A 57,671-nucleotide genomic window follows, 5' to 3' on the forward strand; every position below is an offset into this window, starting at 1 on the left:
AGCGCCAAATTTGTTTTTTACGTCGGCCACCACCTGTTTTACATTTTGTTCCTGGTCGCGTGGGCAAATGAGCAGGGTGTTGTTTGATTCCACCACGATAAAATCATGCATGCCCTGCAGGATCACCAGCTTTTCGCCGGGTACATTCACCATGCAGTTAGATGAATCATACATGATCACCTTTTCCGAAGGGATCACCGCATTGCCAACATAATCCTTTTCGGCCAGGTCATAAATAGAGGCCCAGGTGCCCAGGTCGCTCCAGCCAAACTCCGAAGGCAGGATATAAACATTATCGGCCTTTTCCATAATACCATAGTCAATGGAAATATTGATGCAATGCTGGTAGGCTTTATGGATATGGGTACGTTCATCAGCCGTGTTGTACACCGGGCGGGCATCCGCGAAGATCTCGTGCATTTCGGGCAGGTGCTGGCCAAAAGCCTTTAAAATAGCACCGGCCGACCAGATGAAGATACCCGCGTTCCATAAAAAGTCGCCGCTTTGAATAAAGGTTTTGGCAATCTCCAGGGTAGGCTTTTCGGTAAAGGTTTTCACCTTGTGAAAATCGTGGTTGATGGTATGGTCGGTATACTGGATATAGCCATAACCGGTATCGGGCCTGGATGGCTTAATGCCCAGGGTGATCAGGCAGTCATGGCTGGCAGCGGTTTGCAATGCCCTTTCAATGGCGCTTATAAAAGCATCCTCGTCCAGGATCTGCTGGTCAGAGGGGGCCACCACAATAACGGCATCAGGGTTAAGGCTTTCTATCTTAAAACAGCCATAGGCCACACAGGGCGCGGTATTACGCATGGCAGGTTCCGTAAGGATCTGCTGATCGGACATATCGGGCAGCTGGCTTTTAACCAGTTTGGTATAACTCTCGTTGGTTACCACATAAATATTTTCCTTCGGGCAAACTTTCAGGAAACGCTCATAGGTGTTTTGTATCAGTGTTTGGCCGGTGCCAAGTATATCTATAAACTGTTTGGGATGCGAGGAGCGGCTTATTGGCCAGAAACGGCTGCCTATGCCGCCCGCCATAATGATCGCATAATGGTTTTTATTCATTTGTGTTTCAAGGGAGTTAATACAAGGTAATGTGCAATAACGTTTTGCGGTGATCTCTTAAAGAACATTGTTGCCGTTTAGTTTGCAAAGGCATCTGACAATAATGCGGCTAAAATACGTTATACATCTCAATTTTGCTATAAAAAAGATTGGTTTCTATCTTATCGCAGCTTCAGGAGGTTATCTTAAAGAAGATTAGTATTAAATAATTATCCCGCCCCAATATATTCAGTTTTCTCCCCCTGGCATAATAAAAGCCATGACAGCGTAAAACAGATCAGCGTTTTGAGTAAACCTCCTTATGGCAGGAGGCTTTTAAAATATAGTTCCGGCAGCTACGGTTTCATTGGTGGCTTCGTCAACCAGTATCAATGATCCTGTAATGCGGTTTTTCCGGTATTCATCAAAAACAACGGGCTGGGTAGTACGCAGGCGTACACGCGCCATCTCGTTCATTTTAATATCGCCGGCGTTTTCAAGCTTTTCCATGGTGTTAATGTCAAGCTTATAATTTACTTCTTTAATAATGGCCATTACCTCGCGGGTGGTATTTTTTAAGTGGTACTTGGCGCCCGGGCGCGGGCCTCTTGACCCCATCCAACAAAGCATCACATCAAGGTCCTGGCTTACCTGCGGCTCACTGTCATCTTTAATGATCATATCACCACGGCTTACATCAATATCATCCTCTAAAGTGATGGATACAGACATGGGCGCAAAAGCTTCATCAACCGGTCCCGAAAAGGTATCGATAGATTTGATGGTTGATGTTAAGCCCGAAGGTAACACCGTTACCTGGTCGCCCGGTTTAAATATGCCACCAGCAATGCGACCGGCGTAGCCCCGGTAGTCATGATACTCTGCCGCGTGCGGGCGAATTACGGTTTGTACCGGAAAACGCGCGTCGGCATGGTTTTCATCACTGCCTATATGTATGGTTTCCAGCGTATGTAACAGGCTCTCACCTTTATACCATGGCATGTTTACTGAATCATTTACTACGTTGTCGCCCTCAAGCGCGCTTACGGGTACATAACGGATATCGTTAACTTCAATTTTACCTGCAAAGGCATGGTATTGTTCCACCACTTTATTAAACGCTTCTTCAGAGTAATCAACCAGGTCCATCTTGTTGATGCAAACAATAATATGCGGTATCCTTAACAGCGATGCTATAAAGGAGTGCCTGCAGGTTTGTTCCACAACGCCCTTGCGCACATCAATCAGTACGATAGCCAGGTTGGCTGTAGATGCGCCTGTAACCATATTACGGGTATACTGGATATGGCCCGGGGTATCGGCAATTATAAATTTACGTTTAGGTGTGGCAAAATAACGGTACGCCACGTCAATGGTAATACCCTGTTCTCTTTCAGACCGTAAGCCGTCAGTAAGTAAAGAAAGGTCAATATGCTGCAATCCCTTTCTTTCGCTCGATTGTTTTACGGCGGCCATCTGATCTTCAAAGATCGATTTGGAATCGTATAATAATCGGCCTATGAGCGTGCTTTTTCCGTCATCTACACTACCTGCTGTTGTAAAACGTAATAGTTCCATAATTTATGTACATAATACGTTGTAGGTTTTAAGTGATGCGTTTTCTTGATATGGTGAAACGCTCTGCCTAAAACATACAACCCATTTTAAAAATAACCTTGTTTTTTTCTGTCTTCCATTGAGGTATCTGAGCGTTTATCATCGCTCCTGTTGCCGCGTTCGGTGCTGCGGGTGGCTGATACTTCGGCTACAATTTTCTCCAGCGTATCAGCATCAGACTCAATGCCGCCTGTAATGGTAATATCGCCCAGGGTACGGAAACGCATCAACTTGTTCTCAATCTTCTCACCATCGCGCAGTACCAGGAACTCAGATGCGGGCAGCCAGGTACCATCACGGTAAACAGCCTCACGGTTATGCGCAAAATAAAGCGATGGGATGGCAATGTTTTCCTGCAGGATATAATTCCATATATCCATTTCGGTCCAGTTGCTGATAGGGAACACCCTGAAATGTTCGCCCATTCTTTTACGGCCGTTAAAAATGTTCCAGAGTTCGGGGCGCTGGTTTTTAGGGTCCCACTGGCCAAACTCATCGCGGTGCGAAAAGAAACGTTCTTTTGAGCGCGCCTTCTCTTCATCACGGCGGGCCCCGCCTATGGCTGCGTCAATTTTATTATTCTCAATAGCATCCAGTAAGGTAACAATCTGCAGTTCGTTACGGCTCGCGTTAATGCCGCTTTCTTCAACAGCGCGGCCTTTATCAATAGCCTCCTGTACCGATCCTACAATAAGCTGTACACCAAGCTCGGCTACCAGGTTGTCCCTGAACGCCATGGTTTCGGGAAAGTTATGCCCGGTATCAATGTGAATAAGAGGCAGTGGAATCTTGGCAGGCCAAAAAGCCTTGCGCGCCAGATGGGTCACAACAATGGAGTCTTTTCCGCCTGAGAACAATATGGCAGGACGGTCAAACTGGGCCACTACTTCCCTGATCACATAAATAGCCTCAGATTCTAATTCCTGGAGATGAGTAAGATAATATTTGTGCATGTTCAATTAAAAACCCGCTAAATCCACCTAAATAGTAGTAATTAGCAATCAAACTGCAATATTAGCAATTTATACGCATTAAATTGGTATCTAATCTAATTTTAAACCTGAAATTTAATCGGTTATATTATTTGCAGAAACAGAGGCCGCTTTGTTGATCATTTGGCTGATAACGTCCGTTTCATTAGCCTGGAACCATTGAAAAGAACTATCTTTCCTGAACCAGGTGAGCTGCCGTTTGGCAAACCGCCTGGTGTTTTGCTTTATCATTTCAATAGCTTTATCCAAACTGGTTTTGCCATCAAAATAATCAAACAGTTCGGTATAGCCCACCGTATTTAAAGCGTTAAGGTGGCGGTAGGGGAGCAGCGCCCTAACTTCGGCCAGCAGCCCCTGCTGTACCATTATATCAACGCGTTCATTAATGCGGTTGTACAATACCTCACGCGGCAGGTTCAGGGTAAGTTTAACTATGTGAAAGGGCCGTTTGTTTACGGTTGCCTGGCGGTATGATGAAAATGGCTTGCCCGAACTTTCAAAAACTTCCAGCGCCCTGATAATCCGCTGTGGGTTGGCGAGGTCAACCTGCTTATAATAATCAGGGTCCACCTGTTTTAGTTTTTGTTGAAGGCCGGTAATGCCTTTTTCTTCCAGTTCAAGGTTTAGCCTTTCCCTTATGGATGGGTCGGCGGTGGGCAGGTCGTCAAAACCTTCGCAAATAGCCTTAATATATAAGCCTGAGCCCCCTGCCAAAATAACATACTGGTGCGTTTTAAAAAGTTCGTTGAGCAGGGCCAGGCCCTGTTTTTCAAAGTCGCCGACAGAAAATGGTTCGGCTATGGAATGCGAATTGATAAAATGATGTTTTACGGCTGCTAATTCTTCGGCATTTGGTTTGGCGGTGCCTATAGACATTTCCCTGAAAAACTGCCTGGAATCGGCCGATACAACATCCGTATTGAAATGTTTCGCCAGCTCAATGGCCGCCGCTGTTTTACCCACGGCCGTAGGCCCGGCAACTACAATAAGCGTTGGGGTGGTGGGTTGGGTCATGGGTTAAAACCGGCTATGAAATTTGTCATTTTTGCGGTACTGTTTAGATTTTATTCAATAAACTTTGAACACCTATCCGCAATTACGCTTTTTAAACAGCTTCCACGCTTTGCTCAGAATGGCAAATTATGTTATTTGCTTTCCCGCAATAACGGGCACAATAAAATATACCGCTAACTGATATTAATAATCATCGCCGCCACCATTGCGATGGGGTCTGTCATCTTCATCAAAGCCTTCGTCATCTGCAAATTCATTTCCAAATTCATCCTCTTCTTCCTCCTCCTCATGTTTTTCTTCGGGCAGATCATCAACCTCGGTGTCAGTAACTTCCGAAAAGTCTTCGGTATCCTCAGGGTTAAAGGCCATTTCGTTCAGAAAATCAAAATCCTCGGTTGTTGGGGGGATTACTGTAGGGTTAAACACGTTGCCAAATTGCTTAGGCGCTTCGCCAACAGATTTAATAACAGCAGGATAAACCGTACCGGGTGTTTCGTCCAGAATGATCTTCATCAATTCTACATGGAAATCAAAGGGGCGGTCGAAATTAAAGGTATAGTAAAATTTTTGATGCGGATCATCAATAAAACTCAGCAGCTTTACATTGCTCATTAACGATACACCGCGGTCAATCCTTTTTTGATTTGGTAAGTAAGTAATTTCCTCGCCCTTTGTCCATTGATCATTGCTGATATAAAAAGAGGAAGGGAATTCTGGATTATAACCGGTTGACTGGTGTATTGCGCGGTGGAGATCCTCGAAGGTTTGATTTGATTTAACATCAATCTCCCGCATCACATCATCATAATCTTCGAAAGTAACCCTGAACCTGTATAGTGCCATTATTTTAGTATAATTTGAAGGACAAAAATAATCTTTTAATTCAAATTTGAGTTTGCTACAACTTTTAAGCCAATTTCTAAACCTTTTGCAATTGTGAAGTTAATGGCAGCCTCGCGCGTATTGGGAATTTCGCCTTCAAGTATGGCTTCGCGTATCTGATTCTTAATAATTCCTACTTCGCGGCCCTCTTTTAAGCCAAAAAGCTGCATAATATCAATACCGGTAACGGGTGGCTGCCAGTTTCTGATGCTATCGCGCTCTTCAACATCTTTTAATTTTTGTTGAACGAGCTCAAAATTGTTACGATATTTTTTAACCTTATATTCGTTTTTTGTCGTGATGTCTGCTTTACACAACAGCATTAGTGCCTCTATGTCATCTCCTGCCTCAAAAAGCAACCTTCGTACTGCCGAGTCGGTAACGATAGATTGCGACAGTACAATTGGCCTTAAATGAAGTTGCACCAATTTTTGTACCTGCTTCATTTTTTCGTTTAACGGCAATTTTAACTGGGCGAATATTTTAGGTACCATGCGCGCGCCCCGGTCTTCGTGGCCATGAAATGTCCAGCCATGGCCGGGTTCAAAACGCTTGGTGGCCGGTTTGGCAATATCATGCAAAATAGCCGCCCAGCGCAGCCAGAGGTCGCCAGTGGTTTCGCAAATATTATCAAGTACCTGCAGGGTATGGTAAAAGTTGTCTTTATGCCCCTTGCCGTCAATGTAATCAACCCCGTACAAATTGGCCATTTGCGGAAATATTCTGTGCAGCAGGCCGGTATCAAACAAATAATTAAAGCCAATAGAAGGTTTTAGCGACAGGATGATCTTGTTCAGTTCATCGGTTATCCGTTCCTGCGATATAATGCTGATGCGTTCCGTATTGTTTTTTATAGCTTCAACGGCCGGGTCATCAATCCTGAAATTAAGCTGCGCTGCAAACCTGATGGCCCGCATCATGCGCAGGGGGTCGTCAGAAAACGTTTCGGCAGGGCTAAGCGGTGTCCTGATCAGTTTTTGCTCCAGATCGGCTATGCCGCCAAACGGATCAAGCAAATTTCCAAAAGTATCCGGGTGCAGGGATACGGCCAGCGCGTTGATGGTTAAATCGCGGCGTTTTTGGTCGTCCTCCAGCGTTCCGTCCTCTACAATAGGTTTTCGGGAGTCAAGGCGGTACGATTCTTTGCGTGCGCCTACAAACTCTATCTCCAGGTCCTGGTATTTGAGCGATGCCGTGCCAAAGTTTTTATATACGGCAAGTTTTACCTTTAACCTGGCGGCAACAGCCTCGGCAAATGTTATCCCGTTACCAATAATTACAATGTCGATGTCTTTTGACGGGCGGTTTAAAAAGATATCGCGCACAAAGCCACCTATAGCATAAACCTGTAAATTATGCTGAGCTGCGAGTTTTGATATTATAGAAAATACGGGGTGCTGCAGATGGGCTTTCATAACTGTGATAAAACTTTAAATTTTAAGCGCTAAAACCTAAATTTTAAGTTCTAATTTTAACTACAAAGGTAAGATTAATTCAAAATTTAAGTTTTAAATGTTAAAATTCTCAAATTTTGCATCTTTTTTGCGTGTTTTAAAGCACTTTTTATCGTCTGATGAACTCAAACCGTCCATCGGGCGCCAGCTTCATAATTGTTGACGGATTTTTTATTTCTTTACTGTGCTGGTCAATGTCAACAACATAATCAACCCCGTCAATGATCTCCTGGTCAACCTGCGAAAAATATGAAGGGGAGGGTTTACCACTAATATTTGCCGATGTGGATACCAGCGGTTTACGCAGTTTTTGGATCAATTGCTGGCAAAATTCACTGGTGGTAACCCGGATTCCGATACTGCCATCTGGCGCTATTAAAGCCGGCGATATGTTTTTGGCGCCGGGCATTACCAGGGTCAAAGGGTTTTCGGCGTATGCTATCAGCTCATAAGCCAGCGGATTAACCTCGCGTACATAACTTTCCAGCTTGTTTTCGGTATCCAGTAAAATGATCATGCTTTTGGCTTCATCGCGCTGTTTAAGGCGGTATATCTTTTGCACGGCCTCGGTGTTGGTTGCATCACAGCCAATACCCCAAATAGTATCTGTGGGATACAGAATGATCCCGCCTTCCTGTAATACTTTTAAAGCTTTGGCAACCTCGTCTCTAAGCATGATCTATGTATGATTTTAATGCGTTAATAATTTGTAACTCGTCCAGTAGCTCCATGCACCTGGGTACACCATAAAGCTTACAGGTGTTGCGTACGCAAGGTTCGCAGGGTAGATTACCATAACGTAATACAGTTAAATTTTGTTTGTTATAAGGGGCTGTATTGTGTTCATTGCCGGCACCAAATAACGCAATAACAGGAACTCCTACACTGTTGGCCAAATGGGCCGGACCCGAATCAGTAGTTAATACAGCGGTGCTTTGAGCCATTAGGTTACACAAGCCTGGCAGGTCTGTTTTGCCTGCATAGTTCTCCAATCGAGCGGGATTTTTAGATCCGTTAATGAGCTGATTTACAAATGTTTCCTCCTTTGGTGAACCAACAAGGCAAAACGTGGTATTGGTAAAAGCGTCGGTTAATTTATCAAGTAAGATTTGGCCCTTATCTAAAGGCATTCTTCGCGATGAAGCCTCAGAATTAAAATTGACCAGTACTCTGTTTGTTCGCTTAATGGATTGTGTTACAGTATTTAATTTAACCTGTTTGTTAGCTAAAGCTTTGCCTGTAAATTGTTCAAGTAAGGAGATGTATTCATCAACCCGATGTGCTTTAACAGGTTTTTTATACGAATTGGTTAGTAAAAAAAAACCGCCTTCCTTACCATAGCCTATTCTTTTTTTTGCCGATGTAACCCAGGCCATTGCTGCTGATGAAAGCGATTGCGGCAGGTTAAAAAAAAGGTCATATTTAGCATGCCTTAATTTTTTGCCAAAGCGATAAACACCGCCCAGGCCGCTGAATTCCTGTTTGGAGAATGGATATATCTGTGTTATTCCAGGTATAAGCTGTGCTATATCGTACAACTCTTTTTTGATGATCACATCAACTTGTGCATCAGGATAAAGCTGCTTTACCGCCGCGACGAAGGCTGTACTCATTACCACGTCGCCAAGCCAGTTGGGCAGCCTTATCAGTATTTTCATATGTTGAGATATGAGATGTGAGATATGCGATTTGCGTTAACTAAAAAGTATAGCCTCAAATCTGATATCTCACATCTATTAAACAGCTACATTATTCTCGCGTAAGGCGTCGTTCAATGATGTTTTTTTATCGGTTGATTCTTTACGGGTACCGATGATCAGGGCGCAGGGTACCTGGTAGTCGCCAGCCGGAAACTTTTTAGTATATGAACCCGGAATAACTACCGAACGTGCCGGTACGCGGCCTTTATATTCGACCGGGGTTGAGCCGGTTACATCAATAATTTTGGTTGATGCTGTTAAAACCACATTGGCACCAAGCACCGCTTCGTGCTCTACATGCACACCTTCAACCACAATAGCGCGTGAACCAATAAAGCAGTTATCCTCAATAATAACAGGAGCTGCCTGTAAGGGCTCCAATACACCGCCGATACCTACACCGCCACTCAGGTGCACATGTTTGCCTATTTGCGCACATGAGCCTACAGTTGCCCAGGTATCAACCATGGTACCCTCGTCAACATAAGCACCAATATTTACATATGATGGCATCATAATAACACCCTTTGCCAAAAATGCACCATAACGCGCAATACCATGCGGAACCACGCGTACTCCTGCTGCTTTATAATCGGTTTTTAGCTTCATTTTATCATGAAACACAAAAGGGCCGACTTTAATTTCGCTCATTTCGCGGGTAGGGAAGTATAGTACTACTGCTTTTTTGATCCACTCGTTAACATGCCAGCGTGAACCAATTGGTTCTGCTACACGTATCTCGCCTTTATCTAGCCGTTCAATAACGGTTTCTATGGCGTTGGTATATTCATTATAATTCAACAGATTCCGGTCTTCCCAGGCATCTTCTATCAGTTTTTTAAGATCTTGCATTGGTAAAATTAAACTTTTGGCAAATTAAAGGAATTTTAGGGAGAAATGCTTTTAAATTACCCAATGAGCTTAATTCTTCGGGGTTTACTTGTTAATTTTTATTTGCTCATTTATTAATGACTATCCCAAAAGCTTGTAAAGCCTGAATGGGTTTGGTATTTTGGCCTTAAGGAAATCCAGATTGCGTAAGATTTTATAATTTTGGAGCTGACTTTTAATTTATGCCCGAAAAAGAAAAACTTAGGATAGATAAATACCTGTGGGCCATCAGGCTTTTTAAAACCCGCACACTGGCCTCTGATGCCTGCAAGGCCGGGCGTGTAAAGCTTGATAGTAAAAATATCAAGGCTTCGCATGAGGTGAAGATCGGTGAAACTTACCAGGTATCAAAAGGTACGGAACGTAAGGTGATCAGGGTAACCGGCTTGCTCGAAAACCGGGTGGATGCGAAAAAGGCAGTTGATTTTTATCTGGATATGACCCCGGTTGAGCAAACGCAGGCGTTTAAGTCAATGTTTCATGCGCCTATGTTAAAACGCGACCGCGGTGCCGGTCGCCCCACTAAGCGCGACCGACGTGAAATAGATGACCTGAAAGACGACTTTTTTGAGAAGAAGGATGAGGATGATAATTAAGGACATACGTCTTCAAATAAAACAAATCAATAATCTGTCTTATTTTCTGTTGCTTCCCAAAGTTTGAAAGCCGGCAGGGCTTCATCGCGAAGTAATTGGACAAAACCCAGTTTGCGGTCACTCATTGGGCTCCCCAGTTCATCGTAAATAAAATGGTCGTTAAAACCAATAGCTGCGGCATCCGCTTTGGTATTGGCATAATAAACCTTATCTATTCGTGCCCAGTAAATAGCGCCCAGGCACATAGGGCAGGGTTCGCAGCTGGTATAAATTTCACAGCCGGTTAAATCATAAGTACCCAGCTCCTGACAGGCCAGGCGGATCACTGATATTTCGGCATGTGCAGTTGGATCATTGGTTGGCACTACCCGGTTAGCGCTACGGGCTACAATCATTCCATCTTTAGCTATTACGGCGCCAAAAGGGCCGCCTAAGTTTTGTTTTACGTTGTATTCAGATAGTTCGATAGCTATCCGCATGAATTTTTCATGTACTGTGTTTTCCATATTATCCTAAAATTAAAAAACCTCAACCGAAGTTGAGGTTTTTTTTGTTCGAATCAGAATTTAAAATTTTGATGGTCAAAATATTTACTTTCATTCTGAAATACGCGCATTTATTATTTTTTTTCTTTAGTATAGGCGTCATTCAGTCTTTTAACCACATCAGCAGTAACATCTAATGAAGCATCGCCATATAATACTGTTGGGTTAGCTTTTGAATAGGTTAGCACCAGTTTATAGCCTTTTTCCTTAGCATATGCCTTGGTAAATTCCGCAATTTTATCATAAAGTTTTGATGCCTCAGATGCCTGGTCATTTTGAAACTGAGCGGTTGCATTTTGCTGATAACCCTGCAATTCCTGTTGTTTGCGTTGCAGGCGCTGCTCTGTAGCCTGGCGCTGATCAGCAGGTAGTGTAGCTGCATTCTTTTGATATTCAGCAACTTCACGTTGAAAAGCCTGGCCTTTTGCAGCCAGATCGCCCTGGGCCGATTTGCCTTTGTCGTCAAGACGTTTATTCACATCTTTTGCGTACTCATATTTACTGTACAAAGTATCGGAATTGATGTATACAACGGTTTCTTTACCGTCAGGGGCAGTAGCTGCCGTGGCTGGCTTGTCGGCGGTTTTATTTTGGTTGCAGGCGGCTATGCTCCCGGCAATTAATATCCCAAATGTAAATTTTGTTAAAATTGAAGCCTTAGTTTTCATCTAATTAATTTATTTTTTCGTGTTTATTTTTAGCTGTTTTTGCGCAAAAACAGTATCGTTTTTTTAATTTTTAACAAATTTTTGCATGTAATTATACTATTTATAAAGCACATACAAAGGTTTATCTTTTTTAAGTAAATTTTGACAAAGATAATCTTTCATTACAAGTATCCTAATCAGATATGCAGATTCCGGGTGGGTAAATACGCACCTGTTAAGCTTGTTGTTTTTTAAAATACAGGCTTATGCAAGTTGCCCGGATATCTATCCACATCCTCATTTTTATCCACAAGTAGTCGTTAATTTGGAGTTAATTTCGTATTTTTGAAGGTTGTTGTATTAAATAAATATGAGCGAAGAAAATCAGGACAAATCCAATTATTCAGCAGATAATATACAGGTATTAGAAGGTTTAGAGGCGGTACGTAAGCGCCCGTCAATGTACATTGGTGATACAGGCGTTAAAGGTTTGCATCACCTGGTGTATGAAGTTGTTGACAACTCTATAGATGAGGCGCTTGCCGGCTACTGCGATGATATAAAGGTTACGATACATGAGGGAAATTCAATCACGGTTGAAGATAATGGCCGCGGCATCCCTACAGGTATCAATACCAAAGAAGGCAAATCGGCACTTGAAATAGTAATGACCGTTTTACATGCCGGCGGTAAATTTGACAAGGATACTTACAAGGTATCAGGCGGTTTGCATGGTGTGGGTGTAAGTTGCGTTAACGCGCTGTCAACCCACGTTATAACCGTTGTGCACCGCGAGGGAAAGATATTTACCCAGGAGTATGAGCGCGGAAAGCCGATGTTTGATGTAAAAGAGATCGGTGTATCTGATCGTACCGGTACTATACAAACCTTTCAGCCCGATCCCGAAATATTTACACTCACCACAGAGTATAAATATGATACCCTTGCAGGCCGTTTACGCGAGCTTTCATTCCTTAATAAAGGCATCCGTTTAAGTTTAACTGACGAGCGTATCCCTAATGAGGACGGTACTTTCCCGTCTGAAGAATTTTTATCGCAAGGTGGCTTGCGCGAATTTGTTAAGTTTTTAGACGGTACCCGCGCATCCATCATTCCGGAGCCCATTTACCTTGATGGGGTAAAAAACGGCATCCCGGTTGAACTTGCTTTTCAGTATAATGATACTTACTCTGAGAATGTTTTCTCGTATGTAAATAACATTAACACTATTGAAGGTGGAACACACGTTGCTGGTTTCCGCCGCGGTTTAACCCGTACCTTAAAGGCTTATGCCGATAAATCGGGCTTGCTGAAAAACATGAAGATTGAAATTACCGGTGATGATTTCCGTGAAGGATTAACTGCCGTAGTTTCGGTAAAAGTGCAGGAGCCCCAGTTTGAAGGGCAAACCAAAACCAAATTAGGCAATAACGAGGTAATGGGTGCCGTAGATATGGCCGTAGGCGAAATTTTAGGCAACTTCCTGGAAGAAAATCCTAAAGAAGCCAGGCTGATAGTGAATAAGGTAATACTTGCCGCTACGGCCCGCGCCGCCGCCCGTAAAGCTCGTGAACTGGTACAGCGCAAGAGCGTAATGACCGGCTCAGGATTGCCGGGTAAACTGTCAGACTGTGCCAATAATGACCCTGCCCTTTGTGAGATATACCTGGTGGAAGGTGACTCGGCGGGTGGTACCGCCAAACAGGGCCGCGACCGCGAATATCAGGCTATTTTACCTTTAAGAGGTAAGATACTGAACGTGGAAAAGGCCATGGAGCACAAGATATATGAGAACGAAGAGATCAAGAACATGTTTACCGGTTTGGGCGTTAGCCGCGGTACACCTGAAGATGATAAGGCGCTTAACATTAGTAAACTGCGTTATCACAAGATCATTATCATGACGGATGCTGACGTCGACGGATCGCACATTACTACGCTGATACTCACTTTCTTCTTCCGCTATATGAAAGAGCTGGTTGAGGCCGGTTATGTTTATATCGCTTCGCCGCCATTGTACCAGGTAAAAAAAGGTAAAGAATCTGAATATTGCTGGAACGATGTGCAGCGCGATGCCGCTATACAGCGTTTAAAAGGCGCTGGTAAAGAAGATAGCGTACATGTACAGCGTTACAAAGGTTTGGGCGAAATGAACGATACCCAGTTATGGGAAACTACCATGAACCCTGCTACCCGTACATTAAAACGCGCGACTATTGAAAATGCAGCCGAGTGCGACCATACCTTTAGTATGCTGATGGGTGATGAAGTTGCCCCGCGCCGCGAGTTTATTGAGCGCAACGCTAAATATGCCAAGATAGACACATAGGATTGCCGTCCCTTTACGGGACGACTTTAAATATTTTAATGCCCGGCTTTAAGTAAAGCCGGGCTTTTTTTTATTAATACAATAGTTATCCGCCAGCATTTGTAATGCCTTCTGTAGTCATTATTATGCGTTTCATGGTGCCATCTGTATTGTAATACAGGTGGTCAATACAAACCGAGCGCCTGTGGCTTCCACCCCCTTTAAGTGCGCCGTTATGATAAAAGAAATAATTTTCCCCCTTGAATTCAATAATGGCAGGACGGTTAGTTTCGCAATTTCCTGCAATTTCATTAAGTATGCCTTTAAATTCCCAGGGGCCGTTTATATCCCTGCTCATGGCATAAGCAACTTTTTCGGGCGAGCCATATCCGTAAGCAAGATAATACCAGCCATTTGCTTTGTGCAGGTGCGCGCCTTCCATAAAATCAGGAAGCGAAACCGTATGAACAGGCCCATCAAGGCTGGTCATGCTTTTGTTTAACCTGGCGTAGTAACACGTTAACCGACCCCAAAAGATGTAGGCCTGTCCGTCATCGTCAATTAAAACAGTGGGATCCATATTGGCCATTTCATTATCTGTAGGCGGGAGCATATCCTGCGAAATCAGTGCGTAGCCCAAAGCATCGGTGAACGGCCCGGCCGGGTGATCAGCAACAGCAACTCCTATGGCTTTTCCTTTGATGGTAGCATGCGTAACCGCCGCATACCAATAAAATTTGCCGTCACGGCTTATTATTTTGGAAGCATAGGCGTCACCGCTTGCCCAGGCAAAATCTTTTGCTTTTAACGGGACCGGATGTTCTTTCCAGTTCACCATGTTATCCGACGAAAAACATAGCCAGTCATTCATCACATAATCATTTACACCTTCGGGCGGTTCATCGTGCCCGGTATACAGGTAAACGGTGTTATTATGTACAATAACGCTTGGATCGGCTGTATATTTATGCCTGATGATAGGATTGCCAACAGCTAATTCATAATTTTCCATACGGTCATGCCCGCATCTTTCATGCCGTAGTTAATATTTTATCAGGTGACAGCGGTTTTTAATAAATATCAATTATTCAGGTAATCGCCCAGCGCCTTAAGATACGTATCATCAATATCGCTGCTACTATTATCTGCTACAAACTTGTCTACCTTATCACTTTGGCTGGAAAAAATTGTCTTAATGGCCTTTTTCTTTAAAGCAAGCTTTTGAGGGGCACCCTGCTTCATTACTACGTAATAGTTGCTTTTATCAATATAAGCATCATAATTATGACCGGTTGACATTAGGCCATTGCTTGAAAAGTTAGCTTTTTCAAATATAGTACCTAAACTTTTGTATATGTTTACGTTTTTACCTGCTGTAATAACTTCTACATAATGCGCTTTATCTATCACCGGCACATTTTCAAAAACTACCGGGATGTGTTTTTTATCAAACAGGGTAAAGCTTTTAACCTGGTCCCTGTTAACTTCTATCGCGGTACTCTTGTTAGATGTCATCAGCAACTCACCGTTAATTTTATCATAATTAAAAAGATAGTGCTTATCCTGAACTATTGTGCCCTTATTATCAATAACATAACCATGCATCCAATCGTTAAACAAATAACGGCTGCCCTGAACTTCGCCGGTGCCCGATTTTGCCGTGATCATAGCTAAAGCGTCTATCGTTTGTGTGTGTGATTCAAAGAACGGGTTATTCGGGTTGTTAAAATTAAGTGCTTTGTCGGTATTGCCTGATTCGCCCGGGGTTAATACAATATTTATACTTGCCGCATTATCAACTTTTGCGGTTGTAGTTTTATAACCGGAACATGTTATTGCCAGGGTAGCGGCCAAAGAAGTGTTGAGTTTAAACATTCCGACAGAATCGGTATAAGTAGAATTTTGAGTTTTTTGATCGCTGATGAAGGCAAAGGATATAGGCTGGCCCTGCTCATTTTTTACAGTGCCTGTTGCTTCAATATTTTGCGCGAGGCCGGCTTTTGTCAAAAAAACAAAGGTTAGGTAAAAGAGAAATTTTCTCATAAAAATTATTAATTGTGATACACTAATTTAGGGTATATTATTATATAAGATAAGCTCTTATTAAAAAAAAATAATATGCCATAGCAGCGGCGTTTGAAGTTGACGCTTGGGGTGAGCAAATGAGTAAATGTTTGGTATCAGCGCTTACTAAAACGGGGCTTTTTTAGTTTGAGCACCTGCTTGTTATAATCAATAACCGCGCGATATTTCATCAGTATATCGCCGCCGAGTACACCCAGCACCTGCGGGTGCCCCATCTGGCTATAGGCTATGTTAATGGTCGACAGATCTAAAACCGCTACCTCAAAATCATGTATGGGCATATCACCAACGAACATGCCGCTTATAACAGCTGTGAACGATTCCATGCTATTAGTTCCCAAACCAGTTGATAATCTGTCGCTGGCCAATATGGAGGTTGTTTCGTTGGCCTCAAAAAGCGTGGCGCGGTCAAATGCTGTTTTTGAAGCGCCGGTATCCAGTACCATGATAAAAGATTTCCCAAAAAGAACAACCTCTAACAAGGGATGAAAGCCGTCGTCATGCAGGTCAATGATCTTTAGGGGAATAGATGTAGTCATGCGATAATGATAGTGAAATTATTCAGAATAAAAAAGTGCGTTGCTGAAGAGGTGCTTCACTCGGTTACACCTGACGTATAAAAAAAGTCATTCTATGTTTTTAAAATCTGCGGACTTTGAAAGTGGAATGACACAAAAAAGGGATGTCATCCTGAGCGATAGCGAAGGATCTTCTTCGCCAGGCTAAACGCCGGCTACCCATAGACGGACGGGCCTGCCACCCTGAGCCTGTCGAAGGGCGCGCGTAGAGGCCTTCCCCGCTATCCTTCGACAGGCTCAGGATGACAACACTCCCCGCGCGTCATTGCAATGACATGTGAAGAAAACGCTGTTCTTTCCTACCGTCAGCAGAACAGCTTCGGGTGAAAGCAGGCAGAACATGGTGGACTGTGCGGCTGGAAGGGGCATTAGCAATTTTGCCTGAAGCGCAGGCCCATGGGCGAACGAAGTAGCGGCGAAATTTAGCAGCCCGTGGTTCTGCCTGGTTTGCAGGGCAAAGGCTATGTGCGGTAAAGAAGCATTTCTGGTGACTTGATGTTTGGTTACTTTGTATCAAGACAAAGTAACAGCCTTAGCGGCAATTGAGCGCTTTGCGATAGGCATATTGGCCTTGTATAGCTTAGAGATTGCTTCGTCCCTCGCAATGACGTGTTGGGAAGTTGATGCTTTTATGGCGACGAGGTAACAGCGGCAATCGAGCGCTCTGCTAAGAGCTTGTTTGCTCTGTATAACATGCGGTTGCCACGCTGCGCTCGCAATGTGAAGAATTTGCTTTGACAGTATTTTTGATGTCATTAAAATGGATAGCCTATGGCCAGATTAAACACCGCGTAGCGCGAATTAAAGCCCCAGCGCTGGCCGGCTGGTAAATATGGTGTACGCAGCGGATAACCCATATCGGTACGCAATACCAGTACAGAGAGGTCAAAGCGCAAACCAAAACCGGCATCAACCGCAAGGTTATTTAAAAAGCTTTTTGTAAAACCGGCTCCCGGCCGGGTACTATTGGAATGCAGCAGCCAAATGTTACCGGCATCAACAAACAGGGCGCCCCGCACTATGCTAAACAGTTTTGGGCGGTATTCCACATTGGCTTCAACTTTTATATCGCCCGATTCATCAGGCAGAAAATCACCGGCTTTAACATCACTTCTGGGGTCATATGATCCCGGACCCAGTGAGCGTGCCTGGAAACCACGCAAGCTGTTTGGTCCGCCAATAAAAAACTGCTGACTGTATGGTAGCTGGGTGGAGTTTCCGTAAGGCAAGCCAACGGCTACTATGAGCCTGCTGGCAAAGGAACTGGCTGGCCCGGTTTTATGGAAATATCTAAGTTCATTTTCCAGTTTTACATATTGATTAAACACGGCGCCAAAAAGTTTCTTCACCTTACCAGCGGTGGTATCGGCACCGGTTACCAAACCATATATGTTGTTTGATAAACTTACTTTGCCATTATAGTACAAGGTATTGGTGCGGTAATCCTCGGTAGTGTTGGTGAAAGTATAGCTATAACTTGGACCTAAGATAAATTGCTTTTCAATAACATGCCGCAACGCCGGATTGTGCGTGTTTTCTATACTATCCGTATAAAGCTTTGATACACTTTGAGGGTTAACAAACATTAAATTAAATACATTGAGCTCATGCGTTCGGTGAACGTTCTCTTTCCATTGATAACCAAACGAGGCGTTAAATGAATTTAAAGTGTACAGCTTTTGCCGGTTAACCAATGTGTACCCCAGGGTAAAGTTGGTATGCGGAATGTAAGCGTTATCGGCCTTGGGGTATATGGGACTGATAAAGCGCGGCCATGAAAGGGTAGTTTGTATACCCGCCTGGTAAACATTAAAGCCGCTGTTGTTACCGCCTACCTGTACATCGGTGCTACCAAACAGCGTTACTTTTAATGCCTCACCGCCTTTAAACGCGTTACGGTGCAGCCAGTTAACATTTACCTGCGTGCCGGTGTAATTTGCCGATGTGGTACGGCCCAGTATTTCCAGCTGTAATGATTTCTTTTTGTAGGGTGTTAAAAAATAATAAACATCAAGCTTCGGCGAATCGGGGGTTACGTCCTCGAACCTGTTTTTTACAAACTTGTATGGGCCAAGGTTAACAAAGCGGTTTAATGAATTATTGTGAGCTGTACGGTTATACACCTGGTTAGGGCGCATTAAAACGGTATTGGCAAAAATGTAACTGTTTACGGTTTTCCTTTTCTCCACAATATTGTACCAGCGATATTTTTGAGCTTTGTCAAGGTTAAGGGACGTGTCGCGCAGGGAATAGCTCGGGAATACATAAATATCGCGGATGGTATAAATTTCCTGGGCCCGTTCGGCTATATCATTCTTAACGGCCACAAAAATATCAACCTGGTGACCAGCAATGGTGCTATCAACCCTCATGATCAGGTCTTCGGGTGCAAAAAAGTAAAAACCCTCTTCTTTAAGGCGGGCGTCAATGCGGATGCGTTCGTTTTTAATAACATCAAGATTGTAGTTATTGCCCGGCTTTAAAAATGTTTGTGCAGCGGTACCCGCAACGGCTGTATCAATACTGGTATTGCCCGGCGGAAAAATTACCTTTCTTATTTTATACGCCGGCCCGGCAAGGGCGGTGTAAACCGCTTTGGCAGTTTTGCTTTTAGGTTTACTTACGGTATCGCCGCTAACCTGCGCCTGGAAATAACTTTCGTTTTGCAGCCTGTTTTGTAATATGCTGCTGTTTTTTTCCAGATCAACCGCGCTGGCTAAAACAGGGGGCTCGCCAAATTTGGTGTTGAGCCAGTGGGCAAAGCCTTTTGTTTTTTTAGTGCGGGTTTTGTTATAGATCCATAGTTTAACCCGCAAACCCAGTATGGCGCTATTGGGTTTTGGGCGCAATAATGTTTTCAAATCATCAGTTAGTACGTCGGCATCACCTTTTTTTATATCCTTATCCTGAATTTTTACCTGGCCGCCGGTATACAGTTTCTGGCCCGGGAGCAGATACTTGGTATTACTGCAGGCGCTCAGCAAAACAGATAGTATGAGTATATATTTAAAGTGCTTGGTCATAACCTAATTTGAGGTAGTGGTTTGTTGTTTTTTGTCCTGTTGTTGCTGCTCCTCAGCTTTTGCTGCGTCATTTGCTTTATTGGCGGCATCGTCTGCAGCTTTTTTCTTTTCCTTTTCCTGCTGCCGGTAACGGCGGCGCAACTCGCGTTCCTCCGGTGTGCGCTTACGGAATATTTCCCTGAAACGGTTATAATCAACCGTGAGGGTAAACCCTAAGCCGGTTTCAATGATCTGGCCCTGTATCACAATAAATTCATCGCGGCGGTAAGCGCGCAGGGCATATCGGCCGTCTTTACTCAGTTTATAATTTACAGATACGTCGCCGGCAATATTGGTTGCTTTTTGGCCCTGCTGGTTTCCTTCCAGGTTAAAGTTGTTGCCCACGCTTACCGTAAGCCTGTCATTGAGGAACCGTTTGGACAGGCCCACATTCAGGTCCGTTCGGTTAGTGGCCGTTCCCGACGAATAATCTTCGCCCGATGTTAACCCAAAATTAAGATCAACGCCTTCAATAAGATTACCTGCCAGGCGGTTAAGCTGATCGCTCAGCAGGCTGCTCACGCTGCTGCGCACCATCCCTTCAGCCGAAAAGCCTGCCCCCTGGCTTTGCAGCGGATTGTCGCCAATAAAATGGCCCAGTACCAGTACGCCCAGCACCTGTTTATTCATCTCATTAGGGTCTTGCCGCACCTGGGCCAGGCGCGTATTAACGGCAGTTGTTACCTCGCTTGATACGGAGTAATTGCTGTCTGGCAATACAATGTCAAAGCTTATGTCGGGCGTGAGCAGTTGATTTTTTAGTTTCAGGTTTACATTAAAAGGTAGTTTTTGCTTGTATTGAACCAAATTTTCGGTGCCGGTTTGCTGGCTTTCAACCAGGTCAATAGGAGGTACATTAGCCACGTAAATGGCGGTAAGGTCAATGTTGGCGCTGGTTGGGTCGCCGGTCCACACAATGGTGCTGCCTTTTTTAAAGTTGAATTTCCGTTTTACAGTGGCGTATGACAATTCATAAGAGCCGGAGTTTACCTCATAAGTTCCGGTTAAATTGATCTTGCCGCTGGGGTCAACACCGGCATTTAAGCTTGCCTCACCTTTTAAATGAACCACATCGCCATTGCTTTCATCAATTACTATGGTAAATGCCGCGTTTTTATTTACATTGATAGTTGCCGATACATCCAGCCCTTTTAAGTTTGATTTCCTTAAGGAGTCGAGCTGTCTGGCCAGCAGTATCGAATCTAATTTAGGAGCGTTCTGATCAATAAACTCAACCACGCCTTTCCGGTCTTCAACGCTTGGATCGGCGGTGGGCAGCACTACTGTCATATCAGTTTTCTCGTTTACTGTCAAATTGGCATCCACTATAGGCTTGTCCATATTGCCCTTTATGCTAACGCGGGTATCAATAAACAGTTTGCCATAATACAGCTTGTTATCGGCCTGGGTGGAGTTCATGACCCTGAAATTCCGGGCATTGATATCCAAACCGAAGGCAAAATCGGTATAGGTCTTAGTGAAAATGCTACCGCTTACAACTGCTTTATTGTTGGTAGAATCAACCAGTGTGAAATCATTAAAGCGGATGCCCTCGTTATTAAAAGTGATGCTTTCCTGCGGCAGCCTGAAATAAGAGTTGAGCATAGCCACATTAAAGCCAACCTTATTAAACTGAATATCGCCCCGCACTGCCGGCGCATCGGTAGTACCAGCTATTTTTAGCTGCCCGGTGATATTGCCCGATGAATTACGCAGGCTGCCAAAGCTAAAGCCTTCAATACTCTTCATGCTCAGGTTCACGATGTTCAGGTTCATATCAAACCGGCTTTCGGGACTGGTGTAATATAAACCATTAAGATCAACCTGGTTGCCCTTGCCCGTGATGCTCATAGTGGCAGCGTAGGCGTTTTGAGTTTGATTATTTACCTTGAGGGCTATGTTGCCAACGGTATCGCCTTTAAAATTAAAGTCTTTTACGTTAATGGCCGCAGTAAACAACGGCGATTTCTGGAGATTGCTGATCTCGGCCTTGCCATCAATTGTGCCCCCCACCAGTAAAGAATCCTGTTTAGCTATTTTGGTAAGGGCTTCTATGCGGAAGTTATTGAAATTAACGGTGATTGGCGCATTAAATTCCTGCGGGTTGCTGTTAACACTAAGCACCTGATTGGTATTGCTGATGGTGAGGTTATGCGCCAATATGCCTTTGGGCCCATATTGCAGGTAATTATCGGCGTTGACAGCCCAGGGCATGTAATCAAGCAGCAATCCATCCTGTACAAAGCTAAACTGATATTGGTTTGGCAAAATACTGAATACGCCTGCCACACGGTAACGTTCCTTTTTGGCCTTATCGCGCACCTGCAAGCTCAAATCCAGTTTATTATCCTGTGCCTTACCCGATATACCGGTGTATAAAAGATCAAGCGATGAACCAACCTTAATTTCATCAACTGCGAAGTTGTAGTTGAGTGCGTTATTTGCCGTATTTATAGTAAGTTTTCCATTGTTGACCGTGTTGGTGCCATAAACTACTTTAGGCATCGAGCCATTTACTATCAGTTCGCCGGTTTGGCTGTTAAAACTGCCGTTAAGCAATACCGGGTCAAGTTGTTTCAGGTCGGGCACAAACTGGGTGAGCAGTGGTGTTTTAACCAGCTTAGCATTAAATACAAACTGCTGCGGCGAGTAGTGTACTGTATGCTCGGGCTTTTGACCTTTAACTTTTGACTTTTGATTTTTTGCCGCCACCTGCTGGCCGCTTGCTATGGCGGTATTAAAATATTTGTTGATCACATCCTGTATGGCATCGCTTATTTGGGTCAGCTTATATTTGCCGGCCATATGGGCTGTCATAATGGGTGTTTTTAAATTCAGCGTGCTGCTATCGGCATTGGCGGTTGATTTAAGGCTCACGGTATCCAGTTGTATACGCTGCCCCTTGTTTACAACCAGCAGGTCAGTAGCCAGTATATCGGCATTCAGGTAATCAGGATCAGCAGTAGGTACTTTTGCTATCATTTTACCATGAAAGCGCATGTCATCCTTTACAAAATTCAGCTTCTGCAGGTTAATACTATCAACCAACAAGGTGCCGTTAACCGATGGATATTTGCCGCTGAGGAGCGCTTTGGCATCCAGGCTAAAATTTATGTTAGGGTCTTTCATGCGGGCAACAGCTGTATAATCGCCATTGCTTGAGCTGCCCTTCAACACCAGGTTTTGATATGTATAACCTTTTACATAAGCTTTGGCCATATTGCCGTTAAACTGTATGCTGGCCTTTTTAGGGTCAAGGCTTACCCCTTTCAAATCGGCGCTCATGGTTATTTTACCTACCATTTGCGGCTGTTTGGTTAATGCGCCAACATTAAGATCATTAGCTTTGATGCTGGCGGTATAACGTTCGGCACCTTTGTGGCTGCCATTTTTCATGGCTGCAATAAGGTTTACAGTGCCATAGCTGCTTTGCAGCCCCATTTTAGTATCAAAATCGGTCATACTGCCTTTAAACGTACCCTTCAGGTTCATTTTTTCGGGGATGCTTACGTTGGGCGGTATACTGCCAGGGGGGGCAAGTTTGGCAATATCGCTTCGGCTGGTTGTAAAATCGGCAATATTAATATCAAAATAAGCCTTGTTTACATCAGGCAACCCTTTCATTTTGCCTGACGCCCGGATATGCGTATTGCTCAGCCCCGTAACTTCCAGGTTAGGAATGTCCAGGTTATTTACCTGTCCGCTCACCTTGCCGTTTATCTTGAAAACAGTGCCCGGCGAACTTTTGAAAGGCTCCATAGTTGCCATGGTCGGCATCAGCAGCAGCACATCTTTTAAGCCTAAACGGCTGCCATCAAGGTTAGCGTTGATACCCAGCAGCCCAATATTTTTGGTTATGGCATCAATAGAAGGGTATCTTACCTGCACAGATTTCTGCAGAACGGTTTGCGGAGTTTCCAGCAGCAGATCATTCATGTAGGCGTTAGTTGGTCCGTAAAAGAACGCCGTATGGAATTTATTGATCTTTAAACCGCTTTTTTCATTAAAAGAAAAAGAATTGATCTTGCCCGAAATGGTGTCAGGGTTATAGGATATATTTTCGGCTTCGGCGTTCAGGTTGCGCATATCCATGTGCCCAAAGTCAAGGCCTTTTGGTATCGCCTTTTGCGCTTCGTTATCAAACTTTATATTATCGTTGGTGAAACTTACCTTGCCTAAAGTAACCGCCCATTTGGAGGTTTGCGGCGATGAAACCAGTGTATCAAGCTTTTTAACGGTTTTTATAACCGCTTTTTGTACGGTTTTGGGCTTTGCCAGGCTCAACTCGGCCCAGGTATCATTCAGTTCAATGGATTTAATGCCTACCTGCTGTTTTTTAAGGTCGATCTTATCCATATTTACAAAAAACTTATTGAGGTCGATATTGGCGCTCATTTCGCTGCTGCGGTAGTCAACTTTTATTTTTGATACATCTATCACTCCCAAATCAAGATCCATATTGAGCGGCTGGGCAGCCGTATCAATAGCAGCGGCCTGCGTAATGGATGAGCCTACCGGCGTTTGTATAATGCGTGCGTTAACGCCCGACAAGGTGATCCTGGGTATGGTAAATTTCATTTTATCCATATCAAAATCTTTTATCCGGGTATCAAAGTGGTCCAGTAAAAACTTTACGTCATTGCCCGAGGTTTGATCCTTATATTTGATATTGATGCGGTCGAGAATGATCTTATCGAGCGAGAACTTCATGGTTGATGTGGTATCCTCGGGTTTCACCTCTTTTTTTTGCTCACCCACAAAGGCGTTAATGATGTAGTCGAAATTAAAAACGCTATCAGCCCCGCGGCTTACATTGGCGGTAATGCCCTGCAGGTTAATTTCATTGATCTCTACTTTATTACTAAACAGTTTAAACAAGCTGATATCAACCTTTAATTTTTCGCCTGCAATCAGCGTGTCTTTTTTCTGGTCTTCAAAATAAACATCCTGCAATACCAGTAACTTAGGCAAACCAAGACTGATGTGGCCAATTTGCACTTTGGTATGAATTTTCCCTTGTAAAAAATTTACAGCTTTATCTTTGGCGAAGTTTTGAACCGCCGGAACCTGTATTAAAATAACTACAAGCAATACCAGAAAAATGACACTTGCAATTATCCAAAGCAAGGTTTTGACCGCTATTCGTCCAAATTTTTTCAATTGTACAAGTTTTTCAAAAGTGATGGTCGTTTTATATTAAAACTATCAAACTGTATGCTAAAGTAGCAGCCTTGCTTGTGCTGGTTCAAGATACGCTTCTTCACTTAATTCTTCAACTGCGCTACTCACCGACGGAAATTATTTCGGCATATAGTTTTTCAACACTTGATACGGCAAAGTTGTTTTTTAATAACTTTGTATTCTACCGGATTTTGTTGAAACAGATTAACTATGCCAGATTTTTCTCACTTACACGTACATACTCAATTTTCCTTACTTGACGGGGCTGCCGATATATCAAAACTATATAAAAAGGCCGCAAATGACGGGATGAAGGCGTTGGCCATAACAGACCACGGTAATATGTTCGGGGTGTTTAAATTTGTTGCCGAAGCAGGTAAACACAATGTAAAACCTATTGTAGGCTGTGAATTTTATGTGGTAGAAGATCGTCATAAAAAACAGTTTACCAAAGAAAAAAAGGATGTGCGCCGCCACCAGCTGATGCTGGCCAAAAATCCCGAAGGGTATAAAAACCTGGTAAAGCTATGCTCCTTAGGGTACATGGAAGGGTTGTACAGCAAGTGGCCGCGTATTGATAAAGAACTGATTTTAAAGTATCATAAAGGTTTAATAGCCACCACCTGCTGCATTGGCGCATCGGTACCGCAAGCCATATTAAGGGAAACCCCCGAAAAAGCCGAAGAAGAATTTAAATGGTGGCTTGACCTGTTTGGCGAGGATTTTTACATTGAGCTGCAGCGCCATGATATTCCTGAGCAAACCACAATTAATAATGTGCTGCTTACTTATGCTAAAAAGTATAATGTAAAGGTAATATGCTCCAATGATTCGCATTATGTGGATCAGCAGGACTCCAACGCGCATGATATTTTGCTGTGTGTGAATACCGGCGATATGCAGAGCACGCCCATTGCAACCGACGAAGAGGGTGGCCGCGGTTATCGTTTTGGTTTCCCTAATGACCAGTTTTATTTTAAAACGCAGGCAGAAATGGGCAGCCTGTTTGCCGATGTGCCTGAATCGCTTGACAATACCAACGAGATAGTTGACAAGGTTGAAGTACTGAAATTAAAACGCGACATTCTGTTGCCCAACTTTGTGATTCCCGAGGAATTCAAGATACATAACACTCCTGATGCCGATACGCTAAACCAATGGGAGTATTTAAAACATTTAACTTTTACAGGCGCCAAAGAGCGGTATAAAGATATTTCGCCCGAGGTGGAAGAGCGCATCAACTTTGAGTTGTTCACTATCCGTACCATGGGTTTTGCCGGGTACTTTTTAATTGTGGCCGACTTTATAAAACATGGCCGCGATATTGGGGTGTTTATTGGGCCGGGGCGTGGATCGGCAGCGGGATCAGTAGTGGCCTATTGTACGGGTATCACCAATATAGACCCGATGAAGTACAACCTGCTGTTTGAGAGGTTCCTTAACCCGGATCGTAAGTCGATGCCCGATATTGATACCGATTTTGACGACGCGGGCCGCCAGCGGGTAATTGATTATGTGGTTGATAAATATGGCAAGAACCAGGTAGCACAGATCATTACGTATGGTTCTATGGCTGCCCGTACCAGTATACAGGACGTAGGCCGGGTGTTGGATATGCCGCTGGCCGAAATGAACGCCATTAAAAAACTGGTGCCCGACACGCTGGGCATCACCCTGAAGGATGCCATTGAACAGGTGCCCGAATTAAAGGAAATAGTAAAGGGTAACGACCTGCGCGGGCAGGTACTGCGTGAGGCCGAAAAGCTGGAAGGGTCGGTGCGTAACACCGGCGTGCACGCCGCGGGTATTATCATTGCCCCTTATGATTTAACGGATATTGTTCCGGTTGCTACCGCTAAGGACTCTGACCTGCTGGTTACCCAGTATGATGGGCGTGTTATTGAAGATGCAGGGGTTATCAAGATGGACTTTTTGGGTCTTAAAACCTTAACCATCCTGAAAGATGCCCTGAGGATGATCAAGCAAAACCACGGGGTAAGCATTGATATTGACTACATACCGCTTGATGATCAAAAAACTTATGAGCTTTATCAAAGGGGCGATACCAACGGAACGTTCCAGTTTGAAAGCGATGGTATGCAAATGTACCTGCGCGAGCTTAAGCCCGATAAATTTGAAGATTTAATTGCCATGAACGCCCTGTACCGCCCGGGGCCAATAGAGTATATCCCAAACTTTATTAAACGTAAGCACGGCCAGGAGCCCATTGTGTTTGACCTTGCCGATATGGAGGAGTACCTGGGCGAAACCTACGGTATTACTGTATACCAGGAACAGGTGATGCTTTTATCGCAAAAGCTGGCCGGGTTTAGCAAGGGCGATGCCGACGTGCTGCGTAAGGCCATGGGTAAGAAGCAAATTGAGGTACTTAATAAAATGGAGGCCCAGTTTATGGAAGGGGCCCAGGCCAAAGGGCACCCCAAGGATAAACTTACCAAAATATGGACCGACTGGAAGGCCTTTGCACAATATGCCTTCAATAAATCGCACTCTACCTGCTATGCTTTTGTGGCGTACCAAACGGCTTATTTAAAAGCGCATTATCCGTCAGAGTATATGGCGGCGGTTTTAAATAACCAGAACAACATGGAAAAGATCACCTTTTTCATGGAGGAATGCCGCAGGATGGGTGTAGAAGTTTTAGGCCCGGATATTAATGAGTCTGATATGTCATTCGCGGTAAATAAAAAGGGGCAGGTGCGTTTTGGATTAACCGGTGTTAAAGGCGTGGGCGATAAAGCGGTAGAAAGTATTATTGAGGAGCGCGAAGCCAATGGTCCGTACACGTCGGTTTATGATTTTGCCCGGCGATCAAACACCCGTAGCGTAAACCGTAAATCATACGAAAACCTGGTTTATGGCGGCGCTTTTGACGAGTTTGGCATCAACAGGTCGCAGTTTTTTGCCAAAACAGACCTTGGCGTTTTAACCGGAGTTGAACGCTTAATAAAATACGCCAATGATTACCAGAATGTGCAAAGCAGCTCGCAATCATCATTATTTGGTGGATCGGTAGCTTCTTACGTTCCGGAACCGGCTATGCCCGAGGCCGAAGAATGGCCGTTAATTGAAAAGCTGAAATATGAAAAAGCAGTGATCGGCATATACTTAACCGGCCATCCGCTTGATAATTATAAAGTTGAGCTCGACAGGTTTTGTAACAGTACTATCAGCGATTTGAAACTGATGCAAAAGGCGCGCTCAGGCGAAGGCGGCGAGGATATCATGGGCGCTTTTAATGAACTTCGTAAACGGGGCGAGATAAGAATTGGCGGCCTGGTATCAAATGTGCAGCATAAGATGACCAAAACCGGTAAGCCTTTTGGCACGTTTGTGCTGGAAGATTACAATGAATCATACGAGTTTGCCCTGTTTGGAGACGATTATGTGAAATTCCGTAACCTGATGATGGATGGTTATTTTCTGCATATTAAAGGTACCATCGAAGAAAAATTCAGACAGAAAGATAACTGGGACCTTCGCATAGCTGTGATGGACCTGCTGTCGGAAATGCGGGACAAGCATACCAAATCATTAACCGTATGTATAGACGTGCACATGCTTAACAGCCAGTTATTGGATGATATACAGCATGTTATCAATGAAAATAATCAAAAATACCCGGTACAAAACTGTAAGCTGCGTTTCCAGATCAAAGACAGGGAAGAAGCCATGCTGGTTGAACTGGCCTCCAAAAACTTTAAAGTAAACCCGAGCGACGACCTGATGGCCAATATTTTCAATTTAACCAATACTCAGCCGTTGTTGAAATAGGTATTAAGCGCGTTTTGGGCTTGTTAACTTATGCGGTATTATTAAACATGTACTGCACAACTATTAGCCCCGGGCTTAAATCCGTTTGGGAATTTGAAAAGGATATTGTTTGATTTTTATAATTTTTGACTTATTTATTCAATTGGTCAATTAAATGAAAAATGTTGATAAATTAGCTGTAATCCATTGTCGGCCTTGTGTTAAGTGGAAAAGTTATATTAATATAATTGTCACAATGTCAGGCCGCACTTGTGGCAAGCTATTTGAATAGTATATATTTGTAATACAAAAATTAAAAAATAGAAATCATGGCTTTAGAAATAACCGATGCGAACTTTGACGAACTTGTACTGAAATCAGACAAACCTGTATTAATTGACTTTTGGGCAGAATGGTGTGGTCCTTGTAGGATGGTAGGTCCGGTAGTTGAAGATATCGCAAAAGAATACGATGGCAAAGCCGTTGTTGGTAAAGTTAATGTTGACAATAATCCTGGCATATCAACTAAGTTTGGTATCCGTAATATCCCCGCTTTATTATTCTTTAAAAATGGCGAAATTGTGGATAAACAAATTGGTGCTGTTCCAAAATCAGTATTAACTGATAAATTAGTTAAGCAATTAGCTTAATCAACAAAAGGATAATTAAGTTTATAACAGCTTAATCCACCATATTTAAATTACTTTTAAAAGCGCTGCCTGTTTGGCGGCGCTTTTTTTATGCCTTATATTAGCCTTATGCCAAAATTAAATGACGATCAGCAAGTAAGCCACCTCGCTAACCTTGAACTGCTGGCCCGGCAAGTGGTTGAAGGTTTTATAACCGGTTTGCACCAAAGCCCGTTCCATGGGTTTTCTGTAGAGTTTGCAGAGCACCGTTTGTATAATAATGGCGAATCGGTAAAAAATATAGACTGGAAGCTACTGGCCCGAACTGAAAAGTTGTTTGTAAAACAGTTTGAGGAAGAAACCAACCTGCGCTCCTATTTATTGCTGGATACTTCATCGTCAATGAATTTTCCTGAAAAGGGGTTAAACAAGCTACAGTTTTCTACTTACGCTATAGCCTCATTAATGCACCTGTTTAAAAAACAGCGCGATGCCTTTGGCTTGTGCCTCTTTTCGGACAAGATAGATTGGCTTAGCCAGGCCAAATCAACTTCGGCGCATTTATTTCACCTGTACGCCGAGCTCGAAAAAATGTATAACGCCAACCGGCCTAATACAGCTACCAATATAACAGATGTACTGCACCACATTGCCCAGGAGATACACCAACGCTCGATGGTGATCATTTTTAGCGATATGCTGGAGAACAACTTAAATGAGGAAAAATTGCGATCGCTTTTTGCTGCTATACAGCATTTGAAGTTCAATAAACACGAGGTGATCATTTTTAACGTGCATGATAAGCAAAAGGAGCTTGACCTTAATTTTGATAACCGCCCGCACCACTTTATTGATATGGAAAGCGGTGCCGAAATAAAAGTACACCCCGGCAAGGTACGCGACGCTTACCGGGCGTCGTTGATGTTATACCGGCATGAGCTCCAGCTCAAATGCGCCCAATATCATATTGACCTCATTGATGCGGATATAAATGAAGGATATTACAATATACTTAAAGCGTACCTGGTAAAAAGAAATAAAATGATATAAAAAAAGGCTATTCTTTTTAAAAAATAGCCTCTTAATAGGGGTAACACTTACTAAAACTGTACAAATAAATAAATTCAGTATGAAGATTTAGTGAAGTTAGTCCTGGCGGTTAAATACCAGCTTTACGGTAGTGCCTTTATCTTTGGCCGAGTTTATTTTAACTTTAATATCATGAAACGCGGTGATGCTTTTTACTATGGCAAGGCCTAAGCCATAGCTTTCCTTTTCGTCGGTATCAAATTTTTCAAAACGGTTAAAGGCATTTTCAATTTGCTTGTGGTCCATGCCGGCGCCTGTGTCGGCAATAATAACAGAGTAAATATCATCTGTAAGTTCATCACTAATTGTAATGGTGCCTTGTGGGTTATTATACTTTATGGAGTTGTTAATGATGTTGAACAGCAGGGTATGCATGAGGGGGCGGTTGCCTTTTATAGTATAAATGTATTTAAGATGGTTAGTAAACTTAAGCTGCTTTTCATCCATCCGGTCTTCAAGTTCTTCATGTATCTCTTTAATAACACCCGCTATCATTACCTGGTCATTTTTATCAAATTGATTGTTCTCCACTTTTGATATCAGCAACAGGCTGTTAATGATTGATTTGAGTCGGTTTAAAGTTTTAAGCGAGGCATGCATCTTATTTTCGCTGCCTTCGCTCAGCTCTTCATGCAGTAATATATTCTCAAGCCTTGAGCTGATGATGGAGATAGGGGTAAGCAGCTCATGCGATACGTTGGCTATAAACTGTTTTTCGAGCATGAAAATATTTGTTATTTTTTTCATCAGCGAACTGATGCTATCATCAAGCATTTCAAAATCCTGGGTGGTAGTTTTTATCTTTTCATAATCAAAGTTCATCGGGTCGTTCACCTTGATCAGTTTACGGTCAATTATCTTATAAAACGGAGCGAGCAAAAATTTGGTAAACACGAGGTCGCTAACCAGTGTAAGCGCGAGAGCAATAAACAGTACCAGTAAAGTAAACCTTTTTATAATTGATTTTAGCTCCTCAACAGATTCAATGGCCTGGCCAATTTCAAGCTGATAGGTGTGATGATTAAAGTTAAACCTGCGCGAAAGGACCCGGTAGTTTTCTAAGTTGCCATCAAAAGTGCGCGTATCTGAAGAAAATTTAACAGTTTGAAGTTCGGTTGGGTCGTATCTGACCGGCTCTATGGTGATAAATTCTGTCCTTAAAATGTTGTAATCGGTATAAGTTTTCCCCTTCGCCAAATAGTTATTGATCTCTTTTGACGGAAAGCTTCTTAAAATTTCCTTTGCAGCATTCTCTAACCTTAATTCAATATGGTTGTATGATATTTTTTCAATTGATAACAGTATAAGCAGGCCGGTAAACAAAATTATAGCCACCTTGGTTAGGGTGTTATATAAAGCCAGCTTTACCTGTAGTTTCATTTGTTAACAGATATATGTTTTAAATATTGATACGGTAACCAATGCTCCTCACGGTTTCAAACCAATCAATAGGTATATATTGCGATAGTTTTTTGCGCAGGTTTTTAACGTGTACATCAACAAAGTTCGAGTCTGAATTTATTTCCAGCACATCACCCCAAACATGTTCGGTTAAGTTGGTACGTGATATTACCCGGTTTTTGTTTAATACGAGGTAGTTAAATATTTCAAATTCTTTTTTAGTAAGGTTAATGCGTTCATCATTATACATTACCGTACGGTTCTGGATGTTCACCCTGAGCCCTTTTATATTAATATCATTACTTTCAAGCCGGTGTTTGCGCCGCGTTATGGCATGCATGCGTGCTAAAAGCTCGCTTAATGAAAATGGCTTGGCCAGGTAATCGTCGGCGCCCTGCTCAAGGCCCATCACCCGGTCGTCAACCGCGCCGCGCGCGGTCAATATAATAACGGCGTCTTCGCGTTTATCAAGACCTTTAAGCATTTTTAAAAGATCAAAGCCGTCGCCGTCAGGCAAACCAAGATCAAGCAGTATAAAATCATAGTTGTTGACAAATATTTTCTCCTCTGCCGATTTTTTGGTGCGGGCATGTTCAACCGTAAAGCCTTCATGACTTAAAAATTCATCAACTTCAAGGGCCAGGCCTTTTTCGTCTTCAACAATTAATACATTCATAGGCCTGCAATTTACAAAAGGTGCTGATAAAAAGATAAAAGACTTATAGATAACGGAACAAAGGCAAAATAGCCGGTTAAAGCTAAGCACATGCCACCCTCATTGTTTTAATAATTAATTACGCTAATCATATCTTTCCTTTTCATCCGTTTTCTATTTAAAATTACCGAAATCAATTTTAAACTAATGATGTTAATGTATAAACGTCATCTTTTCAATATGAGACTTTCTATCGATCGAAAACCCATAAGAGTTAATCCAGATCCCAAACGTGTTATTGCAAGATTCTTTTTTAATGGAAATGACCGGGCCAAAGAAGTGATTGAACGTGTAATGGATATCAGCGAAGAAGAGGCCTTTGGCATTGTTTCGCCGCTGTTACAGGAATATTCCAAACGGCACCGTAATATTACCCGGGTGTTAAACCGACACTGCAGCAAGCTAAAACCATTGTTTCATGAATTGCACATTGATTATGATACGCTCACGGTTTACCGTAAGTTACTCATAGGGTCATATTTTACGCATGAGTATTCTATTGAGTCCGCTGCGTTTTTTAATCCATCCATAATTGAAGATCCCGACCAAACCGAACTGGAGGACGGCCAGAAACGGGTGATCATCAGTTTTAGGGCGGTAGGCGAAGGGCATATCTCTTCTATCACTTTCAGGCGGGCTCTGATAGATAAGTTTAATAACATTACTATTCAGCCCTCCGGAAGCTATATTGACGAAGCCGAAATTGTGCGGAATGCGGTTTACAATAAAAAACTGTTCTTTGAAAAAGCCGCTATCACCCAGATCAATATTGATGTAATAGGCGAGCTCGAATCAAAACTTGATCATCATTTTGAATATGCAAACCTGCGCCGTATCATCCTTGATTCGCAAAGGCTGCAGGAGAGCGATATGAAGCGGCTGGAGTATGATAAAGTGTTATGGCTGGCCGATTCTTACTACGAAATTGTTTTTTCACTTGATACAGATATCTCTGACCGTGTGATATTCCCGATATCGGAGTACGAGCGTAAAGGTATTGAAGACGCGCGTTTTGTAAAATTTATCAATGAAGACGGCACCTATGTGTATTATGCCACCTATACCGCTTATGATGGCTCGCTCATTATGCCTAAGCTCCTGCAAACAACCGATTTTTACAATTTTAAAATAATGCCGCTTTACGGCGCCGGCGCACAAAACAAAAACCTGGCATTGTTTCCGCGTAAGGTAAATGACAAGTTTGTAATGATATCGCGTATTGATGGTTGCAATAATTACATCATGTACTCTGATAAAATAAACATATGGGAAAAGCCCATACTGCTGCAACAGCCCAAATTTAACTGGGAATTTATACAGATAGGTAATTGCGGTTCGCCTATTGAAACCGAAGACGGGTGGATAGTGATAACCCATGGCGTTGGCCCAATGCGGCGTTATGTACTGGGCGCCAGCTTACTAAAACTGGATGATCCAACCGTTGAAATAGGCCGCCTGCGCGAACCTCTTTTGATCCCGAACAGCGATGAGCGCGAAGGTTATGTACCTAACGTACTATACTCGTGCGGCACCATTGTTCATAACCAAAAGCTTATTATCCCTTATGGCGTATCAGATTCGTCAACCGCTTTTGCCGAAGTGAGCCTTGATGAACTGCTTAAAAAGCTTAAAGAGGATGCAGGCAAGTAGTTCAACATTCTTTTAACATTTTGATATATAGCTGTATTTCACAATAAATGTCCACATAATTTCACGTTTTACACGGGTTAGTATACAATATCAGGCGGGAGCGGGAAACCACTATTATATAATATAAATTTAAGTATCTAAATATAATATCCTGCCACTAAGGTAATCTCTGATTGCTTTAGCGTATTATAACCTCAAAATGCTAAACTATTTAAAAACCAACGTATTAAATCCACTTGGAGTGGATTTGCCTGATTTCGGCAAGTTTTCTGTCAGAATTAAAAAACGGCATGAGATTTTCTGGAACGATATCAACGCCGAACTGGTTAGAAACACCCCGATGACCGAAGATGACCCGATAGAGAAGTGGAAAGACGATGTTTATTGGCAAAGAAAACTCAGCAATAAATTTAATGCCAGGGAGTTTGCAAAAAAACATGGGTGCGATGTTGCCAAACTCTTGTGGAAAGGCGCCGATGCGGAGCATATTGATTTTTCGGCTTTGCCTCCGCAATATGTTATTCGCCCAACTATAGGCCATTCATGCAGCAATGTATATGTTATGACCAATGGTGTTAATTTATTTGATCATAAATATTATACACCCGCAGGTATAAAGGACGCATTAAAATTAGAAACCCTTAAAAACCCCGCCCAGGAGTTTTTGATCGAAGAGTTTTTGATGAATGACTCGGGAGCCTACGAAATTCTTAAAGATTATAAGTTTTTTTGTTTCAATGGCAAAATAGCCACAATTTGTGTTATAAGGCGGTTAAGCCCGCAAAGCGGATATAACACATTTTATGATGAGCACTGGAATAAAATGAAGATGGTGAATAAAACTTTTGGCGATGGTGAAGATCATCCCAAGCCAGAATGTTTTGACGATATGGTTGAGCAGGCAAAAAGACTAAGCAAGGCTTACGGCATTTTTGTAAGGATTGATTTTTACTCCACCTACAGGGGCGCAGTTTTCGGGGAATTTACCCCGACACCCGGTATGGGTAATAATTACAGCCGTTTTGGCGAAGAGTTATTATCTAAGTACTGGGAAAACTATTGTTACGGCCTTGTATAGTTGATGGTGTTTTAATTTAACCAAGTATGCTTCTGTATAGCTGTAAATAATCGGCGGTCATTTTGTCGCTCGAAAATTGGGAGCTTGCCCATTTATAGCAGGCCATGCGGTCAATATGGTTTATCCGTTCCACGGCTTCAACAGCTTCATCAACGGTATTCACCAAAAAGCCGGTTTCCGCGTCCTTTATCAGTTCAGGCATCGATCCGCGATTAAACGCTATTACAGGGGTACCGCAAAGCATAGCTTCGGCCACGCTCAGGCCAAAAGGCTCATTAAAACTGATGGGGTGCAGTACGGCATAGGCATTGCCCAAAAGGTCTTTTCTTTTTTGCGGGCCGGCATGGCCTACATATTCAACGTTTGCAGATAGCTGCGGTTCAACTTTTTCGCGGTAATAGTTTTCATCCTGGATAATACCTGCTATTAATAGTTTTCTTTTACTTTTTTTAGCTATTTCAATAGCCTCCGCGGTACCTTTATCTGGGTGAATACGTCCAAAATATAACAGGTAGTCTTCCGGGTTTTTATAAAATTCAAAATCTTCAATGTGCAGCCCATTATACACAGTGGCTGCGTAACTCAATTCCGGGCTGCGGTCGGCATTACTGATGGAAACATAATAACCCGACTGATTGTACTTTTTATAAACTGGGATTATTTTAGGTGATGAAAAACCATGTATGGTAGTAACCACGGGTGTATTGATCAAACCAGAGTAGGTAAGGGGCAAAAAATCAAAATTGTTGTGGATAATGTCAAACTGGTGCGCCTTCTCCATCAGGTTGCTAATGTGCAGGCACTCCAGCACCTTGGCGTCCTGTTGGCGGTCCTCTTCATAACCAACGGCGCAAACAGCATCAAGTTTACCAGCGGTTATGGAATCGGCAGTGGCAAAAAGTGTTACCTCAACCCCTTGCTTTACCAAACCCTCGGCAATATTTGATGCTATTTGCTCCCACGGGCCGTAATGCCTGGGAGGTGTACGCCAGGCAACCGGGGCCAATACAGCTACCTTCATTTAGCAGATCTCCATTTTCTGGTTGCCGTATTTGTTGTATTCGTACTCCAGCTCAAAGGCTTTCAATACAGTTAAATGCGATATCAGGTAAGCTAATGTACTTTCGGCTCCCTGGTTGCGGTTAATGCCCGTAGGCAGCAAACCATCACAGCATCCTTTAGTTTCATGGTCATACAAAGGCGCGCGCAGAGTATTTTCGCCCAGGAACCATTTATAGCTCAGGAACATTTTTTCAATATATTGCGGTATCCTGAATATTTGATAGGCTTGGAAGTGCATAAGTACCATAGCCATGGTTTCAATAGCCTGCTGGTCAAACGTTGGGAAAGAGCCACCGCGATAATACCAGCCGTCATTACCTACCGGACTTAAATATCCGTTTGACAAGGTTAGTTTATCCAAAAACGCCATAGTGTTCATGGCTATTTTTTTTACCTGCTCATTTCCGGTGATCTCGCAGGAGTGCAATAGCGCCAACGGAAGTATGGCATTATCATAGGTCATTTTTTCCTCAAACCATTGCCAGTCGGCTGATTGCGTATTTTCGTAGGCATCAATAAGCGGCTGGGTAAGCTGCGTTAGCAGCCTTTGCATTCCTTCATCAGCAGGAAATACCTTCAGGTACAGGCTTATGCCTATTATGGTATTGGCCATACCGCGCAAATGTTTCAAAGTAGTAAAATGCGGTACCGATTTATGGAATATTTCCATAGCAAACTCGCGGTAGGAGTTGGTGGCCGCGCAACCTATCAGGTGACCCAAAGCCCAAACGGTTCGCCCGAATGAATCTTCGGAGCCCACTTCATCCAGATACCGCCTGTCAAAGCTCAGGAAATTGCGGAAATTGCCATCATCCCTTTGCATATAGTGAATGTAGCTCAAATATATAGGCAACAGCTCAAACGCTTCGCGGCTTTTATTACGCTGGTAAGCCATTAAAGCCATAATGAGCGCCCGGGCATTGTCATCAAGGCAATAACCTTCTTTTAAATTAGGTATTCCGTATTTGGCGTGCTGCACTATGCCGGTATCGTCTGTTAAGCGCAGCACATGCGTTAAGCTGAATTTGGGTAATGTTTCAGGGTCAACTATACTGTTCTTTAATATCTTATCGCTAAAATCAAACGCAACGGTAGCTTCCTGCGCAGTTTTTATATATTCGGCACCAATAACAGGCCAGCGTAAATGCAGCCCATATTGGTAAGCATTTTCTTTAAGCTCCTTTAATACGCGGTCCTGGTCAAGCAATTCAATTACTATATCTGCCAACGCTTCAGCGTTTTTAAATTCAAAAAGCTTTCCGCGGTTATTAGCCAATAATTCTGTAGCGTGCCAGTATGGGGTTGATACTATGGCTGCGCCTGCACCTATGGCATACGAAAGTGTGCCACTGGTTATCTGCGCTTCATTCAGGTACGGTGTAACATATATTTCGGCAGCGGTAAGATAGTTCACCAGCTCATCTTCCGAAACGAATTTATTGATGAACGACAAATTGTTTGATACACCAAGCTGGGCCGCGAGTGTTTTCAAATGGTCGCGATATTCTTCGCCCGAACTTTTGATCACGCCCGGATGGGTATTGCCCAGCACCACATACATTACATCGGGGTGTTTTGCAACTATGGCCGGCAATGCTTTTACCACGGTTTCCAAACCTTTGTTGCGGCTAAGCAAACCAAAAGTTAGCAGCACCCGACGGTTTTTAAATGACGACAGATTTTTAACCGGGTTGTCAACCAGTGGTTCTACATCGGGCACGCCATGCTCAATGATCTGTATCTTTTCGGCAGGGATACCATAAATGGTGGTTAAAAATTTCACTGCCCGCTGGCTCATTACTATTATTTTTGATGATTGCTCGGCTATTTCGCGGATGATGATACGCTGAACATAGCTGGGATCTTTCAGTATAGTGTGTAATATGGATATTAAAGGTTTTTCAAGCCGGTTTATTAAAGGCAATATGTAAATACCACTTTCGCCACCGTATATGCCAAACTCGTGTTCCATAATACAAACGTCGGCATTGCTGGTGTTGATGTAACCGGCCGCGCGGATGTAATCTTTTTGATGATCCTGCCTGATGACATATTTCACCTCGGCGGGATATTCATATTCCTGCAGGTTTTCAGAATCGTTTAACGCAACCACAAAACCGCTGTCAACAAGTGATTTTCTGTCGGGGAAATTGGCATTAATGGCGCGCATCAGGTTTTGGTTGAAAGTTGCCAGGCCACATTCACGGGGAGGATAGGTTGATATATATGCTATTTTCATATTGAGTAGAGATATTTATAAATGCGGGGTACATATTAAACAATGCTTTTTAATTAATTGTTTAAACTGTGACTATAAAAATGTACACCATGTGATCTTTTCTAAAAAAATCCAACATCTTATGCAATTTTATAAAGCCCATGCACATAAATGCATAAACCATACCAATTTAACTCAAACTAAATTTTATAATATATAATTCAATAATAAGTACTTGAAAGTACCTTAAACAGGAGGGCTGGTATTCCTGAATTTAGGAAGTGTAGTAAGTAACAGCCTCAATAATTACAGCGCAGGCATGTTCAATTTCATGAGGTTTGATAATGAGCGGTGGGGCTATACGCATGGAGTTGCTGCAATGTAAAAACCAGTCGGTAATAATGCCATGTTCAATGCAGCGGTCAATTATTTTTTTATTCAGATCAAAACTATCCAGCTCAACAGCCAGCATAAGGCCCTTGCCACGCACTGCTTTAATGGATGGGTGAACGAGCAGCTTACGGAACAGCGCTTCTTTTTCGGCTACGCCCGATACAAGGTTTTCGTCCAATAACACTTCCAGCGCTGCGAGGCCGGCAGCACAGCATACCGGATGACCGCCAAAGGTGGTAATATGACCTAAAATGGGATTCTCTTTTAATGCGCCCATAATGGCGTTTGATGCAATAAAGGCGCCTATGGGCATTCCGCCGCCTAAAGCTTTAGCCAGTAATAAAATGTCGGGTACTATATCAAAATGCTCAAAAGCGAACAGTTTACCTGTACGGCCGAATGCGGCCTGTATCTCATCCAGTATCAATAAGGAGCCCATTTCATCGCAGCGTTTGCGCAAGGCCTGCAGGTATGCTGCATCGGGCACATGGATGCCGGCTTCGCCCTGTACAGTTTCTATGATGACACAGGCGGTATCCCCGGTTATCAGGTGCAGGTCGGCCATGTCATTAAAACGGATAAAATTAACTCCGGGCAACAGCGGGCGATAGGCCTGTTTAAATTCCTCGTTGCCCATTACGCTCAGTGCCCCATGGGTACTGCCGTGATAGGAGTGATGACAGGCTATCACCTGTTGCCTGCCGGTAAAGCGCTTGGCCAGTTTTAAAGCACCTTCAACAGCCTCGGCACCCGAGTTGGTAAAATATACCGATTGCAGATTTGCAGGAAGTACCGAAACTAATTTTTCGGCAAAGCGCACTTGCGGCGTTTGTACATATTCGCCATAAACCATCAGGTGCATGTATTTATCAACCTGCTCTTTTATAGCCTGGGTCACTTTAGGATTACCGTGCCCAAGGCTGCTTACCCCAATCCCTGATATGAGGTCGGTATAGGCTTTGCCGCTTGCATCGTATATATAAATACCTTCCGCACGTTCAAATTCAAGCAGCAACGGAAAATTGGTTGTTTGCGCGTTATTAGCTAAAAAAAGTTGACGTAGCGTAGGCATTTTTAAAGTAGTAAGTTTTGAGTTGTCGCGGTAAAGATAAGCTTAATGCGGGGTTGCCAAAAGAAAATTGGGTTTGTTATGCTGCCCGTGAGGTGTATATAACAACGCTAACCGTGCTGAGAGATCCTGAAACAAGTTGGGGATAATCTGTTCTCTTTTCTGGGAAGGCAAACAAAGTAACGCGCTAAGCGGCAATTAATGAGCAATAACTCAATAGCCGCTTAATTTCCTGCCCGTTCGCTGCGTTCGCTAAGTTGTTTAATAAGCTCATCGCGAAACTCACGTTCGCTTTTATAAAGCTCGCTCACTTTTTCGGGTGGTAATATTTTTAGGAACGCGTCCTTATAGCGCTTCCGTATGGCTACCTGTTGGCTTTCGTAGTAAATTTCTTTATCAATTTGCTCGGTGCCATTGGCCGATGCGCTGGAGTTGTTTAACCGCTTGAGTATATTAACGGCGGTAAGCTCCTGTTGATACTGGCGGTACAGAGGCCAAAACTTGGTCGATTCCTGATCGGTAAGGTTAAGTTGTTTGCTGATAAAGCGGTCGCGGGCGGCTTCGAGTCTTTTACCCACGCCTTTTTTATCACGCGTAGGGGCAGGGGTTATCTTTTGCCGTTGTACAAGGCTGTTGCTTGCCTGTGCAAATGACTCGTAACCCGCTGTTAAAATAAATAGTATAATAAAAATATGCCTGACCAGTTTACTCATTAAAATTGTATCGGTTAATTAGTATCTAAATAATCTGACAGATCTTCATCTAAACTTTCGCTATTGATTTGCTGTCCGCCGTCCATGAGTGTACGGGTATCGCTTGCATCTGAATGTAGCTGTAAATAGCTTTTAATTTCATCAACAGGTATAGTTGAAAGTTGCTTATGTAAAAAAGACCGGTCATGTGCTGCTACAGGAGCATCTGCATTTTTTACAACAACACCAATACCTAATATCAGTGCAAAACAGGCTGCTGTGGCATAGCGCACTGTATGCGAGGCAAAAAGCCTGCGCACCACGCCTTTGTTTTTAGCCGCTGCCGGCATGGTAACAATTTTTGCCGTATCCTGGTTAACAGCTTTATTTAAAATGTTTTGCTGAAGCTGTTCAAAATAATTCTCAGGAACAGTAAAACCTTCGGCTTCATTGCTTGCATATTGCTCAACAGCTATCCTGCTTTGGATATTATTGCTCAGCTCATCAAAATAATTTTCAGGAACAGCAAAGCTTTCAGCTTCATTATTGGCGTATTGCTCAATAACTATCCGGCTTTGAATGTTATTGCTCAGTTCATCAAAATAGTTTTCCGGCACATCAAAAACCTGATGCTCCGGGTTTAAGGATGCCTCAATGGCTATCCGGCTTTGAATGTTGCTGCCAAGCTCATCAAAATAATTTTCTGGTACGGTAAAACCTGTGTTTTCCGTATTCACAGCCTCTTCAATACGTATACGGCTCTGTATGTTGCTGCTTAATTGTTCAAAGTAGTTTTCAGGAATAGTAAACCCTGTAGATGAGCTTTTGAGCTCTTCCAGCCTTATGCGTGATGTTATGTGCTGCGCTAATTCGTTAAAATAGTCAGGCGGCACTGTAAACGGGTTATTGGTATTAACCTGTTTAAGTGATTCATAATCATCCAGCCACTCCCTATTGTCCATATCGCTTTTCATACATAACTATAGATGAGAATAGTGCTAAAAGGTTTAATACAAATTAAAATTAATCTTTAGACAATAAAAAGGCCTCGATCTTTTTAACCGCGAGGTGAAAAGATGCCTTTAAAGCCCCTACACTGGTACCCAAAACATCAGATATCTCTTCATATTTCATATCGTCAAAATACTTCATATTGAATACCAGACGCTGTTTCTCGGGCAGGGTTAACAAGGCTTGCTGTAATTTACGCTGTGCCTGGTCGCCATTAAAATAACTTGAATCGGCCAGTGTATCAGCCAGCTCATATGCCACATCATCCAGCGGGACATTGTTTTTTTGTTTTTTCTTATTCAAAAAAGTAATGCACTCGTTAGATGCTATCCTGTACATCCAGGTGTATAGCTGCGCGTCATTTCTAAAACCCAGCAAATTTTTCCAAACCTTAATGAAAATATCCTGAACCAAGTCATCCGCGTCGTCATGATCAATAACCATACGGCGCACGTGCCAGTAAATTTTTTGCTGGTATTTTTTTAATAACAGGTTAAACGCTTCGTTACGTGTTTTTTCGTCCTGGAACTTGCTTAAAATCTCTGAATCTTCAACCTGCAACGACATTTTTTAATTTTTATAGTTAAATGCTAATTAAGCATTTTTGTTTTTCTTTAGCTAATATAATAGCCTGGTTACATTTATCTTGCCAAATGACCGGCGTAAATATACTCACATATGTGTCTTTATTCAACATTCATGCCTTAACTGCGTTTGATTTAATTATCCGCCGGTAAACTAAGGCTGTTGCTTTATTGAATAAGATCAAGCACCTGTTGCGATGAATCTTTAGTGTCAACTTTGGTAATAATGTGACTAATAACCCCGTTGCCATCAATAATAAAAGTGGTGCGCGCGGTACCCATATATTGTTTGCCGTACATGTTTTTTTCAACCCAAACGCCATAAGCTTCTACAATTTGCTTGTCGTTATCAGCTATCAGGGTAAAAGGCAGGTTATACTTGGTTTCAAATTTTTTGTGCGATTTTTCATCATCGGTGCTTACGCCAATCACTTCAAAGCCTTTGCTTAATAATGACTGGTAATTATCCCTGAAACTGCATGATTCGGCAGTACAGCCAGGGGTATCATCCTTTGGATAAAAATAAAGGATCACATTTTTTCCTTTATAGTCGCTAAGGGAAACGGTTTTACCATTCTGATCTTTCGCGGTAAAATCAGGGGCTTTATCGCCTTCTTTTAATGTTGCCATAGGTTTATTTTTTTAGTATCAAGTAGTTAGTACTATCTGTAAAAATCTGCTGTAAATTCCGAAAAATTGTTCTTGTTATCGCCAACGGTGAGTTTAAATACGTGTTTACCGGCGGCAATTTCGCCATTAAAGGTATAACTTAGTATTTTACTTTTATAATCCCATTCCATTAAAACCCATTTATTGTCAATAGTACCAATATAGCTTTTAATGCCCGACAGGTTATCGCCAATGCGAAAGTTAATACTTTTGGCAACGGCCATGTTTTTCCCGTTTTGGATATTTAAAGCACGAATAACCGGCGGCAGGGTATCTATCTTTATAAAATAATCGCCAAAGGTGGTTACTTTTGATTTTACATAGCCATCCTGGTAATAACCGCCCTGGCAGCCATTCAGCGTATTTACAATAACCGCCTTATCCGCGTACTGACCGAGGTCGGCATCGGGCTTAATCCAAAGGTCATAACTGTCATGTATAGGGGTGAGCCGGTTATGAATATGATGTACCTGCGAAAAACCTGACGCCGGCTTTGGCGATACCGCATAGGTGAAATCCAGATCGTCATATAAATTGCCGGGCATAACGGTAACCTTTACCTTATCGGTACTAAACTCACTTTTTTGATCAAAATGGAATAAAGTGCCCGCTATTTTATTAACCACCGGAATAAATTTTTCGGATTGTACCTTTAATTTTAATGAAGAGGTGTTGCCCGCCGCGTCTTTTACAACATATTCCACCTCGTGCAGCGCATTGTCATCAAAAGTAACAATACCCCGGTTAACAGACTGCGGGTAAAGCGATATATGGCTGCCCGGCAATATAAAACACTTCTGCATCCACCTGCGCGATGACGTAAACGCCGGGTAATCAATATAAGCGTTTATGGCATGGGTTTGGTCAAAGGCAAAACGCTCAGCCGCGAAGGTATACACGGTTTGTCCATCCAGTTTAAGCTCAAGCGAGTATATGCCGTTATGGTTGGCCGAAACGCTGTTCATATCAGTGGTGTTAATACCAAAGCCAATATAACCGCTCAGGTGCAGTACCTGGGGCTTTGTTAAGTGGTAATTGCCTGCTGCGCCGGTCACCGCTAAAAATTCCTTTTGTGTTTTTTCGCTGAAGGGACTGCTGTTCAAATGATAGATACCTATAGAAGTGATAGTAGGCGGCACCCTATCCGGAATGGTTAAGCCAAACAGCTGCGGGTTAATGGTTTCTTCGGTTTGGGTATCCCTTATCTCGAAATGCACATGCGGACCCGCCGATGCCCCTGCATTGCCTGATACGGCAACCACCTCGTCTTTATGAACAGGTACCTGGGTTGGGGGCAGTTTAAAGTCGGCCTCGTAGGTTTGGTGTTCATATTGGTAGGCTTTTATAATGGCTGCCACCGCTGGCGAAAAACTTTGCAAATGCCCGTAAACGGTAGTGTATCCGTTTGGGTGGGTAATATAAATGGCCCTGCCAAAGCCTCCAAACTGCACCCGCACCCTCGAGATATATCCATCGGCAGCGGCATGTACCGGGTAGCCGGTGCGCTGGTTGGTTTTAAAATCAAGCCCCGAATGAAAGTGCTGGGGTCGCAGTTCGCCAAAAGAGCCGGCCGTGCTTGGCGGCAAATCAAGCGGGTATCTGAAATAGTTTTGCGGATATGGCCGGCTTTGTATGGTTTGTGCATTGATACCCAAATTAAATACCAGGCATAATACACCTATAATCAAGCGTTTTTTAGTCATGTTTTATTTAACGTAAAAGTCAAGCAATTTTTCATCCTCCAGATAACCTTCAAGTCTGTCGCCAACTTTCACTCTTGATACCCCGGGCGGGGTACCGGTAAATATAAGATCGCCCTTTTTAAGGGTGATGTATTGTGAAACAAATGCTATGATATTTTCAAACGAGAACAACAGGTCGCGGGTATTGCCCTGCTGGCGTGTTTCGCCATTAATGTCCAGTTTAAAATTTAGTTCATAAATAGCGGCAAATTTACTTTTCGGTATAAAAGCGCTGATAGGGGCGGAGCCGTCAAATGCTTTGGCCAGCTCCCAGGGCAGGCCTTTTTCTTTATGGCGGCTTTGTATATCGCGTGCAGTAAAATCAATTCCTAAGGCAATTTCCTCGTAATAGTTTGCTGCAAATTTTTCGCTGATGTGTTTGCCTTCTTTGCTCACTTTTAAAATGATCTCAATTTCATGGTGTACATCGTCAGAAAAATCGGGGTGATAAAAAGGCTTATTGTCTTTGATTATCGCGGTTTCGGGTTTCATGAAAATCACCGGAACCGCGGGTACCGGGTTATTTAATTCTTTGGCATGTTCGGCATAGTTGCGGCCAATGGCAATTATCTTCATTTTAAATTCGTTAATGAATATTTATTCAGCGGCTCAAAAATCTAAAATAAATCTGAAATAAAAATAGATGCGGAATAGAACATCCCAAATCCGGAATCAAATTACAATACGGAGATACGCTTAATAACAGATTCGGTACCTGCTACTACCCGTACAAAGTAAAAGCCGCGGGTGAGCTTGTTATTGATAGGATAGTTGATGTTATGATCGCCTGAATCAACCCTCGACGAAAACATCGTGGTAATATCGTTACCCAGCACATCCATTATTTTTATGGTAACATTGCTATTGCGCGATATGGTATATTTTAAATTGATCTGATCGGTAACCGGGTTGGGGTACAGCTGTACATCATTAAGCAGCTTATCTTCGGGCCGCGATACACTTACCTTTACGCTTGATGTTACCGCGGGCTTTAACGGCGGCAGTACCAGGTGCAGCCCGTTTTTTAAATAAGATGTTTTTGTTGACTTACCTTTTGAAACACGCAGGTAGGTGGTATCGGTTATAAACCGGGCAGACTTAACCTCAGCCACAAAAGCAAGGTTCATGAAAATTGCCAGCGCAATTAGCACAAACCGCGTACATGTGTAAATAAAAGAGTAAGTAGTGTTTCGCCTCATTTTTAAGTCCCGATTACAAAAGTATAAATAAAGCCCTCATCAAGTAAAAAAATGATGTTTTTATAAAGTTTTTTAACAAATTTTAACAAAATCTGTCTGTTATACAGTTTAGACGTGGTTTTTCTTTATACGTTTAACGATTATTTAAGTTTAACCGAAAAAAATGATATTTTTGCAGCTTTTAAAATATAAAAGTGTCGAACCATAAAGATCTGCAAAAACTGAGCGCTGGCGGACTGCTCATCAGTTTAGGAATTATTTACGGTGATATTGGTACCTCCCCACTATACGTATTTAAGGCTATAGTTGGTCAGCAACGAATTTCAGAAACATTAATACTTGGAGGTGTCTCCCTGATTTTCTGGACGCTTACGCTGCAAACCACATTAAAATACGTGGTAATTACCTTACGTGCCGATAACAAAGGGGAGGGCGGCATTTTTTCACTATTTTCTTTAGTGCGCCGAAAGGCAAAGTGGCTTGTGGTACCCGCGGTTGTGGGTGGATGCGCTTTACTTGCCGATGGCATAATTACCCCGCCTATTACCATATCATCAGCCATTGAGGGTTTGCAGTCATATTATCCCGAATTGCCCACTGTTGAAATTGTGATGGCTATCATAACCGTCCTATTTATCATTCAGCAATTTGGCACCTCGCTGGTGGGTAAGGCCTTTGGGCCAATCATGTTCATATGGTTTACCATGATGGGTGTGCTGGGTATAACCTATATTGCTCATTCGCCGTCAATTATCAGGGCATTAAACCCTTATTACGCGTATGAATTGCTTAGTACCAGCACAAGCGGCAACGCGTTCATTGTATTGGGCGCGGTATTTTTGTGTACTACCGGGGCCGAGGCCTTATACTCAGACCTTGGCCATTGCGGTAAAGACAACATCCGTGTGAGCTGGATATATGTAAAAGCCTGCTTAATATTAAACTACCTGGGCCAGGCGGTTTGGTTACTGCAGCGTAATGGCAGCGTTATCAATTTAAATATCAATAACCCTTTTTATAAGATAATGCCTGAGTGGTTCCTGATATTTGGAATAGGTATTGCCACAGTAGCGGCTATAATTGCCAGCCAGGCGCTTATATCAGGCTCGTTTACGCTTATTGCCGAAGCAGTAAGGTTAAACCTTTGGCCAAAGGTGCGTATCAATTACCCATCTGACCAAAAAGGCCAGTTATATGTACCCAGTGTTAACTGGATACTTTGGGCAGGCTGCCTGGGAGTGGTTTTAATATTTCGCCATTCAGACAAGATGGAAGCCGCCTATGGTTTAAGTATAACCGTAGCCATGCTTATGACCACTATACTGGTCTCAAAATTTTTGCGCCGCAAAAAAGTGCCCACCTATATTATTACCGTATTTTTAATTATTTACCTCATTATTGAAGGAACTTTCCTTGCGGGTAACCTGGTTAAGTTTGTGCATGGGGGCTGGTTTACTTTATCAATTGGCTTTATACTGTTTACCGTAATGTGGACATGGCATACCGCCCGCAAGATCAGAAACCGTTACGTGAAGTTTGTTGGTATTGATGATTACTTTGATATTTTAAAGGAGTTAAGTGCCGATGAAACCGTACCCAAATACGCTTCGCAGCTGGTTTACTTAACAAGCGCCAACTTTAATTCAGAAATAGAATCAAAAATAGTTTACTCCATATTGCAAAAGCAGCCCAAGCGTGCCGATGTATATTGGCTGGTGCATGTTGACGTGGTTGATGAGCCTTATAAACGTGAGTATGAGGTGGAGTTCCTGGTGCCAAATAAAGTGATCAGGATTGACTTTAAACTGGGTTTCAGGGTTGAACAGCAAATAAACCTGTTGTTTAGAAGAGTGGTGGAAGACCTGGTTAAAAAGGGCGAGGTTGATATTACCAGTCATTATAAATCATTGAACAAGCACAAAATAGTAGGCGATTTCAGGTTTGTGGTGATCGAGAAAGTACTGTCGCGCTCGCATAGCCTGTCGTTTTATGAGCGGTTCATTATGGATTTTTATGTGCAGCTTAAAAAGGTGAGCTTATCAGAAGAGCGCGGTTTTGGCCTTGACCTGAGCTTTGTTACGGTTGAAAAAGTTCCGCTGATGCTGTCGATCCCTGAAGCCATTGAGATACACCGGGTAAATTAAATGCTGCCGAAGGAGTAAGGATACTCATTAAAAAAATCTGCTCAGTTAAAAAAATCATTAATCCTGTATTAATACAATATTACTACAGAATGTTTATTAATCTTTACTGCATTTGTAAATAAACGCAGTGAAGAAAACACTATTAACATTTTGGGCATTATTACTGTTTATTACCAGTTTATATGCCCAGGGACCTGATTTAAACATACTGAAAGGCATTAACGGACCGATTAGTCCGGGCGCCGATAAAAGCTGGAGATTTATTACCAAAAAAGCTATTTATGTGGATGCCGCTGTACCGGCGGGTTTATTGATAGCTGGTTTTGTTAACCACGACGACGACCTTAAAATAAGCGGTTTACAGGCAGGTGCATCAATACTTGTTGCTGGCGGTTCCACATTTTTACTAAAAAAGGTATTTGGGCGTACACGGCCTTATATTGCGCACCCAGACGTAATAACGGTTAAGGAATTTCCCGGGCCAACCGACGCGTCATTCCCCTCAGGCCATACTTCTTTTGCTTTTGCTGCCGCTACCTCATTGAGTTTGGCTGTGCCTAAATGGTATGTTATAGCACCTTCGTTTTTATATGCCGGCGCGGTGGGCTATTCGCGCATGTATTTGGGTGTGCACTACCCCAGCGATGTTTTAGGAGGGGCCGTTGTGGGTGTGGGATCGGCATACATTACCTGGAAGGCCCAGCAATGGCTAACGGGCAAAAAACACAAGAAAACTTATCCGGAATAGATCATTTAAACACAGATAAACACCTGATGTGTTTTTGCAATAAAATGCGGCTTTAAAGCGGCCTGTCAGTTTGAGCTTGCCCAACACTCGCGGGCGAAGGCCTCTGTACGTGGAATGGCAAATTCCTTTGCCTATTTCCCTCTTTCATAAGCCATTTTCATGTATTTTTTAACCTCATCGTTAATATCATCCTTAAAATACATTCGGAAGTGATGATTGTGATCATTAGTACCGGGCACTGTTTTTATTTTGGTAAAGCAGAGGTTATCGTCATGAATTTCATTAAAAGGAAATACAACATCAATAAAGTTTTTACCCAGCTGCGTAACGTAGGCAAAATTAACCCGCGCACCTAAAGCGATCATGCTTTTGGTAGGATATACTTTTATGGGTGCTATTTGCAGATATTCGGTTATCAGATGATCAAAAAGTTCGATGGTATGTGTTGATTTCCCCTGCAGAAAATCGGCCAGGTCACGCTCCCGGCAGGAGTGAACCTGGTTGTTTATTGAAAACTCACGCTGGCATACCGGGCATATCCACATAATCAACTGTTTATTGTTTGGTAATTAAAGATAAAGAAATATTATTGCTGAGTTCGCTTTGGATATAACCGCTTTTTAGAAAAAAATCGTTGTGCTGAACCTATTGCTACCGCTATTCAAGAGGCGTTTGCCTTCATCGAAAAAAGAGAACAAGTTCTGCATGAATTCATTGTTTAATAAAAGAATCCTTTGACCTCCTTAGCTTCGGCCGCCAATTTTACACCTTATTTTCCCTTAAAGGCTGCTCATTACAACCCCGGCTCACCCAACTTACGCTGTTTCGGCTTCGCGGCCCAGTACGCTGTTTTTATAGCTGTAGGTAAAATAAATAACCAGTCCTATAACCAGCCATATTAAAAAACGCAGCCAGTTGGTGTAGCCAAGCTCTGTCATCAAATAAAAACAGCTCATGAGCCCTAAAACTGGTATCAGCGAGAAATTCTTGATAAAGCTATAGATGCTGATAATGATGATGAGGATAAAGAACAGGTAATTAGGGAAGTTGTACAGGAAACCATCAAGGCCCAGGTGATATTTTTTAGCTTCATTGATGGAGCCTGTAGCCCTTAACGCGGTGTTGAATTTATCTTCTTCCAGCTCCTTGAAATATTTGGCGGCATCGGCATTGCTTATGGTTTGTTTGCCAAAAAAAGTATTGCAGGTATTTAACAGCGCCGCGTTATCGGCAGCATCCAAACTTTCAATGATCTCTGTTTTATCTTTTATCTTTTTAAACTGCATCATTTCAACCTGCGGGGCGGGTTTAAAGTAAATGCACGAGCCCAAAATAATAAAGGTAATGATGGGAATGATTATCTTACCGTTCACATATGGCAAATGAAACTTACCCTGCTGGGCAGCTTCGCGCGGAAGCAGGAGTACACCGCCGCATACCAGCACAAATGCAAACAGGGTGCCTATACTGGTTAGGTCGGTAACTTCGGTAAGGTTCATGAATAATGCCGGTACTGCCACCACAAAACCGGTAACAACAGTGGCAAAGGCCGGAGTGTGAAATTTGGGATGTATGCGCGAGAAAGCCTTTGGCAGCAAGCCATCGCGGCTCATGCTCATCCATATGCGGGGCTGGCCCAGCTGGAATATCAGTAAAACGCTTGCCGTTGCAATAACCGCGCTTATTGATATCACATAGCTGATGTTGTGTAACCCTACTTTTGCAAATACAAATGCCAGCGGATCGCCAACCTGCAGGTCTTTATAGCTTACCATGCCGGTGAGCACAAGGGCTATCAGAATGTAAAGCACGGTGCATATGATCAATGAATAGATCATGCCGCGCGGCAGGTCGCGCTGTGGTCTTTCGCACTCTTCGGCCGTGGTTGATATGGCATCAAAGCCTATATAAGCAAAAAACACGCCCGATACGCCTTTCATTACCCCGCTAAAGCCGTTAGGCATAAACGGGTGCCAGTTGGCCGGTGTTACGTAAAAAAAGCCGATAACAATAACGGCTATAACAATTACTATTTTTAAAACAACCATAGCGTTGGTTGCCTTTTTTGTTTCGCGGATACCTATATAAACCAGGTAAGTGATAATAAAAACGATACCCAAAGCTGGCAGGTTAGCTATCAGCTTAAGGTCGCCAAAGCCCGGCGCGCTGTTCCAGGCCAGCGCTGCTGCCTTTACCCGGTCGCTGATGTCGGCCAGGTTATTACCGGCCGCCAGTACCTGCTCATGCCCGCGCAATGCCGAAACATAATCCATAGTGAGGTACTTGGGCAGGTGGATATTAAAGCCTTCGAGCAGGTTAACAAAATATTCGCTCCAGGATATGGCTACGGCAATATTACCTATGGCGTATTCCATTAAAAGGTCCCAGCCTATGATCCAGGCGATAAGCTCGCCAAACGAGGCATAGGCATAGGTATAAGCGCTGCCTGCAACCGGTATGCGCGACGCGAATTCGGCATAACAAAGTGCCGAAAACCCGCAGGTAATAGCTGTAACGATAAATAAAATAGAAACCGCGGGACCGCCATGAAATGAAGCCTCGCCAATGGTTGAAAATATGCCTGCGCCTACAACGGCGGCTATGCCCATCAGGGTGAGGTCCTTAACGTTTAATTCTTTTTTGAGTTGAGATGTTGCTGTTCCGGGGTGCTCACTGTCACTAAATCCACAATCAACATCATTTAATATTTTGGCTACAGACTTTTTACGAAATATGCTTTTCGACATTTAATTCAATTAATTAGTTCAACTCAAATTCAAACATAATCATTTTTTTGCTTTGAATCAGTATATGCTTATTTTGCGCCATGAAGATAGGACTAAAAGATGTTTTATACAGGATAAGCCCGTTTTTTATACTCTATCTGCTGTTGCTTTGCTCGTGTTTGATCATTAAATTTCTGTACAGCCGCGAAACTATATATTACGCCGTAAACGCGCTGAACAGTTCATGGGCCGACGCCATAATGCCATACATCACTGATATTGGCGAGGGGCTTACAGTGATTATTTTAGCGGCTATAATAGCTTTGTTCAATTACCGCAATGCTTTTTTGCTGGCAACAAGTTATGCTGTAACCAGTATTGTGGCCCAGGTATTAAAACACATTTTTGATGCCCCCCGACCAAAATTATATTTTAGCCACGACCTTAGCCATATTCATTTTGTAAAGGGGCTCCAGGTATGGAGCGTGCACAGTTTTCCTTCGGGGCATTCCGTTACGGCGTTTTCGGCGGCTGTGGTTATCACTTATTTATGTAAAAATAAGAACTGGGGCATAGCGGCCTTGCTGGTGGCCATGTTGGTTGGCTACTCCCGAATGTATTTAAGTCAGCATTTTTTTGAGGATGTAATAGCCGGATCGGTGATTGGTGTAATCGTTACAGTACTGTGGTTAAGCTGGCTTGACAGTAAACAATTTATACATACCGCTAAGTGGAACACCGGGTTAATTACCACGCTGAAGAAATAGTTGTGATAATAAAAAAGTCGCGGTTAGCAATTACTAACCGCGACTTTTTTATTGCATCGCTTTTTTCAAAAAAACAAGCGATTTAGGGTCTGAAATTTGTTAAATTAAGCATTTTGTCGCCTTTTTTTGCGCATAATCATGATGATAATGATCACTATAATGAGCGGCCCGCCAAAAATGCCAACCTTTGCCGGTGTTGATAAACCCTTGGCGTTTGAGATATACTGGTCGTTCCGTTTTAGGTCGGGCGCCAGTTTAATTGAACTGGTAAAAGCCTTCAGCTCGTCTTTAACCAGGTCTTTACGCTGTTCTTCATAATAATATTGAAAAGTGTAAGTGGCATCCTGAGTATATAACAATATAAATTGCCTTAGTTGTACAGGATCGCCGGTTGAGCCGCTGTTATCAACCCTAAGGGTAAATACTTTGCCCTCCAGTTTACCGATCAGCGTGTCGCGCGGGTTCATGACACTGCCATTGCCCGATTGTTTTTGAATGCCTTCTATGTAGGTTTTTAATACGTTATTAAGGTCTTTTTCTTTTTTTAAGGGGGCGTTGTTGCTTGCGTTTTGGGCCCGTATTACGATCATAAACCCAAATGCGCCATTCCCCGAATATATTTGCTGGCCTAAAGTATCCTTCTTCTGAAAGTTTGCAGGTAACGATACGGTAACCAAACTATCTAATTTTACCGGCTTAAGCTTTTGACCAAAGACTGTAACGGTAAACAACAGGAGTGTTAAACTTAAAATGATCTTTTTCATAGATGTTTAAACCTGTGAAAGCGCAATTAGTTTTAGCCAACGGCTGATATTTGATCTTTTGATATTCCTATGGTGTTGATAGTCAGCATAGTTTAGGTGATTTAAAAATCTGTATGTGCTTATGAAAGATGTTCGTAAGTGTTCGCCCGATGTGTTTGGCAATCAAAAAAGCAGACATCTAAACAGGGGTGTAAACCAAAAGAGCCACCTTTTAGGGCAGCTCTTTTGCATTCCGTTCATTAAGCCTTAGCTTATCTTATCCATTTCGGCTTTAACAAATGCTGCGAGTTCCTTTACGTAAGCAGCGCTGAAATCAAATTTAATGCCCGCTGTTTCATAAATATCTTTAATAGTTTTGGTATAGCCCAGCTTTAATGCGTTAAGATACTGCTGTAAGCCTTTTTCGGGGTTTTCTTTATAGTTTTTCCAAACGGCTATAGCGCCCAACTGAGCCATGCCATACTCTATATAGTAAAAGGGAACCTCAAAAATATGCAACTGCTTTTGCCACAGGTTGGCCTCGGCTTCCGGGTGTTCACTCCAGTCAACAAAACCGGCTCCAAAGGGCTCGTATATCTGTATCCAGGCCTCTCTGCGTTCGGCATCAGTATGGTCAGGGTTGGTATATATCCAATGCTGAAACTGATCCACCACGGCTACCCAGGGCAGTGTTTTTAACACATCAAACAGCTGGTCGCGTTTGGCACGTTTAAGGTCTTCCTCGTTATCAAAAAATACATCCCACTTATCCATAGAGATCAATTCCATCGACATGGAGGCCAGCTCTGCAACTTCCGAGGGGCAATGTTTAAAATCGTTCAGCTCCAGGTCGGCAGTAAGGAAGGTATGTACCGCGTGCCCTCCTTCGTGTACCATAGTGGTCAGGTCGCGGAAGGTATTGGCCGAGTTCATGAAAATGAACGGCGCCCCGGTTTCAGACAGAGGATAGTTATATCCGCCGGGTGCTTTACCTTTTCGGCTCTCCACATCAAACAGGCCGTTATCCTTCATGATCTCCAGGCGTTCGCCCAAATAGCGATTGATGTTGCTAAAACACTGTATAGACTTTTCTATCAGTTCATTTCCATTATTAAATGGTTTCAGGGCCGGTTTGCCCGATATGTCAACATCCATATCCCAGGGCTTCAATACAGGCAGGGCAAGTGCCTCTTTGCGTTTTTCGGCCTGTTCGCGCAAGATGGGTACAATTTCGGTTTCAATAGCCGCGTGGAACGCGTAACAATCCTGCGGGGTATAATCAAAACGGCCCAGCGCCTGGAACATATAATCCCTGAAGTTTTCAAACTCGGCGTTTAGGGCTACCGTGTGCCTTAATTTACGCAGATGATCAAATAACTGATCAAGCTGGTCTTTGTCCTGCAAGCGGCGGTTGGTTATCTTTTCCCAAACCTCCTGGCGTTTTGCGCGGTCGGTACCTTTTAAAAACACCGAAGCTTGCTCTAAAGTAAACTCCTTATCGTCAATATTCACAGACATGGCGCCGGTGACAGACTGGTATTTTTGCTGCTCAACCTGTATCTGGGTTTGTACCGGGATATTCTCCTCCCTAAACAGTTCAAGCGCTTTTTTAACGGCACGTAAAAAGATAAAATATTTTTCGCCGTCGAGCTTATCAACATATTCGCTGGCTACCAGTTTTTTATTCAAATCATTACCGTAAGGGGCAATTTTAGGTTCAATTTCGGTAGCAAAATATTGAAAGCTTTGCAACAGTTCTTCGCTGGCCGTATCGCAGGTCATACGGATATAACGCCAGGCGAAATCCTCCTCTAAAGCGGCCTCGAGCTCACTTTTATCATGCAGCCATTTTTCCAGTTCTTCAACTGAATTAATGGGGCGGTTAAGCAGTTCTTTATAAATAGGTTCGAGGTTTTCCCATTTAATATCAAGTGTTGCCGGAATGTATGTTCTTGTTTTTTTGTGGATCATAATTGTTGATATTCAAATTACAGATTTGCAAATATGCAGATTAGTAAGGAAGTTTTTTTGGTCCAAAAGTCAAGAAACGCGGCACTTTTTTGCAGTTTTTAACACTTTTTGTTCCTAAACAGGCTTATAAAACGTTTGTGACATATGCTTTATGCCATCCGCATAGCTGGTGGGTTTAAAATTAAAAGCCTTTTCAAATTTGCTGCTGTCAAAAATGTAATCATGATCAAACTGGTAATACATTTCTACAGCGCCCTTGATCACTTTGTTGAACAGGCCAAAAATCCAAAGCATGAATTTACGGATGCGCATGTATTTTGGTTTAACCTGGTATGCGCTTGCCGCAATATCAAGAAACTGCCTGCCGGTTATAGCAGGGGCCGTGGGCAGGTGCCATATCTGATTGTCGCTATCCGGATTTTGACCGAGCAGGAACATAGCCTTGCCGGCATCAGGAATGTAGATATAATTGTGTTTTTTATCAGGATTGCCAATCCATTGTGCCGGTTTCTTTTTAGCATAATTACTTAACACCATCATATCAACAAAGCTGTTGGTAGAGCTGGTACCATAAAAATCAGGAGCCCGGGCAATAGTCGCCCTGATGTTTCCGGCCTTTACTTCATCCATCAGCATGCTGGCAATACCCGCGCGTATGCCGCCTTTGATGCTGCTCGGTTTATAGGGCGTATTTTCAGTCATGGCGCCGTTGACCAGACCGTACATGTAAACGTTATCAAAAAATATCAAACGGGCACCGGTTACTTTAGTTACGTTTATCACATTCTTCATAATGACAGGCCACTGCTGTTTCCATATAACGGCATCGTAAACCAATCCGGCAACAAGATAAATGACCGTTGCCCCTGTGGCTGCTGATAAAACTTCATCGTAATTTAACAGGTCGGCTTTTTGCCAGGTTACATTTGCTGCTGTTACCTGTACAGGTTTGCGGCTTACTAATCGTACGGTTTCGTTATTACTTATTAATTCCTGGGTGAGCGCGTTGGCCACCGGGCCGCCAGCTCCTAATATAGTATGCATATTGTTTTCGTTTTTGTGTATAGCAAAGGTATGTGCCCTTTGTAAATCAAAACGTTAACAAAAGATAAGAAAAATACATCATCCCCGCTGTCTCCAAAGGAGCAGGAGGTACAACCCGATAAGGCAACAAAAGGACTAAAGCACCGTGCTTTGGAAAGGCTTTGGGTGAGTTATGCGCTTATTCTCATGATCCTGCGACGGATGCGGGATAGGGAAACGGGGGTTATCCCTAAAAAATTGGCGATATAATGCTGGGGAATGCGCTGTAAAACTTCACCGCCAGTTTCCAGCAATTTATTGTACCGTTCTTCGGGAGTTTGAGTAATGAACGATGTAACACGGTCTTCATAGCAGATGAGGTAATGTTCAGCTATCAGCCGGCCAAATCGTTCCATTTTCTTTCCAATCAGTTCATCACCATAAATTTGCTGCACAGCATTGTAGTTTAAGCTTACAAACCGGGTATCTTCTAAAGTTTGTATATAACTGGTGCTGGGCTTACGAGTTAAAAAACTTTTGTATGAACTTGTAAACTCGTTTTCGAAACAAAAATAACCGGTAATTTCTTCACCATCTTTTACATGGAAAAGCCTGACAGATCCTTTTACAATAAGCGCTATATGGTTACATATTTTGCCCGGCTCTATAAAATTTTCCTTTTTTTTAAGGGTGCTTATTTCTAAATGGGGTAACAAAGCTTGCCATTCCGCGTCATCAAGCGAAACAAATGTTTTCGCGTGTTCACGGAATTTGTTAAGCGCGGTTAATGTATCCATACTCTGTCCAGCAAAAACAAAACAGCAAACACTACACTGGCAATACCATTTGTGGTCATGAAGGCGAAGTTTACCCGGCTCAGATCGTTAGGTTTTACCAGCAGATGCTGATAAATGAGCATGGTGCAAAAAAATAGTATGCCTATGTAATACAGAAAGCCCACATGTGTAGAAAATGCCGGCATTATAATAAACAGCGCCGAAAGCACATGCAGAAAAGTAGATAACCGCAAAGCATTTACTTTGCCTAAATAAGCAGGTATCGAATGCAGTTTCATATCGCGGTCAAAGTCTTCATCCTGCAAGGCATAAATAATGTCAAAGCCGCTTACCCAGCATAAAACCGAAAGTGAGAAAAATAAAGGGGTTAAATTAAAAGCACCTGTTACAACAAGGTAAGCGCCGATGGGGGCAAGGGACAGCCCTAACCCTAAAACAAGGTGGCAAAGTGCCGTAAAGCGTTTTGTGGCGCTGTAACCCATTACCACAAATAAAGCAACCGGCGACAGGTAAAAGCATAAGGGGTTAATAAACCAGGTTGCCACAATAAACAATGCACAATTGATGAGTGTAAAAGTTAAAGCTGCCGAAGCGCTGATACGGCCCGAGGGAATATCGCGCTGTTTGGTGCGTGGGTTTTGCGCATCAATGTCCCTGTCCAGATAGCGGTTAAAGGCCATGGCCGAGTTGCGGGCAAACACCATACATAGCACCATTAAAATCAGTTTAAGCCAATCAAAATGGTTTTGTGTTGTAGTAATTGCCAAAAAAAAGCCGATAAAAGCAAACGGCATGGCAAAAATGGTATGTGCAAATGTTACTAATGAAAGGTATTTTTTCATAACAAATATCAGTTCCCCTCCTGAAAGGGGTGAGAGGTGTGTTCTATAATATGTTTTTCAATCGTTCTTAAAATGTTAACGATATCTTTTCTTATTTCATTTTCTCTAAAACGAACCACAGTTAAATTATGCTTTGCAAGTTCCTGATCTCTTAATTGATCAACTTTAACCGTTTCGTCGTGATTATGGTGATGTCCATCTATTTCGATCACCAAATTTAATTCACTACAACAAAAATCTACAATATAATTTAATAAGGGTTTTGTCGATGGAAATCACGTTCAAAGAACTGTTAGTTTTTGGGGTTGTATGGTATGATATTGCATGGCA

General features: G+C 42.9%; 45 protein-coding genes and 1 pseudogene (1 of these 46 running past the window's edge). 10 read left to right on the top strand and 36 right to left on the bottom strand.

The features are described from left to right. The 9 genes from J2W55_RS01980 to J2W55_RS02020 form a co-directional block, all read right to left on the bottom strand. Positions 1-1,074, bottom strand: partial view of a mannose-1-phosphate guanylyltransferase gene (locus tag J2W55_RS01980; protein ID WP_310091352.1) — the 5' portion only. The gene continues 12 nt to the left of window position 1, outside the view; the window shows 1,074 of its 1,086 coding nt (coding positions 1-1,074); its start codon is at positions 1,072-1,074; the stop codon falls past the left edge of the window. A 315-nt stretch (positions 1,075-1,389) separates the two neighbouring features. Beyond that, positions 1,390-2,631 (bottom strand): sulfate adenylyltransferase subunit CysN, encoded by a 1,242-nt coding sequence (cysN, locus tag J2W55_RS01985; RefSeq protein WP_310091353.1) that lies wholly within the window; start codon positions 2,629-2,631, stop codon positions 1,390-1,392. A gap of 86 nt (positions 2,632-2,717) precedes the next feature. Further along, positions 2,718-3,623 (bottom strand): sulfate adenylyltransferase subunit CysD, encoded by a 906-nt coding sequence (gene cysD, locus J2W55_RS01990; RefSeq protein ID WP_310091355.1) that lies wholly within the window; start codon positions 3,621-3,623, stop codon positions 2,718-2,720. Between the two features lie 114 nt (positions 3,624-3,737). Beyond that, complete coding sequence (gene miaA / locus J2W55_RS01995; RefSeq protein WP_310091358.1) at positions 3,738-4,676, bottom strand: tRNA (adenosine(37)-N6)-dimethylallyltransferase MiaA; 939 nt, start codon at positions 4,674-4,676, stop codon at positions 3,738-3,740. Positions 4,677-4,859: 183 nt separating this feature from the next. Continuing rightward, the gene (locus J2W55_RS02000; protein ID WP_310091360.1) at positions 4,860-5,519 is read right to left on the bottom strand and encodes an IS1096 element passenger TnpR family protein; all 660 of its coding nucleotides are present in this window, start codon (positions 5,517-5,519) and stop codon (positions 4,860-4,862) included. Positions 5,520-5,554: 35 nt separating this feature from the next. Continuing rightward, positions 5,555-6,973 carry a CCA tRNA nucleotidyltransferase gene (locus J2W55_RS02005; RefSeq protein WP_310091363.1) on the bottom strand — a complete coding sequence of 473 codons (1,419 nt, stop codon included), beginning with the start codon at positions 6,971-6,973 and terminating at the stop codon, positions 5,555-5,557. A 148-nt stretch (positions 6,974-7,121) separates the two neighbouring features. Next, complete coding sequence (locus tag J2W55_RS02010; protein ID WP_310091365.1) at positions 7,122-7,688, bottom strand: L-threonylcarbamoyladenylate synthase; 567 nt, start codon at positions 7,686-7,688, stop codon at positions 7,122-7,124. Continuing rightward, positions 7,681-8,670 (bottom strand): lipopolysaccharide heptosyltransferase II, encoded by a 990-nt coding sequence (waaF, locus tag J2W55_RS02015; RefSeq protein ID WP_310091367.1) that lies wholly within the window; start codon positions 8,668-8,670, stop codon positions 7,681-7,683. The genes J2W55_RS02010 and waaF overlap by 8 nt, the downstream gene beginning before the upstream one ends. A 78-nt stretch (positions 8,671-8,748) precedes the next feature. Beyond that, positions 8,749-9,564: a 2,3,4,5-tetrahydropyridine-2,6-dicarboxylate N-succinyltransferase gene (locus tag J2W55_RS02020; protein WP_310091369.1), complete on the bottom strand. Its 816-nt coding sequence runs from the start codon at positions 9,562-9,564 to the stop codon at positions 8,749-8,751. Positions 9,565-9,785: 221 nt separating this feature from the next. Here J2W55_RS02020 and J2W55_RS02025 point away from each other — a divergent pair, with 221 nt between their 5' ends. Further along, the gene (locus J2W55_RS02025; RefSeq protein ID WP_310091372.1) at positions 9,786-10,199 is read left to right on the top strand and encodes an Hsp15 family ribosome-associated heat shock protein; all 414 of its coding nucleotides are present in this window, start codon (positions 9,786-9,788) and stop codon (positions 10,197-10,199) included. Between the two features lie 26 nt (positions 10,200-10,225). Here the strand turns inward: J2W55_RS02025 and J2W55_RS02030 are convergent, their stop codons facing one another. Together J2W55_RS02030 and J2W55_RS02035 are read right to left on the bottom strand one after the other, a co-directional pair. Further along, positions 10,226-10,705 (bottom strand): nucleoside deaminase, encoded by a 480-nt coding sequence (locus J2W55_RS02030; protein WP_310091373.1) that lies wholly within the window; start codon positions 10,703-10,705, stop codon positions 10,226-10,228. A gap of 113 nt (positions 10,706-10,818) precedes the next feature. After that, entirely contained in the window at positions 10,819-11,412 is a 594-nt protein-coding gene (locus J2W55_RS02035) for an OmpH/Skp family outer membrane protein (RefSeq protein ID WP_310091375.1), read from the bottom strand. A 349-nt stretch (positions 11,413-11,761) separates the two neighbouring features. Here J2W55_RS02035 and gyrB point away from each other — a divergent pair, with 349 nt between their 5' ends. Beyond that, positions 11,762-13,720, top strand: a complete 1,959-nt coding sequence (gene gyrB / locus J2W55_RS02040) for a DNA topoisomerase (ATP-hydrolyzing) subunit B (protein ID WP_310091377.1) — start codon at positions 11,762-11,764, stop codon at positions 13,718-13,720. Positions 13,721-13,805: 85 nt separating this feature from the next. On the opposite strand, the gene J2W55_RS02045 is transcribed toward gyrB, so the two are convergent. From J2W55_RS02045 to J2W55_RS02065, 5 genes are all read right to left on the bottom strand, one after another. Then, complete coding sequence (locus J2W55_RS02045; RefSeq protein WP_310091379.1) at positions 13,806-14,711, bottom strand: glycoside hydrolase family 43 protein; 906 nt, start codon at positions 14,709-14,711, stop codon at positions 13,806-13,808. Positions 14,712-14,779: 68 nt separating this feature from the next. Continuing rightward, a complete protein-coding gene (locus J2W55_RS02050; protein WP_310091382.1) occupies positions 14,780-15,742 on the bottom strand; it encodes a carboxypeptidase-like regulatory domain-containing protein in 963 nt (320 codons plus the stop codon). Between the two features lie 137 nt (positions 15,743-15,879). Then, positions 15,880-16,323, bottom strand: a complete 444-nt coding sequence (locus J2W55_RS02055; protein WP_310091384.1) for an aspartyl protease family protein — start codon at positions 16,321-16,323, stop codon at positions 15,880-15,882. 794 nt (positions 16,324-17,117) lie between these two features. Next, a complete protein-coding gene (gene tamL, locus J2W55_RS02060) occupies positions 17,118-19,385 on the bottom strand; it encodes a translocation and assembly module lipoprotein TamL (protein ID WP_310091386.1) in 2,268 nt (755 codons plus the stop codon). Between the two features lie 3 nt (positions 19,386-19,388). After that, positions 19,389-24,584, bottom strand: a complete 5,196-nt coding sequence (locus J2W55_RS02065) for a translocation/assembly module TamB domain-containing protein (protein WP_310091388.1) — start codon at positions 24,582-24,584, stop codon at positions 19,389-19,391. A gap of 231 nt (positions 24,585-24,815) precedes the next feature. Here J2W55_RS02065 and dnaE point away from each other — a divergent pair, with 231 nt between their 5' ends. From dnaE to J2W55_RS02080, 3 genes are all read left to right on the top strand, one after another. Further along, positions 24,816-28,400, top strand: coding sequence for a DNA polymerase III subunit alpha (gene dnaE / locus J2W55_RS02070; protein WP_310091390.1), 3,585 nt, complete (start codon positions 24,816-24,818; stop codon positions 28,398-28,400). 308 nt (positions 28,401-28,708) lie between these two features. Further along, complete coding sequence (trxA, locus tag J2W55_RS02075; protein WP_310091392.1) at positions 28,709-29,029, top strand: thioredoxin; 321 nt, start codon at positions 28,709-28,711, stop codon at positions 29,027-29,029. A 108-nt stretch (positions 29,030-29,137) separates the two neighbouring features. Then, complete coding sequence (locus tag J2W55_RS02080) at positions 29,138-30,058, top strand: DUF58 domain-containing protein (protein WP_310091394.1); 921 nt, start codon at positions 29,138-29,140, stop codon at positions 30,056-30,058. A 96-nt stretch (positions 30,059-30,154) separates the two neighbouring features. On the opposite strand, the gene J2W55_RS02085 is transcribed toward J2W55_RS02080, so the two are convergent. Continuing rightward, positions 30,155-31,477, bottom strand: a complete 1,323-nt coding sequence (locus J2W55_RS02085) for a sensor histidine kinase (RefSeq protein ID WP_310091396.1) — start codon at positions 31,475-31,477, stop codon at positions 30,155-30,157. Between the two features lie 19 nt (positions 31,478-31,496). Further along, complete coding sequence (locus J2W55_RS02090) at positions 31,497-32,174, bottom strand: response regulator transcription factor (protein ID WP_183566172.1); 678 nt, start codon at positions 32,172-32,174, stop codon at positions 31,497-31,499. A 219-nt stretch (positions 32,175-32,393) separates the two neighbouring features. On the opposite strand from J2W55_RS02090, the gene J2W55_RS02095 reads away from it, so the two are divergent. Next, the gene (locus J2W55_RS02095; protein ID WP_310091399.1) at positions 32,394-33,863 is read left to right on the top strand and encodes a glycoside hydrolase family 130 protein; all 1,470 of its coding nucleotides are present in this window, start codon (positions 32,394-32,396) and stop codon (positions 33,861-33,863) included. A 199-nt stretch (positions 33,864-34,062) separates the two neighbouring features. Then, the gene (locus J2W55_RS02100; RefSeq protein WP_310091401.1) at positions 34,063-34,941 is read left to right on the top strand and encodes an ATP-grasp fold amidoligase family protein; all 879 of its coding nucleotides are present in this window, start codon (positions 34,063-34,065) and stop codon (positions 34,939-34,941) included. Positions 34,942-34,957: 16 nt separating this feature from the next. On the opposite strand, the gene J2W55_RS02105 is transcribed toward J2W55_RS02100, so the two are convergent. The 10 genes from J2W55_RS02105 to J2W55_RS02150 all read right to left on the bottom strand — a co-directional run bounded on the left by J2W55_RS02105 (position 34,958) and on the right by J2W55_RS02150 (position 45,580). After that, on the bottom strand, positions 34,958-35,962 hold the full coding sequence (locus J2W55_RS02105; protein ID WP_310091404.1) for a glycosyltransferase family 4 protein: 1,005 nt from the start codon (positions 35,960-35,962) through the stop codon (positions 34,958-34,960). Beyond that, positions 35,963-38,242: a glycosyltransferase family 4 protein gene (locus tag J2W55_RS02110; protein ID WP_310091405.1), complete on the bottom strand. Its 2,280-nt coding sequence runs from the start codon at positions 38,240-38,242 to the stop codon at positions 35,963-35,965. It lies immediately after the preceding gene. A gap of 253 nt (positions 38,243-38,495) precedes the next feature. Further along, a complete protein-coding gene (locus J2W55_RS02115) occupies positions 38,496-39,686 on the bottom strand; it encodes an aspartate aminotransferase family protein (protein ID WP_310091407.1) in 1,191 nt (396 codons plus the stop codon). A gap of 221 nt (positions 39,687-39,907) precedes the next feature. Next, positions 39,908-40,396 (bottom strand): hypothetical protein, encoded by a 489-nt coding sequence (locus J2W55_RS02120; RefSeq protein WP_310091410.1) that lies wholly within the window; start codon positions 40,394-40,396, stop codon positions 39,908-39,910. Positions 40,397-40,410: 14 nt separating this feature from the next. Continuing rightward, the gene (locus tag J2W55_RS02125) at positions 40,411-41,349 is read right to left on the bottom strand and encodes a hypothetical protein (protein WP_310091412.1); all 939 of its coding nucleotides are present in this window, start codon (positions 41,347-41,349) and stop codon (positions 40,411-40,413) included. 49 nt (positions 41,350-41,398) lie between these two features. After that, complete coding sequence (locus J2W55_RS02130) at positions 41,399-41,953, bottom strand: RNA polymerase sigma factor (RefSeq protein WP_310091414.1); 555 nt, start codon at positions 41,951-41,953, stop codon at positions 41,399-41,401. A 185-nt stretch (positions 41,954-42,138) separates the two neighbouring features. Beyond that, on the bottom strand, positions 42,139-42,600 hold the full coding sequence (bcp, locus tag J2W55_RS02135) for a thioredoxin-dependent thiol peroxidase (RefSeq protein ID WP_310091415.1): 462 nt from the start codon (positions 42,598-42,600) through the stop codon (positions 42,139-42,141). 32 nt (positions 42,601-42,632) lie between these two features. Then, entirely contained in the window at positions 42,633-44,342 is a 1,710-nt protein-coding gene (locus J2W55_RS02140) for a M23 family metallopeptidase (RefSeq protein WP_310091418.1), read from the bottom strand. Positions 44,343-44,345: 3 nt separating this feature from the next. Next, positions 44,346-44,957, bottom strand: a complete 612-nt coding sequence (locus J2W55_RS02145; protein WP_310091420.1) for a fumarylacetoacetate hydrolase family protein — start codon at positions 44,955-44,957, stop codon at positions 44,346-44,348. A gap of 101 nt (positions 44,958-45,058) precedes the next feature. Next, positions 45,059-45,580 (bottom strand): T9SS type A sorting domain-containing protein, encoded by a 522-nt coding sequence (locus J2W55_RS02150; protein WP_310091422.1) that lies wholly within the window; start codon positions 45,578-45,580, stop codon positions 45,059-45,061. Between the two features lie 194 nt (positions 45,581-45,774). On the opposite strand from J2W55_RS02150, the gene J2W55_RS02155 reads away from it, so the two are divergent. Both J2W55_RS02155 and J2W55_RS02160 read left to right on the top strand, forming a co-directional pair. Further along, a complete protein-coding gene (locus tag J2W55_RS02155; protein WP_310091424.1) occupies positions 45,775-47,724 on the top strand; it encodes a KUP/HAK/KT family potassium transporter in 1,950 nt (649 codons plus the stop codon). A 127-nt stretch (positions 47,725-47,851) separates the two neighbouring features. Further along, a complete protein-coding gene (locus tag J2W55_RS02160; RefSeq protein WP_310091426.1) occupies positions 47,852-48,472 on the top strand; it encodes a phosphatase PAP2 family protein in 621 nt (206 codons plus the stop codon). A gap of 131 nt (positions 48,473-48,603) precedes the next feature. Here the strand turns inward: J2W55_RS02160 and J2W55_RS02165 are convergent, their stop codons facing one another. Both J2W55_RS02165 and J2W55_RS02170 read right to left on the bottom strand, forming a co-directional pair. Then, positions 48,604-49,017, bottom strand: a complete 414-nt coding sequence (locus tag J2W55_RS02165; RefSeq protein WP_310091428.1) for a DUF5655 domain-containing protein — start codon at positions 49,015-49,017, stop codon at positions 48,604-48,606. A 270-nt stretch (positions 49,018-49,287) separates the two neighbouring features. Next, positions 49,288-51,219 (bottom strand): amino acid permease, encoded by a 1,932-nt coding sequence (locus tag J2W55_RS02170; RefSeq protein WP_310091431.1) that lies wholly within the window; start codon positions 51,217-51,219, stop codon positions 49,288-49,290. Positions 51,220-51,299: 80 nt separating this feature from the next. On the opposite strand from J2W55_RS02170, the gene J2W55_RS02175 reads away from it, so the two are divergent. Next, positions 51,300-51,965, top strand: coding sequence for a phosphatase PAP2 family protein (locus J2W55_RS02175; protein WP_310091433.1), 666 nt, complete (start codon positions 51,300-51,302; stop codon positions 51,963-51,965). A gap of 104 nt (positions 51,966-52,069) precedes the next feature. On the opposite strand, the gene J2W55_RS02180 is transcribed toward J2W55_RS02175, so the two are convergent. The 6 genes and pseudogenes from J2W55_RS02180 to J2W55_RS02205 form a co-directional block, all read right to left on the bottom strand. Next, positions 52,070-52,729 carry a hypothetical protein gene (locus J2W55_RS02180; protein ID WP_310091435.1) on the bottom strand — a complete coding sequence of 220 codons (660 nt, stop codon included), beginning with the start codon at positions 52,727-52,729 and terminating at the stop codon, positions 52,070-52,072. A 246-nt stretch (positions 52,730-52,975) separates the two neighbouring features. Further along, a complete protein-coding gene (locus tag J2W55_RS02185) occupies positions 52,976-54,679 on the bottom strand; it encodes a M3 family oligoendopeptidase (RefSeq protein WP_310091437.1) in 1,704 nt (567 codons plus the stop codon). A 114-nt stretch (positions 54,680-54,793) separates the two neighbouring features. Continuing rightward, positions 54,794-55,723: an NAD-dependent epimerase/dehydratase family protein gene (locus J2W55_RS02190; protein ID WP_310091438.1), complete on the bottom strand. Its 930-nt coding sequence runs from the start codon at positions 55,721-55,723 to the stop codon at positions 54,794-54,796. 170 nt (positions 55,724-55,893) lie between these two features. Next, positions 55,894-56,499 carry a Crp/Fnr family transcriptional regulator gene (locus J2W55_RS02195; RefSeq protein WP_310091440.1) on the bottom strand — a complete coding sequence of 202 codons (606 nt, stop codon included), beginning with the start codon at positions 56,497-56,499 and terminating at the stop codon, positions 55,894-55,896. Beyond that, entirely contained in the window at positions 56,487-57,341 is an 855-nt protein-coding gene (locus J2W55_RS02200) for a UbiA-like polyprenyltransferase (protein WP_310091441.1), read from the bottom strand. Before J2W55_RS02200 ends, J2W55_RS02195 begins: the two co-directional genes overlap by 13 nt. An 8-nt stretch (positions 57,342-57,349) precedes the next feature. After that, positions 57,350-57,595 (bottom strand): annotated as a pseudogene (locus tag J2W55_RS02205) (endonuclease domain-containing protein); the annotation flags it as partial. Positions 57,596-57,671: the final 76 nt, after the last annotated feature.

Source organism: Mucilaginibacter pocheonensis (assembly GCF_031456535.1).
Classification (GTDB): Bacteria; Bacteroidota; Bacteroidia; order Sphingobacteriales; family Sphingobacteriaceae; genus Mucilaginibacter; species Mucilaginibacter pocheonensis.

What these genes read in the sequence shown, in the direction of transcription:
- cysN (WP_310091353.1), bottom strand. Translation starts at nt 2,631, where the DNA reads ATGGAACTATTACGTTTTACAACAGCAGGTAGTGTAGATGACGGAAAA.
- cysD (WP_310091355.1), bottom strand. Translation starts at nt 3,623, where the DNA reads ATGCACAAATATTATCTTACTCATCTCCAGGAATTAGAATCTGAGGCT.
- miaA (WP_310091358.1), bottom strand. Translation starts at nt 4,676, where the DNA reads ATGACCCAACCCACCACCCCAACGCTTATTGTAGTTGCCGGGCCTACG.
- J2W55_RS02000 (WP_310091360.1), bottom strand. Translation starts at nt 5,519, where the DNA reads ATGGCACTATACAGGTTCAGGGTTACTTTCGAAGATTATGATGATGTG.
- J2W55_RS02005 (WP_310091363.1), bottom strand. Translation starts at nt 6,973, where the DNA reads ATGAAAGCCCATCTGCAGCACCCCGTATTTTCTATAATATCAAAACTC.
- J2W55_RS02010 (WP_310091365.1), bottom strand. Translation starts at nt 7,688, where the DNA reads ATGCTTAGAGACGAGGTTGCCAAAGCTTTAAAAGTATTACAGGAAGGC.
- waaF (WP_310091367.1), bottom strand. Translation starts at nt 8,670, where the DNA reads ATGAAAATACTGATAAGGCTGCCCAACTGGCTTGGCGACGTGGTAATG.
- J2W55_RS02020 (WP_310091369.1), bottom strand. Translation starts at nt 9,564, where the DNA reads ATGCAAGATCTTAAAAAACTGATAGAAGATGCCTGGGAAGACCGGAAT.
- J2W55_RS02025 (WP_310091372.1), top strand. Translation starts at nt 9,786, where the DNA reads ATGCCCGAAAAAGAAAAACTTAGGATAGATAAATACCTGTGGGCCATC.
- J2W55_RS02030 (WP_310091373.1), bottom strand. Translation starts at nt 10,705, where the DNA reads ATGGAAAACACAGTACATGAAAAATTCATGCGGATAGCTATCGAACTA.
- J2W55_RS02035 (WP_310091375.1), bottom strand. Translation starts at nt 11,412, where the DNA reads ATGAAAACTAAGGCTTCAATTTTAACAAAATTTACATTTGGGATATTA.
- gyrB (WP_310091377.1), top strand. Translation starts at nt 11,762, where the DNA reads ATGAGCGAAGAAAATCAGGACAAATCCAATTATTCAGCAGATAATATA.
- J2W55_RS02045 (WP_310091379.1), bottom strand. Translation starts at nt 14,711, where the DNA reads ATGGAAAATTATGAATTAGCTGTTGGCAATCCTATCATCAGGCATAAA.
- J2W55_RS02050 (WP_310091382.1), bottom strand. Translation starts at nt 15,742, where the DNA reads ATGAGAAAATTTCTCTTTTACCTAACCTTTGTTTTTTTGACAAAAGCC.
- J2W55_RS02055 (WP_310091384.1), bottom strand. Translation starts at nt 16,323, where the DNA reads ATGACTACATCTATTCCCCTAAAGATCATTGACCTGCATGACGACGGC.
- tamL (WP_310091386.1), bottom strand. Translation starts at nt 19,385, where the DNA reads ATGACCAAGCACTTTAAATATATACTCATACTATCTGTTTTGCTGAGC.
- dnaE (WP_310091390.1), top strand. Translation starts at nt 24,816, where the DNA reads ATGCCAGATTTTTCTCACTTACACGTACATACTCAATTTTCCTTACTT.
- trxA (WP_310091392.1), top strand. Translation starts at nt 28,709, where the DNA reads ATGGCTTTAGAAATAACCGATGCGAACTTTGACGAACTTGTACTGAAA.
- J2W55_RS02080 (WP_310091394.1), top strand. Translation starts at nt 29,138, where the DNA reads ATGCCAAAATTAAATGACGATCAGCAAGTAAGCCACCTCGCTAACCTT.
- J2W55_RS02085 (WP_310091396.1), bottom strand. Translation starts at nt 31,477, where the DNA reads ATGAAACTACAGGTAAAGCTGGCTTTATATAACACCCTAACCAAGGTG.
- J2W55_RS02090 (WP_183566172.1), bottom strand. Translation starts at nt 32,174, where the DNA reads ATGAATGTATTAATTGTTGAAGACGAAAAAGGCCTGGCCCTTGAAGTT.
- J2W55_RS02095 (WP_310091399.1), top strand. Translation starts at nt 32,394, where the DNA reads ATGAGACTTTCTATCGATCGAAAACCCATAAGAGTTAATCCAGATCCC.
- J2W55_RS02100 (WP_310091401.1), top strand. Translation starts at nt 34,063, where the DNA reads ATGCTAAACTATTTAAAAACCAACGTATTAAATCCACTTGGAGTGGAT.
- J2W55_RS02105 (WP_310091404.1), bottom strand. Translation starts at nt 35,962, where the DNA reads ATGAAGGTAGCTGTATTGGCCCCGGTTGCCTGGCGTACACCTCCCAGG.
- J2W55_RS02110 (WP_310091405.1), bottom strand. Translation starts at nt 38,242, where the DNA reads ATGAAAATAGCATATATATCAACCTATCCTCCCCGTGAATGTGGCCTG.
- J2W55_RS02115 (WP_310091407.1), bottom strand. Translation starts at nt 39,686, where the DNA reads ATGCCTACGCTACGTCAACTTTTTTTAGCTAATAACGCGCAAACAACC.
- J2W55_RS02120 (WP_310091410.1), bottom strand. Translation starts at nt 40,396, where the DNA reads ATGAGTAAACTGGTCAGGCATATTTTTATTATACTATTTATTTTAACA.
- J2W55_RS02125 (WP_310091412.1), bottom strand. Translation starts at nt 41,349, where the DNA reads ATGAAAAGCGATATGGACAATAGGGAGTGGCTGGATGATTATGAATCA.
- J2W55_RS02130 (WP_310091414.1), bottom strand. Translation starts at nt 41,953, where the DNA reads ATGTCGTTGCAGGTTGAAGATTCAGAGATTTTAAGCAAGTTCCAGGAC.
- bcp (WP_310091415.1), bottom strand. Translation starts at nt 42,600, where the DNA reads ATGGCAACATTAAAAGAAGGCGATAAAGCCCCTGATTTTACCGCGAAA.
- J2W55_RS02140 (WP_310091418.1), bottom strand. Translation starts at nt 44,342, where the DNA reads ATGACTAAAAAACGCTTGATTATAGGTGTATTATGCCTGGTATTTAAT.
- J2W55_RS02145 (WP_310091420.1), bottom strand. Translation starts at nt 44,957, where the DNA reads ATGAAGATAATTGCCATTGGCCGCAACTATGCCGAACATGCCAAAGAA.
- J2W55_RS02150 (WP_310091422.1), bottom strand. Translation starts at nt 45,580, where the DNA reads ATGAGGCGAAACACTACTTACTCTTTTATTTACACATGTACGCGGTTT.
- J2W55_RS02165 (WP_310091428.1), bottom strand. Translation starts at nt 49,017, where the DNA reads ATGTGGATATGCCCGGTATGCCAGCGTGAGTTTTCAATAAACAACCAG.
- J2W55_RS02170 (WP_310091431.1), bottom strand. Translation starts at nt 51,219, where the DNA reads ATGTCGAAAAGCATATTTCGTAAAAAGTCTGTAGCCAAAATATTAAAT.
- J2W55_RS02175 (WP_310091433.1), top strand. Translation starts at nt 51,300, where the DNA reads ATGAAGATAGGACTAAAAGATGTTTTATACAGGATAAGCCCGTTTTTT.
- J2W55_RS02180 (WP_310091435.1), bottom strand. Translation starts at nt 52,729, where the DNA reads ATGAAAAAGATCATTTTAAGTTTAACACTCCTGTTGTTTACCGTTACA.
- J2W55_RS02185 (WP_310091437.1), bottom strand. Translation starts at nt 54,679, where the DNA reads ATGATCCACAAAAAAACAAGAACATACATTCCGGCAACACTTGATATT.
- J2W55_RS02190 (WP_310091438.1), bottom strand. Translation starts at nt 55,723, where the DNA reads ATGCATACTATATTAGGAGCTGGCGGCCCGGTGGCCAACGCGCTCACC.
- J2W55_RS02195 (WP_310091440.1), bottom strand. Translation starts at nt 56,499, where the DNA reads ATGGATACATTAACCGCGCTTAACAAATTCCGTGAACACGCGAAAACA.
- J2W55_RS02200 (WP_310091441.1), bottom strand. Translation starts at nt 57,341, where the DNA reads ATGAAAAAATACCTTTCATTAGTAACATTTGCACATACCATTTTTGCC.